The sequence below is a fragment of the Rhizobium sp. AC44/96 genome, assembly GCF_001692185.1.
In the GTDB taxonomy this organism is placed as follows: domain Bacteria; phylum Pseudomonadota; class Alphaproteobacteria; order Rhizobiales; family Rhizobiaceae; genus Rhizobium.
The window spans coordinates 1-43,770 of record NZ_LXKO01000017.1; the positions used below are offsets into that span (position 1 = coordinate 1).

48 protein-coding genes and 1 pseudogene are annotated in these 43,770 nt (G+C 58.7%); 25 read left to right on the plus strand and 24 right to left on the minus strand.

The window, feature by feature from the left end:
- The first annotated feature begins 899 nt into the window (after positions 1 to 899).
- Together A6U87_RS30690 and A6U87_RS16460 are read left to right on the plus strand one after the other, a co-directional pair.
- The gene (locus A6U87_RS30690) at positions 900 to 1,052 is read left to right on the plus strand and encodes a DUF982 domain-containing protein (RefSeq protein ID WP_369327363.1); all 153 of its coding nucleotides are present in this window, start codon (positions 900 to 902) and stop codon (positions 1,050 to 1,052) included.
- A 1,184-nt stretch (positions 1,053 to 2,236) separates the two neighbouring features.
- Complete coding sequence (locus A6U87_RS16460) at positions 2,237 to 2,506, plus strand: hypothetical protein (protein ID WP_065692376.1); 270 nt, start codon at positions 2,237 to 2,239, stop codon at positions 2,504 to 2,506.
- Positions 2,507 to 2,738: 232 nt separating this feature from the next.
- Here A6U87_RS16460 and A6U87_RS16465 read toward each other — a convergent pair whose 3' ends face one another.
- Positions 2,739 to 4,610: an adenylate/guanylate cyclase domain-containing protein gene (locus tag A6U87_RS16465; protein ID WP_065692377.1), complete on the minus strand. Its 1,872-nt coding sequence runs from the start codon at positions 4,608 to 4,610 to the stop codon at positions 2,739 to 2,741.
- A 341-nt stretch (positions 4,611 to 4,951) separates the two neighbouring features.
- On the opposite strand from A6U87_RS16465, the gene A6U87_RS16470 reads away from it, so the two are divergent.
- Entirely contained in the window at positions 4,952 to 5,470 is a 519-nt protein-coding gene (locus A6U87_RS16470) for a hypothetical protein (protein ID WP_244499517.1), read from the plus strand.
- A gap of 484 nt (positions 5,471 to 5,954) precedes the next feature.
- Here A6U87_RS16470 and A6U87_RS16480 read toward each other — a convergent pair whose 3' ends face one another.
- From A6U87_RS16480 to A6U87_RS16500, 5 genes are all read right to left on the minus strand, one after another.
- Entirely contained in the window at positions 5,955 to 6,134 is a 180-nt protein-coding gene (locus A6U87_RS16480; protein WP_065692380.1) for a twin-arginine translocase TatA/TatE family subunit, read from the minus strand.
- 438 nt (positions 6,135 to 6,572) lie between these two features.
- Positions 6,573 to 7,025, minus strand: coding sequence for a hypothetical protein (locus tag A6U87_RS16485; protein ID WP_244499518.1), 453 nt, complete (start codon positions 7,023 to 7,025; stop codon positions 6,573 to 6,575).
- Positions 6,983 to 7,912 carry a U32 family peptidase gene (locus A6U87_RS16490; protein ID WP_065692382.1) on the minus strand — a complete coding sequence of 310 codons (930 nt, stop codon included), beginning with the start codon at positions 7,910 to 7,912 and terminating at the stop codon, positions 6,983 to 6,985. The genes A6U87_RS16485 and A6U87_RS16490 overlap by 43 nt, the downstream gene beginning before the upstream one ends.
- A gap of 2 nt (positions 7,913 to 7,914) precedes the next feature.
- Complete coding sequence (locus tag A6U87_RS16495; protein ID WP_065692383.1) at positions 7,915 to 8,892, minus strand: peptidase U32 family protein; 978 nt, start codon at positions 8,890 to 8,892, stop codon at positions 7,915 to 7,917.
- Positions 8,883 to 9,389 (minus strand): SCP2 domain-containing protein, encoded by a 507-nt coding sequence (locus tag A6U87_RS16500; RefSeq protein WP_065692384.1) that lies wholly within the window; start codon positions 9,387 to 9,389, stop codon positions 8,883 to 8,885. The genes A6U87_RS16495 and A6U87_RS16500 overlap by 10 nt, the downstream gene beginning before the upstream one ends.
- A 102-nt stretch (positions 9,390 to 9,491) precedes the next feature.
- Here A6U87_RS16500 and A6U87_RS16505 point away from each other — a divergent pair, with 102 nt between their 5' ends.
- Both A6U87_RS16505 and A6U87_RS16510 read left to right on the plus strand, forming a co-directional pair.
- Positions 9,492 to 11,000 carry a UbiD family decarboxylase gene (locus A6U87_RS16505; RefSeq protein ID WP_065692385.1) on the plus strand — a complete coding sequence of 503 codons (1,509 nt, stop codon included), beginning with the start codon at positions 9,492 to 9,494 and terminating at the stop codon, positions 10,998 to 11,000.
- Complete coding sequence (locus tag A6U87_RS16510; protein WP_065692386.1) at positions 10,984 to 11,622, plus strand: UbiX family flavin prenyltransferase; 639 nt, start codon at positions 10,984 to 10,986, stop codon at positions 11,620 to 11,622. The genes A6U87_RS16505 and A6U87_RS16510 overlap by 17 nt, the downstream gene beginning before the upstream one ends.
- On the opposite strand, the gene A6U87_RS16515 is transcribed toward A6U87_RS16510, so the two are convergent.
- A complete protein-coding gene (locus A6U87_RS16515; RefSeq protein ID WP_065692387.1) occupies positions 11,577 to 12,257 on the minus strand; it encodes an NnrU family protein in 681 nt (226 codons plus the stop codon). The two genes, A6U87_RS16510 and A6U87_RS16515, sit on opposite strands and share 46 nt — an antisense overlap.
- A 217-nt stretch (positions 12,258 to 12,474) precedes the next feature.
- Between A6U87_RS16515 and A6U87_RS16520 the strand changes: the two genes are divergently transcribed.
- From A6U87_RS16520 to A6U87_RS16535, 4 genes are all read left to right on the plus strand, one after another.
- Complete coding sequence (locus A6U87_RS16520) at positions 12,475 to 13,017, plus strand: iron transporter (RefSeq protein WP_065692388.1); 543 nt, start codon at positions 12,475 to 12,477, stop codon at positions 13,015 to 13,017.
- A complete protein-coding gene (locus A6U87_RS16525) occupies positions 13,017 to 13,358 on the plus strand; it encodes a cupredoxin domain-containing protein (protein ID WP_065692389.1) in 342 nt (113 codons plus the stop codon). The genes A6U87_RS16520 and A6U87_RS16525 overlap by 1 nt, the downstream gene beginning before the upstream one ends.
- Positions 13,355 to 14,209: an FTR1 family protein gene (locus A6U87_RS16530; RefSeq protein ID WP_065692390.1), complete on the plus strand. Its 855-nt coding sequence runs from the start codon at positions 13,355 to 13,357 to the stop codon at positions 14,207 to 14,209. The genes A6U87_RS16525 and A6U87_RS16530 overlap by 4 nt, the downstream gene beginning before the upstream one ends.
- An 80-nt stretch (positions 14,210 to 14,289) precedes the next feature.
- Entirely contained in the window at positions 14,290 to 15,588 is a 1,299-nt protein-coding gene (locus A6U87_RS16535; protein WP_244499519.1) for a 4Fe-4S binding protein, read from the plus strand.
- Positions 15,589 to 15,755: 167 nt separating this feature from the next.
- Here A6U87_RS16535 and A6U87_RS16540 read toward each other — a convergent pair whose 3' ends face one another.
- Positions 15,756 to 16,115 (minus strand): YbaN family protein, encoded by a 360-nt coding sequence (locus A6U87_RS16540; RefSeq protein ID WP_342587899.1) that lies wholly within the window; start codon positions 16,113 to 16,115, stop codon positions 15,756 to 15,758.
- 114 nt (positions 16,116 to 16,229) lie between these two features.
- Between A6U87_RS16540 and A6U87_RS16545 the strand changes: the two genes are divergently transcribed.
- Entirely contained in the window at positions 16,230 to 16,517 is a 288-nt protein-coding gene (locus A6U87_RS16545; RefSeq protein ID WP_065692393.1) for a hypothetical protein, read from the plus strand.
- 474 nt (positions 16,518 to 16,991) lie between these two features.
- On the opposite strand, the gene A6U87_RS16550 is transcribed toward A6U87_RS16545, so the two are convergent.
- The 4 genes from A6U87_RS16550 to nirK all read right to left on the minus strand — a co-directional run bounded on the left by A6U87_RS16550 (position 16,992) and on the right by nirK (position 20,235).
- On the minus strand, positions 16,992 to 17,351 hold the full coding sequence (locus A6U87_RS16550) for an Rrf2 family transcriptional regulator (protein ID WP_065692394.1): 360 nt from the start codon (positions 17,349 to 17,351) through the stop codon (positions 16,992 to 16,994).
- A gap of 11 nt (positions 17,352 to 17,362) precedes the next feature.
- On the minus strand, positions 17,363 to 18,058 hold the full coding sequence (locus tag A6U87_RS16555; RefSeq protein WP_065692395.1) for a Crp/Fnr family transcriptional regulator: 696 nt from the start codon (positions 18,056 to 18,058) through the stop codon (positions 17,363 to 17,365).
- On the minus strand, positions 18,048 to 19,010 hold the full coding sequence (locus A6U87_RS16560; RefSeq protein ID WP_065692396.1) for an SUMF1/EgtB/PvdO family nonheme iron enzyme: 963 nt from the start codon (positions 19,008 to 19,010) through the stop codon (positions 18,048 to 18,050). Before A6U87_RS16560 ends, A6U87_RS16555 begins: the two co-directional genes overlap by 11 nt.
- 76 nt (positions 19,011 to 19,086) lie before the next feature.
- Positions 19,087 to 20,235, minus strand: a complete 1,149-nt coding sequence (gene nirK, locus A6U87_RS16565) for a copper-containing nitrite reductase (protein ID WP_065692397.1) — start codon at positions 20,233 to 20,235, stop codon at positions 19,087 to 19,089.
- A gap of 201 nt (positions 20,236 to 20,436) precedes the next feature.
- On the opposite strand from nirK, the gene A6U87_RS16570 reads away from it, so the two are divergent.
- Positions 20,437 to 21,651, plus strand: coding sequence for an NnrS family protein (locus A6U87_RS16570; protein ID WP_065692420.1), 1,215 nt, complete (start codon positions 20,437 to 20,439; stop codon positions 21,649 to 21,651).
- Between the two features lie 154 nt (positions 21,652 to 21,805).
- Here A6U87_RS16570 and A6U87_RS16575 read toward each other — a convergent pair whose 3' ends face one another.
- Genes A6U87_RS16575 through A6U87_RS16585 form a run of 3 tightly spaced genes read right to left on the minus strand, consistent with a single transcriptional unit; the run spans position 21,806 to position 23,412 of the window.
- The gene (locus A6U87_RS16575; RefSeq protein ID WP_065692398.1) at positions 21,806 to 22,528 is read right to left on the minus strand and encodes an RNA polymerase sigma factor; all 723 of its coding nucleotides are present in this window, start codon (positions 22,526 to 22,528) and stop codon (positions 21,806 to 21,808) included.
- A gap of 34 nt (positions 22,529 to 22,562) precedes the next feature.
- Complete coding sequence (locus A6U87_RS30465) at positions 22,563 to 22,862, minus strand: amicyanin (protein ID WP_083199498.1); 300 nt, start codon at positions 22,860 to 22,862, stop codon at positions 22,563 to 22,565.
- 31 nt (positions 22,863 to 22,893) lie between these two features.
- Positions 22,894 to 23,412: a DUF4142 domain-containing protein gene (locus A6U87_RS16585; RefSeq protein WP_065692400.1), complete on the minus strand. Its 519-nt coding sequence runs from the start codon at positions 23,410 to 23,412 to the stop codon at positions 22,894 to 22,896.
- Positions 23,413 to 23,681: 269 nt separating this feature from the next.
- Here A6U87_RS16585 and A6U87_RS16590 point away from each other — a divergent pair, with 269 nt between their 5' ends.
- On the plus strand, positions 23,682 to 24,062 hold the full coding sequence (locus A6U87_RS16590) for a LysE family translocator (RefSeq protein WP_244499520.1): 381 nt from the start codon (positions 23,682 to 23,684) through the stop codon (positions 24,060 to 24,062).
- 144 nt (positions 24,063 to 24,206) lie between these two features.
- Here A6U87_RS16590 and A6U87_RS16595 read toward each other — a convergent pair whose 3' ends face one another.
- Genes A6U87_RS16595 through A6U87_RS16615 form a run of 5 tightly spaced genes read right to left on the minus strand, consistent with a single transcriptional unit; the run spans position 24,207 to position 26,943 of the window.
- Positions 24,207 to 24,461: a DUF6522 family protein gene (locus A6U87_RS16595; RefSeq protein WP_065692401.1), complete on the minus strand. Its 255-nt coding sequence runs from the start codon at positions 24,459 to 24,461 to the stop codon at positions 24,207 to 24,209.
- A gap of 11 nt (positions 24,462 to 24,472) precedes the next feature.
- Positions 24,473 to 24,784: a metal-sulfur cluster assembly factor gene (locus A6U87_RS16600; protein ID WP_065692402.1), complete on the minus strand. Its 312-nt coding sequence runs from the start codon at positions 24,782 to 24,784 to the stop codon at positions 24,473 to 24,475.
- The gene (locus tag A6U87_RS16605; RefSeq protein WP_065692403.1) at positions 24,771 to 25,286 is read right to left on the minus strand and encodes a DUF2249 domain-containing protein; all 516 of its coding nucleotides are present in this window, start codon (positions 25,284 to 25,286) and stop codon (positions 24,771 to 24,773) included. Before A6U87_RS16605 ends, A6U87_RS16600 begins: the two co-directional genes overlap by 14 nt.
- Positions 25,270 to 26,643 carry a hypothetical protein gene (locus A6U87_RS16610; RefSeq protein ID WP_065692404.1) on the minus strand — a complete coding sequence of 458 codons (1,374 nt, stop codon included), beginning with the start codon at positions 26,641 to 26,643 and terminating at the stop codon, positions 25,270 to 25,272. The genes A6U87_RS16605 and A6U87_RS16610 overlap by 17 nt, the downstream gene beginning before the upstream one ends.
- A gap of 15 nt (positions 26,644 to 26,658) precedes the next feature.
- Positions 26,659 to 26,943 carry a DUF2249 domain-containing protein gene (locus A6U87_RS16615; protein ID WP_065692405.1) on the minus strand — a complete coding sequence of 95 codons (285 nt, stop codon included), beginning with the start codon at positions 26,941 to 26,943 and terminating at the stop codon, positions 26,659 to 26,661.
- A gap of 226 nt (positions 26,944 to 27,169) precedes the next feature.
- Here A6U87_RS16615 and hemN point away from each other — a divergent pair, with 226 nt between their 5' ends.
- Positions 27,170 to 28,522 carry an oxygen-independent coproporphyrinogen III oxidase gene (gene hemN / locus A6U87_RS16620; RefSeq protein WP_065692421.1) on the plus strand — a complete coding sequence of 451 codons (1,353 nt, stop codon included), beginning with the start codon at positions 27,170 to 27,172 and terminating at the stop codon, positions 28,520 to 28,522.
- Positions 28,523 to 29,026: 504 nt separating this feature from the next.
- Here the strand turns inward: hemN and A6U87_RS16625 are convergent.
- From A6U87_RS16625 to A6U87_RS30150, 4 genes and pseudogenes are all read right to left on the minus strand, one after another.
- The gene (locus A6U87_RS16625) at positions 29,027 to 29,296 is read right to left on the minus strand and encodes a BON domain-containing protein (RefSeq protein WP_083199500.1); all 270 of its coding nucleotides are present in this window, start codon (positions 29,294 to 29,296) and stop codon (positions 29,027 to 29,029) included.
- A 218-nt stretch (positions 29,297 to 29,514) separates the two neighbouring features.
- Positions 29,515 to 30,589, minus strand: a pseudogene (hemE, locus tag A6U87_RS16630) (uroporphyrinogen decarboxylase).
- Positions 30,555 to 31,049: a hypothetical protein gene (locus A6U87_RS16635; protein ID WP_065692407.1), complete on the minus strand. Its 495-nt coding sequence runs from the start codon at positions 31,047 to 31,049 to the stop codon at positions 30,555 to 30,557. Before A6U87_RS16635 ends, hemE begins: the two are co-directional and overlap by 35 nt.
- A gap of 3 nt (positions 31,050 to 31,052) precedes the next feature.
- A complete protein-coding gene (locus A6U87_RS30150) occupies positions 31,053 to 31,208 on the minus strand; it encodes a hypothetical protein (protein WP_198928718.1) in 156 nt (51 codons plus the stop codon).
- A gap of 256 nt (positions 31,209 to 31,464) precedes the next feature.
- Between A6U87_RS30150 and A6U87_RS16640 the strand changes: the two genes are divergently transcribed.
- From A6U87_RS16640 to petA, 12 genes are all read left to right on the plus strand, one after another.
- On the plus strand, positions 31,465 to 32,013 hold the full coding sequence (locus A6U87_RS16640; protein ID WP_065692408.1) for a cytochrome c oxidase subunit 3: 549 nt from the start codon (positions 31,465 to 31,467) through the stop codon (positions 32,011 to 32,013).
- Positions 32,014 to 32,595: 582 nt separating this feature from the next.
- Positions 32,596 to 33,306 carry a c-type cytochrome gene (locus tag A6U87_RS16650; RefSeq protein WP_065692410.1) on the plus strand — a complete coding sequence of 237 codons (711 nt, stop codon included), beginning with the start codon at positions 32,596 to 32,598 and terminating at the stop codon, positions 33,304 to 33,306.
- Positions 33,306 to 34,571 carry a cytochrome c gene (locus A6U87_RS16655; RefSeq protein ID WP_065692411.1) on the plus strand — a complete coding sequence of 422 codons (1,266 nt, stop codon included), beginning with the start codon at positions 33,306 to 33,308 and terminating at the stop codon, positions 34,569 to 34,571. The genes A6U87_RS16650 and A6U87_RS16655 overlap by 1 nt, the downstream gene beginning before the upstream one ends.
- Before the next feature lie 8 nt (positions 34,572 to 34,579).
- Positions 34,580 to 34,747, plus strand: coding sequence for a hypothetical protein (locus A6U87_RS30155; protein WP_198928719.1), 168 nt, complete (start codon positions 34,580 to 34,582; stop codon positions 34,745 to 34,747).
- Positions 34,747 to 35,301 carry a cytochrome C oxidase subunit II gene (locus tag A6U87_RS16660; protein ID WP_065692412.1) on the plus strand — a complete coding sequence of 185 codons (555 nt, stop codon included), beginning with the start codon at positions 34,747 to 34,749 and terminating at the stop codon, positions 35,299 to 35,301. Before A6U87_RS30155 ends, A6U87_RS16660 begins: the two co-directional genes overlap by 1 nt.
- Entirely contained in the window at positions 35,291 to 36,913 is a 1,623-nt protein-coding gene (locus tag A6U87_RS16665; protein ID WP_065692413.1) for a b(o/a)3-type cytochrome-c oxidase subunit 1, read from the plus strand. The genes A6U87_RS16660 and A6U87_RS16665 overlap by 11 nt, the downstream gene beginning before the upstream one ends.
- Positions 36,913 to 37,725, plus strand: a complete 813-nt coding sequence (locus A6U87_RS16670; protein WP_065692414.1) for a cytochrome c — start codon at positions 36,913 to 36,915, stop codon at positions 37,723 to 37,725. Before A6U87_RS16665 ends, A6U87_RS16670 begins: the two co-directional genes overlap by 1 nt.
- 314 nt (positions 37,726 to 38,039) lie before the next feature.
- Positions 38,040 to 38,492: a cytochrome c gene (locus tag A6U87_RS16675; RefSeq protein ID WP_065692415.1), complete on the plus strand. Its 453-nt coding sequence runs from the start codon at positions 38,040 to 38,042 to the stop codon at positions 38,490 to 38,492.
- Positions 38,493 to 38,514: 22 nt separating this feature from the next.
- Positions 38,515 to 39,855: a cbb3-type cytochrome c oxidase subunit I gene (locus tag A6U87_RS16680; RefSeq protein WP_065692416.1), complete on the plus strand. Its 1,341-nt coding sequence runs from the start codon at positions 38,515 to 38,517 to the stop codon at positions 39,853 to 39,855.
- A 28-nt stretch (positions 39,856 to 39,883) separates the two neighbouring features.
- Positions 39,884 to 40,696 (plus strand): CbbQ/NirQ/NorQ/GpvN family protein, encoded by an 813-nt coding sequence (locus A6U87_RS16685; RefSeq protein WP_065692417.1) that lies wholly within the window; start codon positions 39,884 to 39,886, stop codon positions 40,694 to 40,696.
- 9 nt (positions 40,697 to 40,705) lie between these two features.
- Positions 40,706 to 42,592, plus strand: a complete 1,887-nt coding sequence (locus A6U87_RS16690) for a nitric oxide reductase activation protein NorD (protein ID WP_065692418.1) — start codon at positions 40,706 to 40,708, stop codon at positions 42,590 to 42,592.
- Between the two features lie 471 nt (positions 42,593 to 43,063).
- Positions 43,064 to 43,636, plus strand: a complete 573-nt coding sequence (petA, locus tag A6U87_RS16695; protein WP_065692419.1) for a ubiquinol-cytochrome c reductase iron-sulfur subunit — start codon at positions 43,064 to 43,066, stop codon at positions 43,634 to 43,636.
- The last annotated feature ends 134 nt before the right edge of the window (positions 43,637 to 43,770 follow it).

The following is a 43,770-nucleotide window of genomic DNA, read 5'->3' on the forward strand; positions in this document are numbered from 1 at the left end:
AAACGCAGGAACTTGACCACTACGACTAACACAAACGATACCTAAAAGCGGGTCACTTCTCGGTGGAAACGCCGGGTCAGCTCTCAATGGGAATCAACAGCACCGTGTTAGAATGCTGGCTTGCGGGGGGGGGGTAACGTTGGCGCGCAGTCAGTCCATAGTGGGAGGATGCTTCAGGCACTCGTCCATAAGTTCGTAGGCACGATCCTTGTCGATCAGGAGGCGCACAGGGCCTTGGTCTGTCGAAATCGATAACATTCCCAGTTCCGGGTTGTCCGAGATCGTCGCTATATGCGCGCGAACAACCTTGGTCGCAACCGGGTCTTTCTTCGTAGTGGGTATTCGGAGCCTTCTGCGGAACATGGTCTGATAATAAATGGTCGTCAACGTAGATTAAGGCGCATCCTAACACGCTCTCTGCGGGCCGTGGGGTGGTTAATTCGCCGCAAGGGCGTACAGTGGGGGGCGAAACAACTGGACAGAGCGCATGCGACGAAACTTCGTTTGGACGTGCGTACTCGTGTGTCTGGCCTGCCTCGGCATCGCCGGGGTGATTTATAACGTTGACCGCGACCCGTGCGCGCAAGAACTTCGTGCGCTTCGGACCGCCCAGGCTCCGCCCGCGAAACCAAGGCCGATTTGGTCTGCGATGGCTGAGGTTCTTGCCTGTCGAGCGGGATGATGGGCATGCATTAAATGGTGCGCTGCACTTAATATTGTTTATTGAAATATAATAAGCGGGCCATATAAAAATTGCTCGTCCGACTGAAGAGCGGAAGGAGAAAAAGGATGAGCGCTGGTGATCGTCAGTTCCCCATTCTCCCCCTCTAGGAGATTCCCGTCTATCTGAAGATCGGTGACGGAGTATCTGAAACCATCGATAGCCCGATGAGGCCCTGATCTACCTTGAAACAAGGTGGCCAGACGAACGAAGCCCCTCTTACGAAAGAGCGAAAAGCGCCTGCAAGCTTGCTGCGGACGGTTACGCCTCGCTCGTAGATGCAAGAGAGGCATTCGTCACCGCAGCGATCGCTGCGTCGATATTGGACTGAGCCCGCCTGCACCATCAAAGCGGCAGCCCGGCTGGAATGTTGGGCTGCCGCTCGCTTGCAAGTTTCCCGATCTGATCCCGGCCTGTTCTCTACGTCGCCACCCTGAGCAGATTTGTCGGACGCTGTGCCAACCACGGTCCGCGTTTTGTTCTGGGCTGACGTGGCTATATTATGGTTCATCGCCTTGGTTCTGGAGCAAGCGCATGGAAACGAAGAGCCCGCGCGAGTTAGCTGCTCGCGCTCTATGTCGATTGAGTGACCTTCCTGAAGACACCAGGATTGAGGGTGTGCCAGCGTGGCGGTTGTTTCTCCCTCACGTTGATGCAGTGCTCCAGGCTGCTCTAAGCCGCGAGGAATATTTTCGACTACGGGACGAGTAGATGCCATCATATTCTGAACGGGCGGTGGGGTGTCGCCAGACGTGATGCGAACGGATGATGGACAACCTCGGAATTCTCCATTTGTCGGGGCGCGGACAGGCAGACGACTTAAAGAGGCTTGTCAGCCGCCAGGATGCCTCTACCTTACGGCTTAGAGTTCGGAAGAAACTCAGCGACTTAGGGCTATTGGAAGATGAGGGAAAGCCCTGGAACGACGGCGGCTGTGCAGGCCAGTCAGAAGCGAGCAATCGGGTATCCACCAGCGGGTAGCCACAATTTCCAGATCGAGCCATGCACCGGACTTCGTGTCTGCACGCAGTGTGGCAGACCGAAAACTCACGGGGTTAAGATGGCACCCTGCGAGGGAGTAAAAGTTGGCTCGCAGTCAGTCCGCAGTGGCGGGATAACCCAGTAGCGTCAGGCACTCTTCCATCAGCTCGTGCGCATGATCCCTGTCGATCAGCCGCGCACAGGGCCTTGGTCCGCCAAGATCGATAATATTCCCAGTTCCGGTTCGTCCGAGATAGTCACTATGCGCGCACGAACAACCTTGGTCGCTGCCGGGGCGGCTTTCGGATCTGGTCTGCGCCTTGTGCGGAACATGGTCCGATAATAACGGGTCGTTAACGCAGATCGAGATGCGTCCCCCACACTAGGAGGGGGAGAGGATGTTCCAATTTCGCAAGCGACAAACGACTTGCTTAGTGGACATTTACGGCGCAGTCTCATCCAGTCGATGGCATTCGAAGCGGGCGCCGTCGCGTAAAGGCTCAATGCCTTCGCCCCAACAAAAGGAGGACTATCATGTCTTCCAACCATGAATATCTTGAGATAGCCGACGTGAAGATGCTTGAACGTGTGCTGGAACGCGCGGGCTACTATGCATCTCTGGTGGATACCAGCGACACACAGTATGCGGCGCAGTTCGTCCTGAAGCTGTTTCAAAGCGGAATTGATTCCGAAGAGGATCTTGTCGATGCCCTCAACGCCCGAGGGAAAAGTGCAGTGGAAGGTGCCACTCCCCGGCAGGTGCGGCTGGAAGCCGTTAATCGATGGGCCGATGAACGTGGCTAGCCTAGCGCCACGAGTGATCCGGAGTAGCTTGTTCATTCTGCTCCTCCGTCCGACCGAAAGACCTTAGCGCTGCAGCTTTCGGCCCCTTTTAAAGACAACGGGACAGCAATACAGCTTACCGGTCAATCTGAGGCGACCAAACGAATGTCTCTTTCTGGCGCACCACAGCACCCTACGTATGTGTCGTCAGTTGGCGATTGCGAAGATGGCGTCAGCACACCCGAACGGCTTACTACTTTTCCGGCAACCCCGCCTTTACTAGGTCGGCGACCTGCATGTCGATGACATCCGGCTTGATATTAAAAGTCATGTCCCGCCAGCGCGCGGCAGTGTACCAGGGCTGCACCGCCAGCACCTTGTCGATCTCCTTGCGAGCGTCGTAGGGTTTTCCCAGATGCACGAAGTTGATTGCACGGAGAAGTGGGATGCCGATGAAGAAATCGGCAGTGCCATCGATCAGCTTCGCCGACTCCCCGTAACGTCCCATATCGGTGAACACGAACGCCTTCATGCTCAGGTAGTAAGGAGCGTTGTTAGGGTCGTTCCTCAATGCAAAGTCAGCCAGCTCGATCGCCTTGTCAGTCATACCATGCCAACGGTAGGCGCTAGAAAGGTCGCCGATCAGAAAGGCGTCCCCCGGTGAAAGCGCCATCACCTCCTGTGCGCTTTGAAGCGATTTGTCGAAGTTGCCCCCGTGGGCGCTGACATAGCTGAAGGACCAAAGGCCGCTCTTTTTCGCATCTGGCCCAAGACTGGGACGCACCAGCGTCTCGTTTAATATCTCTGAAGCCTCACGCCAGTGCTCGTCCGGCGTCGTGTCGTAACCGTAGTTGGCGGCAAGCACATTGTCCCAAGCGAGACCGCACTTCAGCAGCGCGGAATCCGGAAATTTCTTGAGGCCTTCTTCGATGATCTCTCGAGCCTTGAGCAAACTCTGGGGGGTGTATTGCTGGAAATAGAAGTTTGAGCGCAGAAAGTAATCATATTCCTCAAGTTTTGGCGTGTCCTTTTCCCAGACTTTTCGGTATTCACTCTCGTACATCTTGCCGCGTTGGCCGCCGAGCGACGCGACGATGCGTTCCACAATCCGATCCTGAAGGGCAAGAGGATCAGTTCCCTTCTCGTCGAGCTTTTCCGCCCACACATGCTCCCCGGTCTGCGCGTCGGTGAGCTGGCCGGTGATCCGGAGCCTGTCGGAGTCCTTCCATACCCCGCCCTCGATCACATAGGCGACGCCAAGCTCTTTGCCTATGTTGCGAATGTCTGTCTTCTTGTCTTTGTACGGGTAGGTCGCGCTACCGGACAGAACCTTGAGCTCCGATACCCCGGTCAGCATCGAGATCAGATCGTTGGTTATTCCGTCGCTGAAATAGTCTAGTTTGGAATCGCCGCTCATGTTCTGGAACGGTAGAACGGCAATCATCGGCACGCCCGATCGCTCGGTCGTCGTCGATATGCCGGGAATGGTGAGACCGGCCAGCGGCAACGCCCACAATGCTAGGCCGCAAATGACGACGATTGCGAAAGCACCAACCAGAACGTTGGCGGAAGCGCTTTGGCGCTTGGCTGGCTGCCGCCTTGTCGCTCGACAGGCCAATGTCACGCGGTAGCAGTCCACCGGCTCGGAGATGTTCTTGACCTTCTGTGCGCCCATGGATTCGAAACCGAAGGCGAGCTTCTTCTCGACCTCCTTGGCGACCTTTCCGGACACCCAGATGCCGCCAGGCTCGGAGAGCTGCTCAAGACGGGCAGCTATGTTGACGCCTTCGCCGAACCTATCCTGTCCCTCAACGATGACCTCGCCAAGATTCACGCCGATCCGCACCCGAATTTGCTGTTGCTGAGGGACATCTTGATTGCGTTGGGTAAGCGACTGTTGAAGAACGACGGCGCATTCGACAGCCTCGACGACCGAGCTGAACTCCGCCAACAACCCGTCGCCCATCAGCTTGAAGATGGTGCCGTGATGCTTCGCAATGATGGGTTCGAACACCTCCCGCAATCCAGCCTGGAGGCGCTCATGCGTCCCCGTCTCATCGCGCTCCATCATCGCGGAATATCCTACGACATCAGCTGCAAGGATGGCTGCAAGCTTGCGATCCATCGACAATCCTACTGGCCGAAACTTCGGCCCTCCCGACGCTGAGGATTGACCTCAGCGTATCCGTTGTCAACGTCGCGTACGACGGACGAACGCTCCTGCTGACAGTGCGAGACAACAGCTGCTTGACGTCTCCTTTTGGCGGATATCGTTGAAAAACTCGGCCAATTAACTATTCATCGGGCTGTTTCAGCGGTTCTCCGGTGAGGAGGATCGGTTGTCTGTCCCGCACTTTCGCGCAGGGTATCCTTCCTAGCCGCTTTTATGCGGCGATGACGCCGTATGGTGGCCTTGGTGGTCTGAGTTTTGCCAGTCCCCTTAGGTTCTGTGCGGTTGCCGCTCGCATGGCCGAGGCCGTCTTCACCGCGCAGCAGACGCTGGAAGGTTCGATCGCTTTCTACTCCGATCTGAAGGGTCGTCTCTCGAAATATGCCCGCTCTACTGGCGGCCTGAAAATCCTGCCCAGGGTGTTCCCGGTCGTTGGGAGGACCAGGCAGGAGGCCAGTGACAAGTTCGAGCAGTTGCAAAGCCTTTTAGAGCCGTTAGTGGGGTTGGATATGCTCGCTGACCTTGCTGGCGTCGAGGACATCAGGACCATGCCGGTCGACGCATTGATTGCCGACCTCCCGGAAACCGAGGGCGGCAAGAGTCGCAGAGCGCGCTTTCTGGAGCTGGCGGCTCGCGAAAACCTAACATTGCGTCAATTGTATCAGCGCGTGGCCGGGGCCCGTGGGCATTGGCAGGTTGTTGGCTCCGCTCGGACTTTGCGGAACTTGTCGTACCGGAGTTGCACATCACGTGGCACTCCTCTCACTTCTGGTTCGGTATCCAAGCGCGATACAGCGCCTAGACAGCTTCGCTAGTACTCCACACCAAACGGGGGAATGCGCTAGCAGCTAGATGCTTTTGTGGCCGAGCGTGAGAGGGAAACACCAGCTGCCGCTCGGTGAGCCGCCATCCTTTAAGCCAATTCGTAACGTCGTTTGCTGTCACCAGAAGAACGTCTTGATCGAAGCCGACGAGTCTCGAGTGGGCAATCGCCATTTGGCAGAACATCGAAGCGTAGCTCCAGAGCCGCTCTTCCGTTGAGCGAGGAGGGGACGCCACCGATAACAATGCTCTTCTAGACACGACGACAACCCCGGCGCGCCCCTCCATGCGAAACTCGATCCGGCCGGATCGCTCACGCGCATCGAGTGCGACATGAACGATAACTGGAGCCATCTTATCTTTCGGCATCGCACCTTCCTTCCCCAGATCGAAATAGTCTGCTCATTTGGTGATCGACGCTCATTGACCGGCGCAAGTGCTGAAAGTCCCGCGGGTGCTTTCGCCCCGCATTCCGGATCATTGACCGTTGTGTGGGTCGGACTCAATCTTGGGTAGATCGTCGTCCCTGAGGCCCTTTTTGAAGGCCTTGATCCCGTGTGCGACATCGCCCATTAGTTCAGGCACCTTTCCCTTTCCGAAAAAGAGCAGGATCACTGCGAGTACGATGATCCAGTGCCAAGCGCTGAAGCTTCCCATGTATTTCTCCTTTAATAGAACGTGCGTACACTAGCGGCAGCGGGCAAATTCTCGTTTGTTCGAGATCAAGCAGAAACAAAGTCAGCAGGGATTTCCTCACTGGTCGTCCCGGTTTCTGAGGCCTTCCAGAGGGATCCCGCCGGTCTGCGACGGGCGCGACCCCTCGGGCCGTGATTTCCACCTCGGGCGCAGGTGCGGCACGACGATATGAAGCCTCCTAGTCAATTTTCGAGCATCGATTTCGATGGAAGCCGGCGCTTTTCCTGAAGATTCTCTTGGGCGGAGAGCCGGAGGTCGTCTGATGCGACTGCGGATGTAAAGGGGCTCGTGTCGCTATGAGATATGTCTCCAAAGTAGTCTGTGCCTCGCCTCCCAAGGACGCGCCAGAACTTACGAGCTCCAAGATATCCGTATGAAGATCTTGGTCGCGCGAGAGTCTCAACTTTCCACTCCCATAGTCCACTCTGGCGCCTTTTCCGGAATGCTGCGGAGGTCGCACCTGTTGAAGGTGAAGACGCGGAGTAGCTGAGAGCCCAGTCTGGCCTGCTGGGCCAGATCATCGAAGAGCAACGCGGCTTCCTCCAGTTCGCCGATGTCCGTGGCGGCGCCGAACTGGTCAAACTCCTGAAGCAGTTCCAGAAGAGTTTGCGCCTTGGCTCTCTGCCGGATCGCCGCTGCAAAGATATCCGTTGCTACGGCCGCCCGCTCGACCGGAGCGAGATTGGTGAGAACCTCACCCACGACCGTCGCGCAGCCGCAGTCCATTTCAGGCTTTTTTGCGAAAGCCTTGATCTGCCGTAGCGCCGACAGCCCCATTTTTCTGCTTCTAGGCATTTCCCTCACTCTCGTCATCGTTGGTGTTCCTGGGAGTTTTTCAGCCTCGATATCCATTCCGCTCCAGAACGGGCGTGGTGAAAGCCGTTCGAGAGCGGTGCCGCAGGATAGATGCCCCTCAATGAAGCCTCGGCTTCCTCGGAGTGGATTTTCCTCCGACTAAGTTCTGCAAAGACTTCAGCTACACTCGCCATGTCGCAGTCCTGCGGGGAAAGTCGTAGCGACGTGATGCCGAGCGACAAAAGGTCCTCGGGTTCTTCCAGCAAAGCTTGGCACGCGTGCGACACCGTTTGTACGCCGTTCAGAGCGAGGAACGGTTGGCCGGAGAGCGTGTTGACCGCGAGGCCATCGGGCTCCTCCTGGCACACGAACTGGCAGTTGTCTTTCGTCTTCCCCTTGGAACGCGCGTGCGCGCAGCGAGCGGAGATGGCAAGAGGAATTCGCCCGAATGCGAAGAGTTCGAACTCCGGTCCGGGGCAGGCCCTTGTAATCTCCACGATGGAGGTTGCTGGGATCTCGGGCGGAAGACATATAGATGTCGCGCCGTGTCGGGCGAGAAGCCGGGCGGTGGCACCATTGTATACATTTACGAACGGGCCAATCGCATGTGGTCGTCCCTTCAGGAGTTGAAGCGCCGACAGGTCGTTTGCTTCTACCAGGTGGAGGTCGTCGCCAGCCATTGTTCGTTGGTACTTCGCCTCGCGATCAAGCGTGACGAGAGCGAGCGTAGAGTACCGCACGGTTTTGCCTGCCGCCTCCAGGCGTTCAACGACGCCGGCCATCTCGCCTTCCATGAAATGGAGCCGCTTCGAGCAAATCGTCTCCCCGAGAACGACGACGTCCACAGGCGCCTCGTCAGCGATCCTGTAGTAGAAGTCGCGCCATTTTTCCGTCCGCCATAGGTAGAGCAGCGGTCCGAGCGTCAGTCGAAATCTATCTGGCATCGTCATCTCCAGCGCTTCTCGTAGGCGCCGCGCGTGGTCTGCTGCCCCTCGCTCAACGTGCGAAGACGTTCCATTAGCCGAACTCGCTCCGCCGGAGCGGCGTTCAACGTCGCCCTCAGGGTCGACACAACTTCGGCAATGTAGGCCTTTCCACGCTGGCGGCCTTCAACCTTCAGCGCCTTGACGCCCGCGGCTCGAAGCTCGTCAAGCTGATCCATCACGTCAAGCGACACGGGATCTTCGAAGGCGTAGGTTTTACTATCGCCGATCTCGAAACGGCCCTTGCAAAGCGTCGGATAGCCCGTCGCTTCGCCCGCCTCGAAACGGTTGATGGTAAAGCCTCCAAGGTCGGAAACCATGTCGGTCCCAGATTGTCTGTAGCGGACGTGGCTTGCTGGCGAGCAGACGCCGTTCATGTTCGGGGACTTTCCGGTCGCGTAGGACGAGAGCGAACACCGGCCTTCCGCCATGACGCAAAGTCCGCCGAAGACGAAAACCTCCAGTTCGCAAGCCGCGCGGCGGGCGATTTTGGCAATGTCGTCGATCGTCAGGGTCCTGGGGAGCACCACGCGAGCGGCGCCGAAGCTCTCCACGAGATAGGCCAATGCGTCTGGATTTGAGGCCGACGCCTGTACCGAAATATGAAGCCGTTGGCGCGGGTGATGTTCGGCGACATGCGCCATCAGACCGAAGTCGGCAACGATCAGGGCGTCGGCTCCTGCCTCTGTCGCCTCCGCGGCGCGCTGGTACCAAAGGTCTTCCTTCCCGGCCGTCATAAACGTGTTCAAGGCGACGAAAGTCTTGACGTTGCGTGAGCGCCCGTATGCGATCGATGCGCGAAGCTCGGAGACGTCGAAGTTCAAGCCCGGAAAGTTCCGAGCGTTCGTTTCGTCACGGAAGCCGCAGTAGACGGCGTCCGCACCAGCGTCGACGGCTTCACGGTAGGAGGCAGGAGTTCCTGCTGGGCAGATCAGTTCCATTGCAGACCCTGCGATCTGAGTGCGTCACGCCTCATCCCTTCCAGCGCCATGGCAGCCAGCCCGCGCATCGGGCCCGTCAGCTCGGTGATGGATTTAACGAGATCGATCTCGCTGTCGTCGAGAGCATTGCGAAGGGCCAGCACGGCTTCCATGTCACCGGACACAAGGAGTCTGCGCGCGAAGAACAGGGCATCCCCGTCGACACGCCCCTCGGCAAGAGCGAGCATGAGTACCAAGGGGCCCGTAATCGTGGCATCGGCCTTCGTTGCGCTTCCTCCCCGCGACGTTGCAAGCGTACGTTCGTTGGGCTGAATTGAGAAAGAGAACGGAAAGTCCGTAGGAACGAATGCAAAGCGAGCGCCTCCATAATCACCAAGGCGGTCGAAAAGCTTCGGGTGGACACGAAGGACTTGCTTCAGGAGAAGATCGGCGATCCGCGCCGCGATAGGCAGCGGAACAAACCGAGCAGTTCCCAGCAAGCGAGATGGAGCAAACATCGGGGCCTCTTAAATTTGACGGGCCATCTTAGTTTCGTCCGCCGGTATGCTGTTTGATCCCGAACAAAGACGGGGACGGATTTGCAATGCCATTGCTGGCCGATGCTCAAAGACAACAGAAACATTCAACGACATGCCGACCTACAGAGTTTTCTCTCAGATCTCGCGACCCGAGGACTGCTGGTCGAGGTTGAAGAGCCCGTCTCGCTCGTTCACGAGGTCACGGCGCTTCATCGGACTGTCTTGCTCGAAGGCGGCCCAGCGCTGATGCTGAAGCGACCTGTCGATGTGGAAGGACGCATCTCCAATATCCCGGTGGTCGTCAATCTTTTCGGGACGAGGGAGCGGATCGAACTCGGCTTGGGGCTTGGTCCTGGTGGGTTATCACGTCTTGCGGAAGATCTTGCGGAACTGCAGCGGCCGACACCTCCGAGATCGCTTTGCGACGCCTGGGGCAAGCTTCCTCTTCTCAAGGCCGCTGCGTCGATGCGGCCGCGGTATTCAAGGAAGGCTCCGTGCCAGGAGGTCATCCTTCAAGGCGACGAGATCGATCTTGGGCGCCTACCCATTCAATGGTGCTGGCCCGGAGAGCCGGCGCCGCTCGTCACATGGCCGCTCGTCATAACCTGCAGCCCGGACGACCCCGACGACGTCAACGTCGGCATCTACCGTATGCAATTGCTTGACCATCGATCCCTCATTGTTCGCTGGCTGGCCCATCGCGGGGGCGCGAAGCACTTCAGGCAGTGGCAGCGGAAGGGGCTGGACATGCCGGTGGCGGTCGTCATCGGGGTGGATCCAGCGACGATCCTGGCGGGAGTCATTCCGCTTCCCGAGGGGATGAGCGAGCTGAATTTCTCGGGTCTGCTCCGCGGTTCAAGAACGCAAGTGACGCGGTGCAAAACGCACGCACTCAATGTGCCATCGAACGCTGAGATTGTTCTGGAAGGCTACGTCTCGAAGGATGCGACCGCGCCCGAGGGGCCGTATGGAGACCACACGGGCTACTATAACTCGGTCGAATCCTTCCCTGTGGTTCGCTTGAGTGCGATGACCAGCAGGCGTGCGCCCGTCTATCTAACTACGTATACGGGACGGCCACCGGACGAGCCGTCCGTCCTCGGAGAGGCGATGACCGAACTTTTCGTTCCGATCGCGAAACGGCAGTTTCCGGAGATCACCGACATTTGGCTTCCCCCGGAAGCCTGCTCCTATCGTGCGGCAGTCGTTGCTATCGACAAGCGATATCCGGGGCAGGCTCGTAGGGTGATGATGGGTCTGTGGTCGATGCTTCCGCAGTTCAACTATACGAAGCTAGTGATCGTCGTTGATTCCAGCATCTCCGTCCGCCGCTGGGACGACGTGCTGTGGGCAATCTCCACCCGTTTCGACGCGGGGCGCGATCTCGTAGTTCTCGAGAACACACCGATCGATTACCTCGACTTTGCATCGCCCAGAGCCGGACTTGGAACCAAGATGGGGATCGACGCGACGAACAAAATCGGCGGCGAAACCGAACGGGAATGGGGATTGGAACTTCATATGCCTGAAGAGCTGTCGCGGCGGGCGACCGAAATCTGGGAAAGGACGAGGCATGCATTCGCACGCTGACGGCCACGACGTCGTCGTGGGGGTGAGTGGTGCATCCGGCGCGGCTCTCGCCGTTGCTGTGGTGGATCGTCTAACGGCCGCCGGTATTAGGGTCCACATCGTCGTCACCGACGCCGCGAAGCGGACATTGGCACACGAGGCTGGGTCGGAGGCACACGGACGGCTGCTGCTCAAGGCATACCGTTGCTACGACGACCATGATATCGGCGCGGCAATCGCAAGCGGGTCGTTTCCCGTCGCCGGGATGATAGTGGCTCCATGCTCCATGAAGACGCTCGCGGCCGTAGCGACTGGCCTTTCGGAAAACCTCCTTGCTCGTGCCGCAGACGTCCAACTCAAGGAGCGCCGCCGCCTCGTGCTGCTCACGCGCGAGACGCCCCTTCACCTAGGCCACCTCAGGAACATGACGACCGTAACCGAGATGGGGGCGATCGTGATGCCGCCGGTACCTGCCTTCTACAATCGACCGAAGTTCGTCGAGGATATCATCGATCACCTAGCTGCTCGAGCGATCGATCTCCTTGGCTTGTCCCTGCCTCACCAGTCTCGGGCATGGAACGGAGAAGCGTCCTTTGATCAGCCGAAGATCGCGATTGGATCGGCACCGAAGAGCATCGCGTGACCACCTCCGAGCAGGAGCCAGCAGGCCAAGGCGGCGGTGACAGCGAAAGCGACGACCATGGCTCCGTCAATCGCAAGGCGGTGTCCCTTGGCCAATGCCGCGAATGGGATGATCCCCGTACTTTGCGAAAGAGCCGACCAGCGATCGCCTAAGCGTCGCCGGGCACGCTTTTCTGTCATAGGGATCGCCCCGAGAGCAAACAGAGCGAAGCCGCCGAACAGCAACAGGGACCGGAGATCTCCGTTTGCCACGATGTGCCCGGACGCCCAAATGGCAAAGCCCCAAAGGACCGGGTGTCTCGTTATGCGCGCAACCGCTCCAACTTCGTCGGAAGAACGGATAGTGATTGACAATGGGTTCCTGCTTAGGAGCCCTGCGACTACGAGAAAGCCTCCGAACGGTGCAAGGACAAAAGTCACGGCGGCTTGCCATGGCCGGAGATCCCAAAGCGGAATGTAGTCGAGGGAGAGCGCGGCTGAGAACAGCCACACGAGCGCGGCGACGGACGCTGCGGAATAGCCGACAAGGTACGCAGGCCGTCCAAGGCGGCCAATGATACCCGCACGCAGTGCCGGCAGCGCTGGGATTGAGTGTAGTAACAGGAAAGTTGCGAAGGCAGAGAGAAACGAGATCATTGAGGACTCCTTGGAGCTCCACCTAGCATCATCAGTAGATATGCAGTTTGATCGTCGTCAATTATCCCGCATCATGGAAGCCACGGGGTCGCACGAAGGGTCGGCTTGGTCTTCGCACGACGAAACGCCAGTCTTAGCTTCTTTGCGCCAGCGCAAAGAACGAACTCTTTCCCTTCTCTAAATATGATTTCATCACTCATCTTTAGGGGTTACTATTATGCTGCGCGTTCGTTCTCTCTGCCTTGCACCTGTCGCTCTTGCTGCCGTGCCGCTTGTCCTACATGCCGCAGAGTATCCGATAGGCGCACCTCAGGTAGCGGGGGGCATGGAAGTCGCCGCGGTGTACCTGCAGCCGATCGAGATGGACCCGCCCGGTATGATGCGGCCGGCAGCGGAATCCGACGTTCATCTCGAGGCGGACATTCACGCGACGAGTGAGAACGCGAACGGCTTTGCGGAAGGAGACTGGGTTCCCAACCTTCACGTCGAATACAAGCTGAAGAACCTCGACAACGGCGCTGAAGAGGTTGGCGCTCTCGAACCAATGGTTGCGAGCGATGGCCCGCACTACGGTGACAACGTCAAACTGTCGGGTCCCGGTCGCTACGTGGTCGAGATCACAGTTCACCCCGGCGGTCATGGCATGATGAGCTTTGGCCGACACGTCGACAAGGAAACCGGCGTTGCCCCATGGCCCGATGAATTTTCTCTCAACTACGACTTCGTTTTCGCGGGGGTTGGAAAGAAGGGTGGCTACTGATGCGCGCCGCCACGCCACTGACCGTCCTGTCATTGCTTTTTGCCTGCCTGGCATCCCCGGCGGTTGCTGAGGACGAAGACCCTGTTTACGCCGTGCACTTCAGCAATGGCGTGATATCTCCGTCTATCCTCGAAGTTCCTGCAGATACGCGGTTCAAGATCGAGCTTTACAACGACGGCTCGACGCCGATTGAGTTCGAGAGCATTCCCCTCCGAAAGGAAAAGGTGCTTGCTCCGGGAGCATCGAGCTTTCTCGTCTTCCGCTCGTTGCAAGCTGGCGACTACGCCTTCTTCGACGATTTCCACCTCGACATGCCGCCGGCCAGGCTGATCGCAAAATGACATCCCAAACCCTTCTTGAATCCTTCAGGATCGCCTCCGTCGTGTGGCGCGAATCCTTTGAAGCGCTGCTCGTTATCGCCATCCTACAGGCGTGGACGGTGCACGAGAACGTGGAGATCCGGCGGCGGGCAGCCAGGTCGATTACCGGCGGCGCGGCGATCGGAATGCTGGCCGCCGTCGGACTTGCCTATTTGATGGGCGAGGCTTCCGATTTTCTCAGCGGAGACCGCGAAGATGTCCTTCAACTCGTTCTGGCTGCGACGGCGTCCGTGCTTATGCTCCGCATGGTGTTCTGGATGCGAGGCTCGGCACGCGGAGCTTCAAGGGACATGAAATCACGCGCCGCGGGACTGGGCAGGACCGGCAACTGGACCGCCCTCGGCCTGCTCGCCGCACTTGCGGTCGCTAGAGAAGGCGCCGAGACTGTGGTCTTTCTGTTCGGGATGCTGTCCGGGTCGAGTCTGGAAAGCGCAGGTCTCATCGCTGGATCCGGCGCATTGGGGCTGGCGGCGGCGCTCATCACCCTGTTGGCCTTCCGGTCAGGTGCCTCCGCTTTTTCCAAAAAGGCAGTTTCGACATTCAGCCAGGTTCTGCTCTTGGTACTGGGAAGCGGCTTGTTGATGACCGCGGTGGACAAAGCCGTTTCACTTGATTTCGTCTCAACGATGACCTCTCCCCTGTGGGATACAGGCTGGCTCCTGGACGATGCGACCGGGCCCGGCGCGTTCATATCAGGGCTAACTGGCTACCGTGCCCGGCCTGAACTCCTTCCTCTGCTTGCTTTGGGCGTCTACTGGACGATGGCCTTGTTGGCATATGCTTCGCCCCTCGGTGACAAGGCCCACGCATGACCGCGGCGCGAAGTTTCAGGGGGAGGTTCGTCAGCGGATTGGGCGACGCCCTCCTGAGGCATCAGTCCGGGATCCGCCGAATGCAGTGGGTGATGGTCGCCGCCTACGTTGCGCTGCTCGTTGCTCCACTGACGCTTCCGCTGCCCGGAAGCAGCGACTACATCTGGAACAACCTGGCGCGTTTTGTCCAGTTTGTCTTCTGGGGTGTCTGGTGGCCTTTTGTCATCTTGGGAACGGCCCTGGTAGGTAGGTTTTGGTGCGGTCTGCTCTGCCCAGAAGGAGCGCTGTCGGAAATCGCAAGCGAGCGGGGAGCGGGCAGGGCGATTCCAAGCTGGATGAAATGGTCGGGGTGGCCGGTGGTTGCATTCATTTCGACGACTATCTACGGGCAGCTCACAAGCATCTACCAATATCCCAAACCTGCCGCTCTCCTATTGGGCGGATCGACGCTCGTGGCGATGGCAGTCGGAGCGCGCTATGGAAAGGCAAAACGGGTGTGGTGCAGGTTTCTGTGCCCGGTCAGCGGGGTCTTCGGCACCGTTTCGAAGATCGCCCCCTTGCATTTTCGGGTCGAGCCGGACGCCTGGAAGCGCTCGTCGAACGCAGACGCCGCTGGCGTGAACTGCGCGCCGCTCATCCCAATCAAGACCATGCAGGGGAGTTCGGCCTGCCATATGTGCGGACGCTGCAGTGGGCATCGAGGCGCGATCCGGCTCGCATGGCGCAAGCCGGCGGCGGACATTGTGTTCGGCTCCGGGAGGATGGCCGCTCGCTGGGACACCATCCTGATCGTGCCAGTACTTCTCGGACTGGTCCCCGCAGCCCTTCACTGGACAGCCAGTGACGCATTCCAAATCATCAGAATATGGCTGGTGGAACAGTGCGTCGACGTGGGCCTGACGTGGCCATTGTCGCTCCGACTCCCCTGGTGGATGCTCACCGACTATCCATCGGTCAACGACGTGATGAACGTCGTCGATGCCGCCAGCCTGCTGGGGCTTGTTGCTTTCGGAGCATTCATTTCTTCTATCCTGTTTTTGCTCCCGCTTGTGGCGGCGGCGGCAATCCTCCGCCGGACGGGCAAGCTCATCCATCACCTTGCCCAAGCGCTTATTCCGCTCGCGAGCTCTTCGCTATTTTGCGGCCTCCTCGCACTTACGACAAGTCAGCTCCGATCCGACGGCATCAACCTGCCCGGCGTCGACGCCGCTCGGGGAGCGCTAGTCATTCTCGCGGGGCTTTGGTCGGTGGAATTATTCTTCAGGATTTCGAGCGTCTACTGCAGGTCCCTACAACAGCGCATTGTGGCGACCGCACTTGTCGCAATAGCAATTGTCGTATTCTGCACAGCTTGGCTGCTTATGTTCTTAGGAACCTAATCGGGTTTAAGGCAGTCGGATCTTTCCGGCTGGCCTTCGGTCAATAGGCAATTTGTTCGCCACTGATTGAGCGGTGACAGGCGATGCCGCTCGACGCGATTTCTTGATTTCGATGATGAACGGCTTCTTCTTTTGCATGGTTTCTTTCTCTTCGAGATTATCCAGGGTTAGGCGGATGGGCGGGTAATGACGAATGCGGCGCATGCACTCAGTACCGCGGCAACGATTGCGAGCGGTAACGGGCCAGGGTCCAGCCACACCAGAACGCAAAGACTGCACGTCATTGCGACGACCGCTGATATCTTCGCACTTTGATTTATGGCCCTGCGATCGCGCCACGCCCTCACTGAAGGGCCTAAGGCAGGATGATCGACAAGCCAGGATTCGAACGTCGGCGAGACACGGGCGAATATGGCTGCTGAAAGGAGAAGGAACGGCGTCGTAGGCACGAGCGGGAGGAAGACGCCCACCACGCCGAACGCGATCGAGGTCCAAGCAATCGTCAATAGCAGTATTCGCATTGTCATCTCCAGCGTTACGCGGATCTTAGAGCTTCACAGCATCCACCTCTTTGATGCTGGTCAAAGACGATGCCGCGGACCGGTTTAGTGTGATCGGAACCAATTTTGATGGAGGTTGCAATGCTACCGAAGTTCGTTACAGCGTTTTTGAAATCGTCGGGCAACCAAGGCGTCGTGGTCATGGAACATGACGGGACACACCGCGTAATTGTCGTCGATCAGGAGGCGCTTCGTGAGATGTCCAACCCGCCTCGGGCCGATGAGACCCGACTTCAACAGAGCATTGGCGCGATTTGCGAAATCGCGACGACAAAGATTCTGAGAGGTGGTCGGTCTCCTCACTCGCGGATCGCGGTTTCCGCGTCCGACGTGGCGGCGTGGAAGCTTGATCAGTCGAAACTGCACTGAAGCACAGTCGCATTGAGGCGCGGAAGATCGATAGCACTCAACGTCGTTGGGGGCAGGATCAAATCCGCGTCCTGTTTGATGCATCGGGCGAACCTCCAGGCGGCTTATAACCTCCGATAAGATGGTGATCGGCTATTATGTCTTCTCGGGGCACGGAGTGCTCAATCTCTACAATTCCGGTGGTCGAGTAGCCTACATGCCGCCCAGCGGGAAAACGCAGAGCATCTTCCTTTCCAACGGCAGCGGATGGTGAGGAACGATCGGTTCGCTCAATGGTCAATGTGATCGGAATGACGAAAGCGTGCATTTTGCGGTTTGTTGCCGATAAATAGGATCTAGCACGCTAATCTCCGGCGTTATGGAACAGTTGACACAGACCTTATTGCAGTCCGATGACCCCCAGGCGTCTTGCAAGCATCGAGATGATCCTTCCAAACGACTTCGCGGATGCGGTGAGCAAGCGATGCCGTCTAATCAAAGGATGTCAGAAAGCGTCCTCGTCGCGAGATGATGGATATATGCTGACGCCGCCTCATCCTGTACCCGCCGCCAGCCGACCAGGACCTCGTCCCAGACCTGATTTGTCGTGCGGGAAGTGCCCAAACAATCGACAACGGCGCCGAGATCTATTGCCTCGGGAGCCAAGGCGAGCGTCAGGCCGCCTCGTCTCCCCCTCAAGCTGTGCAGGAAGCCACTTTTAACAAGCCGGTTTGCAGCCTTAGCGACATGGGCATGGGATGCGGCACAGGTCTCGGCCGTCTCCCGAATTGTCACCTTGTTTGGAGATCGATCCGCGGCCAGCACCAAGAGTCGAATTCCGAGATCCAGCAGCATGGACATATCCGTCAGTCCAGCTCCCCTTCTGCGAGCTTCAAAAGTCGCGGCGGGTCGGTGACGGTGAGCTTCTGACGCCCGCCCTCGACGATGCCTTTCGATTCCCAGGCGCTGAGGATTCGCGATACCGTATGAAGGGTGGTGCCGGTCATTTCGGCAATGTCCTGTCGCGATATCGGAAAGTCGATCCGGATCCCTTCCTGAACGGCTTTTCCCGCCTGCTTCGAAAGGCGCAGAACGGCGTGAGCGACGCGCTTCTCGACTTCTTCCGTGGACATCTCGCGAATGCGGGTATGTGCCTCTTCGAGGCGCTGTCCTATTGTCTGCATCGCGGTCATCGCCAATCGGGGGTTCTGTTCGACGAACCGCGACCACATTTCCGTAGGCCAGCCGATGATCAGGCTTTCGGCCGCTGCTCGGGCTGTACCAGGGTAGTCGTCTCGACGCAGAGCCATTGCGAAACCGAACAGATCACCGGGATGCACCATCCGCACGATTATCTGCTGTCCGTCCTGGGTGACCTGGGTGACCTTCAACCTCCCATGGATCAATAGAAAGAATGACTTGGCGTTTCCACCTTGTTCGAAGACGGCGTCGCCTTGAGGGACCCTCCGAGGTGTCGCGTGTTCGAGCATCGAATCCAAATCAGGATCCGTCATGCGCTCGAAGAGCGGCAACGACTTCAGTACTGCGCGGTCAACCTTCATTGGTGCCAGTCTCCATCTGCGCCTCTTTCGGCCGGCCGACGAGATCGGCCACGGCTCTTCTTGCGAAGTCCGTAACGCTTTCGATGAGCGTCGGGTCACGGACAAGCCGGAATCCCAGATTATCCGGTGGCGCGCCAACCGAGCATCCGCCCCCCTTGGGATTGCGAACGAAATTGCTCATAGGTGCGCGGTGTTTTCCGGAAGCAATGAAGATGCCGCAGTCCACACTAGACGGCTTTTCCTTGATTGCACCTTGATCAAGATCAACTCGAGTATTGCAGGTCGATGTCCACTCCCAAATATTGCCGCCAAAGTCGACGAGACCGGTCTTACTGACGCCGAACGAGCCTCGCGGCTGCGGACGCGGGTTCACCGAGGCCGCCCGACGGGCTTCTCGTTCGTAGTCGGCGAGCCAACGGACCGCGGGGTTCTTCTCGTCGTCGGCAACTCCGAGAGCGTCGTCCGGGAAGCGGTCGTCGGCAGCGTACGCGAGTTCAAAGTCCGTAGGCAACCTCCAGGTTTGCCCAGTCCGGTTCGATAGCCAGGCGGCGTATCGAACCGCGTCGTCGTGGCTAACGCCCGTCAAAGGCATTTCGGCCGCTGCTCCGCCTTCCGGCTCGTCGGCAGGGATACAGGCGCCTTCATCGACGCAACGACGATATTCGCCGCGCGTGGTCTGGAACTTCATGATTTTCAGTGGCGTCTGGATGTCGATATTCTTGAGAGGCGCGTCCAACGCCAAACCCTTGCGGAAGTATTCCGCCGAGTCCCGATAGGCGAATGTTCTGGGTGTCACCACGACCGATTCCGGCTCATCAAGCGGAGGAGCCGCGGTCTTGAACGAGACCCATCCAGCCTCGACCGCAACCGCTCCCGACAGCACCATGAGCAGGGCCAGCGGAATGGCGATCGAAATGCCCGAAATCTTGTCAGTTCCAGCCGTACCGGTCATGCTTCAAACGCAGTGCGCGCCTCTCGTCAAAAACAGGTTGGTGCGCGGTTTGCACCGCGCACCACACCACTTCATGTCAGGTGCCCGACGGCGCTCTGACCGACGTCATGAGATCGTCGTTCCAGTCGCCGGTGACCTTGAAGTGGGCCGCCGCTCCCAGCTCGAATGCCTCGATAAGGTTATGGTTGACGTAGGCGTAGATACCGGGCTGCGCGAAGGTGTAGATCGCAGCCCCGGCCGTGCCGCCCGGAATGAACCAAGTTTCCTGGTCGACGTCCGGCACGTTGGCGAACTTGCCGGTCGCCCACACGTATTCCCCGTGGCCACCGATCAGATGGGGACGAGTGTCTCGATTGGCTTGCGAATGGATGACCAACACAGTTTCGCCGACCTTGGCGGTCATGGCGTTTTCTCCGGTCAGGGCGCCGACCGCACCGTTGAAGACGATGTGCGTGGGAACGAGCTTCTTCATGACCTCGACGGTATCTTCATACGCCTCGCCGGGGCTGTCGTACTTCTTAAATTTCCCCTTCTCGTCGCGAGGAATGTAGAAGTCCTGCTCGCCGACGTAGTAGACCTTGTCGTAGACGAGCGGCTTGCCATGGCCGTCGGTCAGGCCTTCGCGAGGCAGGACCATGATGGCGCCGTTCATGCCCGACGTCACGTGCCATGGGACCATTCCGGGAGGTGCGCAATGATAGACGAACACGCCGGCCTTGGTCGCCTTGAAGCGTAGCACAGTGCTTTCGCCGGGGTTGATCACTGTCAGCGCACCGCCGCCAAGGCCGCCGGTGGCGGCGTGGAAGTCGATGTTGTGCTGCATGGTATTGGTTTCGGGATTGATGAGGGTAAGCTCGACGTAGTCGTCCTGATGAACCACCATCAACGGCCCTGGAACCGATCCGTCGAAAGTCATAGCGTTGACCTCGGTCCCGTCCTTGTCCAGCACCATCTTCTGTTCCTTGATGGTGAGCGTGAACTCTTTGATCTTCGGGCCGCCCTTGGCCTTTTGATCATGGACGTGGACAAAAGGCGGCTTCACCAGTTCGACCTTCTCGCGAGGGAGCTTCGAAATGTCGACCGGCGGCTTCTTGGCACCTTTTGGAGCGGTGTGGTCGTCTTCCGCATGAGCAGCGGTGCCAGCGACCAGGATGGGCGTCAGTGCGCCTGCCACGGCTGCGCCAGTCAGCATTGTGCGTCGGGTCATCTGAAGAGTATTGTTCATTTCCCTATCTCCTATAGTCGAGAGCGAGCGAACCCCGCCCGGTCGAAGAGGAGAGTAGTAAAACGCGTGGGAAGCTCTTTGAGTTGGAGCAAACTTGCTGTTTGCTGCAGCGCAAAGTGACCGGCCGGCTATTTGCGTAATCTCAACGACCTGTGCCGCAAATAACGGCATTACTGCATGATCAACTTCGGAGACACGATCATGCAGAACAAAAAGAATGACAGCGCCAACGCTCCCCGCGGAATGTCTCGTGAAGGCCTCGTCATCTTCTCTTACGGCTTCAGGCCATTCTTTCTGGCCGCCGCGATCTGGGCGATCATCAGCATCGACATATGGGCTGCCTTCCTGACCCTCGGACTACCGGTCGCGACAGACTACGGCCCACTCTACTGGCACGCGCATGAAATGCTGTTTGGCTTCGCACCCGCGATTTTGGCAGGCTTTCTCCTTACTGCCATTCCCAATTGGACGGGACGTCTACCTATCGCTGGCCGGCCCCTCATGTGCCTGTTCGCGCTCTGGTCTTTAGGTCGCATCGCGATGCTCTGCTCCGGGGTGATCGGCGTCGCGCCGACCGCGGCGATTGACGCGCTCTTTCTGCCTGCGATGTTGGTCTTGTCCGCCCGAGAAGTGGTGGCGGGTAAGAAATGGAAAGACCTCAAGGTGGTTGCTGGACTCGTCGTGCTTTCTGCCGCCAACATTCTGTTTCATATTCAGGCGATCGTCGGCAATGGCCCGGATGTCTCCATCCGGCTTGGATTGGGCGCCTACGTTCTGCTAGTCACGATAGTGGGCGGCCGGATCCTTCCCAGTTTCACTCGGAACTGGATAAACCAGTTCGGCCGAACGGACTTTCCGGTTCCCTACAATCGTTTTGACGCGACGAGCATCATCATGGGCGCGATATCACTTGCGATCTGGTCGTTCGCACCTGAGTCTTTCGTAAGCGGCGCGCTCGGGTTACTTGCCGCCGGGCTTAACATGGCACGACTTGTGCGCTGGCGCGGTTGGACGACATGGCCTGAGCCAATCGTCTTCATCCTGCACGCCGCGTTCGCATTCGTTCCACTTGGCTTTGCCGCAATCGCTCTTGAGGCGGTGGGACTGCCTGAGCTTGTAGTCCTTCATGTCTTCGCGATCGGCGGCGTGTCGTTGATGATGCTGGCAGTGATGACGCGCGCTAGCCGCGGCCACACAGGGCGAAAGCTGAAGGCAGGTCTGATAACAAACGTATCCTACTTTTTGCTCGCAGCGGTCGCTCTCGTGAGACCCACGGCCGAACTTCTTCCGGGCTACGGCGGCGTTATCGTGTTGCTCGCGGCAATCGGTTGGACTGCGGCGTTCGGCCTGTTCGTCTACGAGCATACCGGGATGCTCTGCATGGGGCGGAAGCCGCTGACAATCCGCGGAAGCTGATCTGGGTCTTCATCAGGGATGGTTGAAGCGCGGCTGACACTCTCGTGAAACGATTCCCACAGCAGGCCCTGCGTTAGCGATTGTGGCGCTGGGCTTTAGCCTTGAGCCATTTCGGTCACGTATGGTGATGGCTCGTTCAGATCGGAGATGTGCGTCACCAGCGTTGTTTGCCGGTTGTTTTGAGTTGCTCGACGATCCGGTCGGCCATCCCTGCGCAACGCGCGCCATCAAACGGGAAGATCGAGGAGAATGAGCCGGAGAGCTGTTTCTCGATCGCAAGCCGCATCATGTTCCTGGCGCGATGCAGCCGCGTCTTGGCTGTGGCGATCTTGATCCCCAGGTGGGATGCCGCTTCTTCCGTGCTGAGACCCTCTACATCGCGCAGAACGAAAATCACACGGAGGTCATTGGGCAGTTCGTCGACCGCATGCTCAAGCAAGCGCCGGGTCTCGCTGCGAGCGAACTCTGCCTCGGGGTCGGCGGTTGTCAGCGAGGTTGGGAACGGCAGGACCTCGCCACATCCTGGTCTCGCTGTCATGTCGATTTCCTCCAAACCGACGTCGGCTCGTCGACGGCGTACTCTTCCCACTGCCTCGTTGATAACGATCCGGGTGAGCCAGGTTGAAAGTTGCGCATCGCCGCGGAAGGCATCGAGGTGGGTGAATGCTTGAACGTAGGCCGCCTGGACCACGTCCTCCGCCTCTGCATCGTTGCCAACCACCGCGCGTGCGGATCGGAACAAGCGGCGGTTATGTCGCTGAACGACGATCCGCACGGCCGTCTCGTCGCCCGCTCGAACGTGAGCAAGGAGATCGGCGTCAGGAAGCTGCAGCATGTCCGCCAGGAAACCCGATGCTTTAACCGAAATGCCAACCATGCTTGCTCCAGTAATCTCAGCTTCTCGACGCATCCTAAGGCTGGACGTCGAGCGTCCCGGTCATCATCGGGTGGAATCGGCAGTAGAAGTCCACGTGGCCTGCCTGCTTTACGGTCATGCGTTGCTCCGCTTTCGGAGGGAGATCGATGTCGAAGCTCTTATCTCGCGCAGTCGCGCTATGAAGGAACATATCATCATTCCGCCACGTGACGACATCGCCAACATGCAGCGTCGGAACGGCGCCAAAATGCATCTTGGCGATTGAAACCTCATAGTTGGCAGCAGACGCGGATAGAAAGCTGCCACTCACCATGAAAACAGAGAGGATAGGCATCGAAATCCACGACGACTGGGCCATGGCGAGCCTACTTGATCATCGATGCAAGATGCTCGGCGTGGGTCTGATGTTCCTTGAACAGCGCCAGACCCGTCTGCAAGAGCGATTTCAACTCGGCGTTCTGCGCGGACGGGATCAACTGCATCTCGAGCGCACTGTTGACCTGTTTGTGATACGCGACTTCGTTGTCGACATAAGCCTTGTCGAACGCCGCCCCGTGAAGCTTGGATAGCGTCTTGAGTTCCGTCTTGGCGGCAGACGCCAGAGACTTGCTGGTGGCATTTTCCTCAGGCTTAACCTTCAATTTCTTAAGAAGCGCGAGCGCCTGCTGATTTACGGCCTCGTGGTCTCGCTCCATCGTTTCGGCGAATTGGCGGACCTCGGCGTTTTTGCTCTTCTCAAGAGCCTGCTTTGCAGCGGCGACGTCGATCTCGCCCGCCGTGTAGGCGATGTGGGCGATCTGCGGATCCGTGGGGGCGTCGGCGGCATAAGTTGCGGTCGAAAGAGCGGTTGCCAGTGCGGTAGCAGTCAAGAATCTCGAGAACATCACGGTCTCCTTTGTCTGTGAATTCGGATGCCGATTCTCATCGGATGCAGCATTGGATGCTGGTGTTGGCAAAAGGTTCCAGAGATTGTGGAAAAAGTGTAGCTCAGTGTGAACACAACGAGAGCACAGCTTAGTAGGGACGATGTGGCATCGAGTGATCGTCATCGTTGGAGGTCGTTCGGCGGGACTCGCCCGTGCAGCCGAGCGTGTGCTCGGGGCCGTGCACCGATCATTCTGGAGAGCCCCGAGCTCCCACCGGCATCATGGCCATGGAATGTCCGGTTGGCGCAAAGGCAGCCTGCCGGCGCAACAAAGGAGCGTGGCCGCTTTTGATAGTGGGTTCACTTGATCGCCGCAACACACTCGGCAAATCTCTCTTGTTCATGTTCACGTTTTTGCCGCTGTTTGTCGATCCCAATGCAGGTCCGGTCTGGTTGCAGCTTCTTGTTCTGGGTTCGATACAAAAGCTGATCGGCGTGTTCTCGTTGGGCGGCGTCGCCTTGGCGTCTGGATCGGTTGGCCACTTCCTCAATCGCTGGCCTAAGCTCTTGGCATGGCAGGAGCGTTTTACTGGCATTGTAATGGTAGGCCTTGGCATTAGACTTCTGTTGTCGGGCTCCCCATCGCCCGCGCCATCTGCAGCAAAGTAAAGCCAGTTCACCACGTCTAGTTGGCGGTGTTCGAGCATCATGCCGCGTCAAACGCCGACGAAAAATAAACCGAACAATCAAAGTAGGAAAAATGCGGAAAACGCCATCTTCAGGGACCCGCTAACATCAAACTTCGGATAGTCGCTACTTCATTGCGCAGAACACCATCCGCTCGCTAAGCTTGGTTCCGTCTTCAGTGACCACTGCGACCCAGGATCGATTGCCGATGCGCACCGTCAGTCGTGTTCTGCCCGCATCGTCGCCTTGACCTTGCTCAACCAAGCTGCGCACGAAGCCCTGCTGCATCTGACGCCGGAGGGTCTCGGTCGGCAAGCCGAACCGGTTAGCTAGGAAGTCGGCGTCTACGGTAAAATCCTTCATCTCGACCTGATCGGGCATCACATTCCTCCTCATTTGGTGGAGGAGCCAAACGAAAACAGCTCCGCCATTTCGGGTGACCAAGCCGGTTCGTAGACGAGCTCCACAGTAGTCTGCGACACACCTTCCAACGACTCTACCCGCGTCTTAACCGCATCTGCCAGAAAGGCAGAGGCGGGACAGAAGCGAGTGGTCGTGGTCATCTTGACGATGACCGCCCGATCGACATCGATGCTGACGTCGTATATCAAGCCGAGATCCACTATGTTCGTTCCGATCTCGGGGTCTTCGATGTCTCGGAGAGCATCACGCACCACGTCGGAGGTTATCTCAGGTTTTGGCATTGGCCCCGTCCCGCGGCGTGCAACGGATCATGATACGGTAGATCTTGCCCGTCTCGTCGAAGTTACCGATCCATTCATGACCGCGCTCCTTCAGTTCGTTGAATAGAAAGACGGGTTCTCGGTTGAGCAGCGCAAACAGCACTTCTCCGCTGTCCATCATTTCGAGCCTCGCGAGTATTCGCTCCATTGGCTCTGGCGGCGGAAGGTCGGTGAGGTCCAGATTCCAAACAGGCTCAGGCCATAGCGCGTCGGGTGCCGAGGCCTCTTCGGCCGCGCCCTTTGGGACAAAATCTATCTCCCAATCGTCATCAGCGATGCGCCGGGCGGTATGTTCGAAGCCGCGGTCCGTGAGCTGGCGGATTAGCGGCCGGGGCTCGAAAATCGCATGTAGGCGGACGCCCTCACCAGGCTGCAGGCTGGCAAAAGTATCCATGATCAGTTGGAACGGCATGCCTCCGTCGCGGAGAATCTGTCGTACGTCGAGTTCACGAAGCTGAACCATTGGCGTCACCTCTGTGGTTGCCGGCGAAGAAGAAGGCCGGGTGTTTGAATGGACTTTTCTTTGTATCTGCGTCGACGCACGCCAAGGATCGCGAAAGTGCGAGTTCCAGGACGATGGCGCCTGTCGAGAGAGTTTGAGCGAAGGCGGCGATGCGGAAAACGCCGTCTTGAGCAAAGAGAATCGCAGCAGCCGATACCACGACGGCGCCGTAGAACACTGTGAACCAGACCGAGGCGCGGCTGCCGCTGATGAGATCCGCCAGCTTCGGCGTCGGGCGACGTCCCAGAAGCGGCCCGAAAGCCTCGATCCATGTCAGGAAAGGCACGATCTTCAAGAGCTGAGCGAGTCCAAGTCCGGTCAGCCAGCCAAAGACGAACAGATAGGCCAGCGACACGAAGATCTTGTCGTCGGCGCCTGCCATCATGGCGATAGGGAAAGCCGCCGCGCTTACGCTGAACATGGCAAAGGCAGGAAGCGACCAAAAGGTGTTCACCTCGAGCACCTTCCGTCGCCGGGTCTTATAGGCATGCACCAGCTCGACGATGTAGGCGCCGACCGCCAGCAGAAAGAAGGGAGTGGCGAGAAGTCCCAGGGTGCGGGCGAAAGGGGCGTCAATAACAAGCGTGCCAGCGGAAAGCGCGAGCAGGACAACGACCGCGATACTGCTGCGGCGGAGCGTCTTCGACTGCTTCATGTCATCGGAGAGCAGGAACATCGGCAGAAGTTTGTAGCTTACGCCCACCGCAGCAAAGGTCATCCAGCCTACGAGGCCGAAGCCGGCATGCAGTGGCACTGCCGCCAAAACGTAGGTGACAAGCGAAGGCACGCCCACCGCCCCTGAAACCACCAGCGCGAACAGCGATCCCAGGCCTACAGTGGCTGCGAGACTCGCAATCCCGATGAGGACGTACGGCGAGGCCTCATGGGCCCGCCGGCCGCGCCAGAGCAAAAGAAAGAGCACCGACGCGGTCGACAAAATTGATGGGACAAGTACTGCGACTGCTCCGGTCATTGCCGGGCCGGCAAATTGGGAACCGGAATCGATGAGATAGAAACCCGAAAGCAGCAAGACCAAGCCGACTACGATGCCGCAGAGCACGAGCAGGTCGAGGTTGCCTTTAGGCAGATCCAGACCTGTCAGGACAGGTCCGAATTGCAGAAGCGCGCCAATCATCAGCAATAGGAGCCAGCCGATGGTGGTTGAATGCACGATGATGAGAGCACGGGGCTCTGCAACGTTGAGAGACGGCGCCCAGCAACCTGCCGCTAACAGACCCTCCGAAAGCAGCAGAAAGAAGAGCGCCGCTGCGAAGTAGGACATCGTCCACCGCGACAGGCTCGTCCCCATGGGCATCATCGCGCTTCTCCTTTCCTAGTGGCTTCCGCAGCAGCAGTCGCAGCCGGCGTCAAGACGGATAATTTCGACCCGCCAGACGTCCGGCCCCTGTTCGAGATACTCCCAGGAAAACTTGCCAGGTAACGCGGTTTCGAGCTGGTACTGAAGCGGCCGCGGTTCATGGTCGCTCGTGATGTGCAGCAGATCGCCCGGTGTCAGTGTATGCAGAGTGCCAAAGATCCGAGGGTGACGTTCGCTAGGTGGTAGGATGCGAACGTCGATATGGGGGATGCCGGTGGATTGATCTGATATCTCGGACATGAAACTGAATCTTCCTTTCGATGGCCGCTTTAGGGTTAGTTGACGGACGGCGGCACGCCACGATGTCGGATCGGACGATAGCCGCCGACGAGCTCACGAACTTTGACAGGCAACAAACTTCAGGAAGGTTTGCGCCAATATTCAGTTTCGTTCATTGACATATGACAAGGAACACGTTCGCGCAGGAAGCCATAAGGGGGGCATGATCTTAACAACGGACAAGATGATGTCGAAGTATCTGGTGGCCAAATACGGCGAAGCGCGCCTCCCTCGTTATACGAGCTATCCAACCGCTCCTGCGTTCGGAGAAACTGTCGGCCCCGAGGAATATGCAGCAGCGTTAAAGGACGTCGCACGGGGGGATCCCGTGTCGCTATATCTCCACGTACCATTTTGCCGATCGATGTGCTGGTACTGTGGCTGTCACACGACGATCACCCAGAAGGACGCTCCGATCCTCGATTATCTGGACGTCATGAGCCGCGAGATCGAACTGGTCGCGAAGGCCGCCGATGGAAGCATTCCCGTTCGGAACGTGCACTTCGGTGGTGGTACGCCGACCATCATGAAACCGCACGAGTTCGCAGCTCTAATGAAAAAGCTCAGGGCATCCTTTGCCTTCGAGGACGACGCCGGCATCGCCGTGGAGATCGATCCCAGGACGCTTGACAGCCAGATGATCGCAGCGCTCGGCGAAAACGGCGTGAACCGGGCGAGCTTGGGCGTCCAGAGCTTCGATCCGGTCGTTCAGAAGGCGATCAACAGAATCCAGACCTTCAACCAGACGAAGGCGGCTGTGGTGGGCTTGCGTGCATATGGCGTGACGAGCATCAACTTCGACCTAATCTACGGCCTGCCATTTCAAACTGTCGAGTCCTGCATCGAGACGGTTCAGATGGCTGTCGAACTACGTCCAGAGCGCTTCGCAGTCTTCGGCTATGCGCATGTTCCGGCCTTCAAGAAGCATCAACGCTTGATCGACGAAACCGCGCTTCCGGGCGCGTCTGAACGCAATAAGCAGGCGGAGGCAATCGCTCAGGAACTCGTGGCCGCGGGCTACGTGCGGATCGGCTTGGACCACTTCGCATTGCCTGGGGATGAACTTGCCGTCGCAGCCTCGAAGGGCCGGCTCCACAGGAACTTCCAGGGCTATACGACCGATGACTGCGACACTCTGATTGGCTTGGGCGCGTCCTCGATCGGCCGTCTCTCCTCAGGTTATTACCAGAACCATGTGGCGATAGGTCGTTATACGGAAATGGTGGCGGCCGGCATCCTCCCCACCGCCAAAGGATACCTGCTTACCGACGAAGACAGGTTGCGGGCAAAGGTCATCGAGCGCCTGATGTGCGACTTCGAGGTAGACCTCGTCAACCTCAGCAGCAAGGCTGGATACGAGGTCGAGTTCCTGCTCGGCCGCAACGAGCGTCTTGATGAACTCGTTCGAGATGGTGTCGCCGTGGCCGTCGATGGCCGCGTGTCCGTGACCAAGGATTCGCGGTTCATGGTACGCGCTGTTGCTGCTGCCTTCGACGCCTACCTGGGTGCATCGGGCAGAACTCATAGCAAAGCGGCCTGAGCCGCGCCGTGCATTTTCGCACTCAGTCAACAGACCGGGGCCCGCAGTTCTTAACGCTGCGGGTTCGGCTCATCTGACGCTGCTCGCCTGTTGTGAGAGCTCCTCCGCGCCAGCCATAGCGACGCCGTTGGGGTGAGGGCGGCTTTTGGTACGATTGAGAATGCGAGGCTCGAAGGAAACGGCGCTACCGACCGACTTTCGACACGACGTCGTCGGCAGCGAGGGCTGGAGGCAACCTCTATAGGGCGGGACACCGCTAAGCCGCTCTACTGGTGCTCCGGCCTAAAACCCAATGAACCAAGATACTGCTGGAAGGCACGGAAGTCTGAGGGGAGGAGAAGCTCATGCGGCGCCAGGATCCTGATCTCCCAGTGTCGGGCTGAGCTTCCAAAGGCGAACAGGCTTTGATCCGCTTATGCCGCCAAAGATCTTTATCGGGAACTCTCACCACGCTGAACTAGCCGAAGGTCGTCCGCTGTTTGGCGTGACGGCCGACCATCTCGTTCAAAACGCTAAGCCGCGTCCGCCGGCAACCATATGGTAGGCGGTTGAGATGTCGTTTACGACTCTTCTCACCCCGTGCACGCTTTCTGCTGAGACCTTCGCGGCTTCCCGTCTGGAAGAGCTTCCAAGCTTGCCGCGCAGCGTCACGACTCCCTTTGAAACGGTCGCCTTCACTTCCTGATGGGTCAGCCCGAGTTCGAGTTGCAGACGGCTCCTGACCGCTGTCGATAGAGCGTCGTCGCCAATTGGGATGATGTCATTCGCGTACATCGTTGCTACCTCCATTGTTCCTTGTCATCAAACATGAGGAGTGGATGCGGAGCGTTGATGCAAATCAAGCAAGCGAACGATAGGGACGGTCCGCTCGCGTCCGATTATCGGAGGCTTTCAATACCAGCCGGGTGTGGTTTATAAGCGTATCGTTCAGGCGTGAGATCTCGCCGAGGCGGGGCGATGCCGCGAAGCCTCCTAGAAGTGTCGCAAAAGAGCTATGATTCAGGTCTGTTCCTTACGCGGTCGATCAGGCGCCGGACGTTTTCGGGAGCTACCTGGGGAATGATCCCGTGGCCTAGGTTGAAGATTAGCGGGCCGTTGCCTAGGCGCTGCAAAATCGCGTCTACGCCTTCATCAAGCGTATTTCCCCCCGCTGCAAGCCGCATGGGATCAAGATTGCCCTGGATGGGTCCGTCCTTCTGCAGCTCGCAGGCCAAGTCGAGTGGGACGGTCCAGTCAAGACCGATGGCGTGCGCTCCGGTCTTGCGGCGATAGTCTTTTAGCAAGCATCCTGCTCCTTTGGGAAAGGCTATGATCTTCGCCGATGGCCGCCTGGACCTAATGAACTCGATCATCCGCGCGACCGGCTTGACCGCATACGCTTCGAACTCCGGTTCACCGAGAACGCCCGCCCAAGAGTCGAAGATCTGGACTGCATCGGCGCCCGCGTCGAGCTGAGCTACGAGATACTCGGCAGAAACATCGGCCAACAACAAGAGGAGATGTTCGAAGGCCTTCGGATATCGATAGGCGAAAAGACGGGCCGGGGGCCTGATCCGGAGTGGCCCTCCCAGCGACCATATAGGTCGCCACCGTCCAGGGCGCTCCACAGAAGCCGAGCAGGGCGGTCGGTGCAGGAAGCTTGGTCCGGAGTTTCTCGACCGTCTGAAGTACCGGGCTCAGGTGAGCGAAGACGTTTTCGGCGTCGAGCGCCTTGATGCTGTCCTCGTCGATCGGGTCCATTACCGGTCCGTGCCCCTCGTTGAAACGAACATTGCGCTTCAACGCATCCGGAATGACGAGGATGTCGGAAAAGAGGATCGCTGCGTCGAACCCGAACCGCCGTATCGGCTGGAGGGTGACCTCCGTCGCGAGTTCAGGGTTGTAGCATAACTGAAGGAAGCTTCCCGCGTGCGCACGCGTTTCGAGATACTCGGGAAGATACCGACCCGCCTGCCTCATCAGCCAGATCGGGGGTGGTGAGAGAGTTTCGCCGTCAAGAACACGAACGAGGTTTCTACGCATGCTCACTACCTTACGCCGCTTGCACGGTGGCTGCTGTGGTATCATTGACAGCTATCTGTTGCTGAGCCATCGCCTTCTTTATCAAAAGGACAAACTGCCGTTCCGCCCTTATGTGCTTCCGCATCGCGCAGAAGAACGACCTCAGCAGATATCCGATGGCGTCCCAAGGAAGGCGGCAGCCGCCATCCCTGAGCGAAATGAGGACATCCACCACTTCGCATGCGCTCTCAAGATCGCTGATACGCTCACGCCGCCGTTGCTCCTCCGCGTCGGACCGCTCCGCGTCTGTCATGATGTGGCATAGGCCCTCCGACAATACCTGTTCCTCCAGGCGATGCGTTTCCTGTAAGAGAGGGACGAGACCGAGTGTCAGGGTATCGCAAAGCCTCCCGTCGAGATGACATGGGAGAAAGTCGGCAATCGCCTCCAACAGATCGCACCATGACATGAGCTGACCGTAGCAGGCCTCGAGATCAGCGAAGCGGCGCATTTGTAGATTTTCCATGTCTCACCTCTGAAGAAAGAGGCTGGCAGCGATAGCGCCCGCGGCGATAACCGCTGAGACGACGCCGGTTCGTTGCAATACGCCCATGCGATAGAGCGTGATGGCGAAGATCACTATTACAGGGGTTGCGATCGACAGTCCGATCTGAGCGTCGGTCATGACAGTCTCCTTTTCCGGAGACCATAAAACGGTGCGCGACACCTTTCTTTGAGATCGATCAAAGAGATGACGGAATGGCCGCAAGTGGAAGATAACGGGACCGGCTACTCTGAACACTGGCCGGCCCGTAACTCTTCGGGCATGTCACCTCCAGGGCATGATCATTTTCGCAGCTTGCAGTTAAGAGACGATTACGATCGTCCGCGTTTGCCTTTTGGCAAAGACGGGCGCTCACGACCCTCTTATTTCATTCGTCATGACCATCCTTGCCAATACTCCTCAGAACATTGAAGACGCGGGGGCCGGCGACGATCTTCTCGTCTGGATCCTCGCCTGGAGCGAGCTTGCCGCGTTTGGCGCGCTCCTAATCGCTTTCGTTGTTGTCTCTTGGCTTCATCCAGAGGAAGTGGCAGCGGGACGAGCTCGAATGACGCTTGTCGTTCCCGCTGTTAACACTGCCGTCCTCCTGCTTAGCGGATGGGCAGCGGCGATCGCTGCGACGCCACTGCCACTGATCAAGAGAAGGATCGCACTGGGTGCGGCATCGGCAGGAGGACTGCTATTCGTTGCCCTAAAGTTATACGAATACAGTCTGGAAGGTGCGTCGCTGCTTTCGGACGACGCTATTTCGACCCTCTATGTTCTGATGACGGGATTTCATCTCGTTCACGTCCTTTTCGGTTCGCTGGTGCTGGCGCTGCTGGCCCGCTTTCCATCCCCCCAGAACGTCCACCTCATGACGACGCTGTGGCATGTCATCGACATCGTCTGGCTCGTCATGTTTCCGATCGTGTACCTCATATGAAATGCCGCTTCCTATCGAAGCGAGCGACCACGCAGGCGCTCGTCATCCTTCTTGCCCTAAGCGCGTGCACAGTCGTACTGACACTCGCATTTGGGCGCGGCGGTCTTGCCCTCGCCGTAGCGATAGCAACCATCGCCGCCTGCAAAGTAAGGGTCGTCTCTCTCGATTTCCTCGGTTTACGCAACGGCCAAGCCACGATGTTCGTCGCGATTAATGGCTGGGGAGCGATCCTGTTGCTAGTAGCATTGGCCCAGAGGTTCCTTTCGTCCTAGAGCGCAAGTGGCAACCGGCACGGCCTAGCGACGATCTCGCTTGGAACACGCGGTTCCGGTTGCGAAGTACACTATTGAGATAGCGCGCAGTTTGATTTTTGCTATCCAAAGATAGCGATTACCTTCATCTCCTCATGCAGTTTTTCAACGCTGCGGCTCTTCGCCTTCACATACCGAGAGCGCATGACCGCGGCGGCATAAGCCGAGTCTAGAAAAACTTCGATTTTGCGATTGACTGGGAAGCCTGACGCGCCACTTTTAACAGCGATCACAATCGGTAACGACGGCGTGTTCGAGGAGGAAGTGGGGCATGCGGATTGTCGTGTTGTCGCTCTGTCTTTTGATCTGGGGGCTCGCGACGGCGGCAGCTCAACAAGCGCAGACCTACCCTCCCGACATGGCAGAAAGGGTGCAGGCCTGCACTCCTTGTCACGGGCTTCAGGGCCGCGGCACCAACGATCCTTACTTTCCACGCCTGGGCGGCAAGCCCGCCGGCTATCTGTATAACCAGCTTGAGGCCTTCAAGAACGGGCGTCGTAAATACCCGCCCATGAATTACCTGCTTGCCTACCTGACAGATAACTATCTGCGGCAGTTCGCCGAATATTTCAGCGGCCAGCGGCCCGAGCTTCCGAAGCAAAACCCACCGGATGTTAGCAAGGAGCTTCTCGATCACGGCCACGCGCTCGTGACGCAGGGTGATCTCGACCGTTCGATTCCCGCGTGTGTCGGCTGTCACGGGGGGGGCTTAACTGGACAGGCACCTGGAATTCCGGGGCTTCTTGGCCTCCGCTCAAGCTACATAAGCGCGCAGCTAGGCGCATGGCGCTATGGCACCAGAACCGCGAAGGCTCCCGACTGTATGCAGATAGTCGCAGGACATCTTACGGAAGACGACGTGCGCGCCGTTGCCGCCTACCTTGCGACGTTAGCACAGCCGGCCAGTGCGGCTCCGTCCCCCGCCGGTTCGTTCGCTCTTCCCTTTGCATGCGGAAGCCAGCCTGACGGGGGGAAGCAATAATGAACCCAAAGTTCGACGCAAAGACGATCCTGTTTGGCGCGTCGGCTGCCCTCGTGCTGGCCCTCGCTCCTGCAGCCGCACAAGACCCGGCGAGCGACCTGCGCTCCGACGTCGTAAAAAAGGGTGAGTATCTCGCACGCGCTGGCGATTGCGTAGCCTGTCACACGGCGCCCGAGGGAAAGGTGTTCGCGGGCGGACGGGCGATGCCGACACCGTTTGGAACGCTATTCGCCTCAAACATCACTCCTGATGCGGAGACGGGTATCGGCAAATGGTCCGCCGATGAGTTCTACGGGGCGATGCACAACGGGCGCTTCCCGGACGGCGGCCTGATCTACCCAGCGATGCCGTTTCCATCCTATACGAAGGTCACCCGCGAGGACAGCGATGCGATATTCGAGTACCTGAAGTCGCTTTCTCCGATCCGGCAGCCAAACAGGCCGCATGACCTTAGCTTCCCTTACAACAATCGGTCCCTCATCCTGGGTTGGCGCACGCTCTTCTTCAATGAAGGCGAGTTCAAGCCGAACTCGCAACAGTCTGACGAATGGAACCGCGGTGCCTACCTGGTCGAAGGGCTTGGTCACTGCGGCATGTGCCACAGCCCGATCAACGCACTCGGTGGAACGTCGGAATCGAAGGCCTTCCAAGGCGGTCTGATACCCATGCAGGACTGGTATGCCCCCTCGCTAACGTCGAACAAGGAAGCGGGCCTCGGCGACTGGTCGATCGAGGAAATCTCCGACCTGCTCCAGAAAGGTGTTTCCACGCGCGGAGCCGTCTATGGGCCCATGGCCGAAGTCGTCTACAACAGCCTCCAGTACATGACGGACGACGATACACGTGCCATGGCCATCTATCTGAAGAGCATCGCGCAGGACGCGCCCGAGCCCCCGCGCTCCGATGTCCGAACTGAAGAGGCGAGTCTGCTGACCGCGCTCGGGAAGACAGTCTACGATCGCGACTGCGCGAGCTGTCACGGCGCGAAAGGCGAAGGGAAACCGCCACACTATCCGCCGCTCGCGGGCAACCAGTCGATTCAGATGGAGTCGGCGGTCAACGGAATCCGTATGGTTCTCAACGGAGGCTATCCACCAGCGACGTTGAGAAATCCTATGCCTCACGGCATGCCGCCGTTTGCTGTCACGCTCTCCGACGACGAAGTCGCGGCCGTCGTGTCGTACATCCGGACAGCATGGGGCAACAGAGGCACGCCCGTGACCGCCGCAGACGCCAATAGACTTAGATCAGCACCACTGGAATGAGGGATACGATGCTGAATTCCGATCCCGGCGCTGCGCCGGATGACAAGGCCGTCGAAGCGATAGTGGCTCGAGGCCCGATAGGAGCGATCTGGGTTGCCGGTGTTGCTACCGCACTCGTGCTACTCATGTGGCTGCTCTTCTATGTTCTCGTTTTCGTGCCCCGGAGCGGATACTAATGGAAACGAACGGAAATGGAGCCGACGTCGCGGCACGGGTTGAGCGGAGATGGGCCGCGATCTCGGTATTGCTGATCGCCTTCCTCGCGGGAATGGCCGCCTTCGCGGGAATTCATCAGGCAACGATGCCGCAGAGAACCGTAGAGACTGTCGATCCGACCACGATCCATCTGCAGGGCGAGTTCATCGAAGCCAATCTTGGGAGCGCAGTCGAGAGCGACGGATCGGTAACGGTTCGAGCGGTGGGTCAGCAATATTCCTTCTCACCACCCTGTCTCGTAGTCCCGGCCGGGACTCCAATCACATTGAGAGCTACAAGCGCCGACGTCGTGCACGGGCTTCTGGTGCAGGGTACCAACATCAACACCATGTTGGTTCCCGGCTACGTGTCTGTTCTGCAAGCGTCGTTCTCGTCGCCGGGCGAACATTTGATGCCTTGTCAGGAATTCTGCAGCGTCGGCCATGAGGGAATGTGGGGCAAAGTCAAGGTAGTAGACAAACAGGAGTTCCTCGCCGAAATCGCCGACAAGAGGAGATTGTCCTGTGCTCTTTAACCGCAAACTCATCCTGGCGCACTTCTGGCTGGCTTTTGCAGCATTCGGCGCGGCGCTTCTTCTCGGTGCCTGGCAGATGTACGTCCGCAGTCCGCTTTCCAACTGGGTGAGCAATCCCGAATGGTACTACCGTTCGCTTACCGCGCACGGCACCGTGATGGGGTATGTGTTCCCAACCTTGGTCGCCATGGGTTTTGGTTACGCGATCAGCGAGTCATCGCTCAAGCAAAAGCTCGTCGGCGCTCGATGGGCATGGATCGGCTTCTGGCTTATCGCAGTTGGCGCGTTAGTCGCAATGGTTCCCGTCGCTCTGGGCCTCGCGTCGGTCCTGTACACCTTCTATCCCCCTCTGATCGGCAGTCCCTTCTACTACCTCGGCGTCGTGATGGTCGTAGTGGGTTCATGGATCTGGGTGGCCTTAATGTCGGTCAACCTTCGGATCTGGAAGAAGGCCAATCCGGGAGTGCCGGTTCCGCTTCCCATGTTCGCCAACGTCGCTGGCTCCTACCTTTGGGCTTGGACGGCCGTCGGGGCGGCCCTGGAGTTGCTGCTGCAGATCCTGCCGGTGGCATTGGGCGTCAAGAATACGATCGACGCCGGTCTGGCCCGCGTCTTCTTCTCTTGGACGCTGCACGCGATCGTGTACTTTTGGCTGATGCCGACCTACATCGCGTACTACACGATAGTGCCGAGAGCGATCGGCGGCCGGGTCTATAGCGATACCATGGCCCGCATCTCGTTCATTCTCTTCCTTATCGTGGCGATGCCTATCGGCATCCATCATGCCTTCGCGGATCCGCAGGTTGGAGCCGGCTTCAAGTTCGTCCACTCGGCATTTACCGCGATGGTCGCGCTGCCAACGTTGCTTACCGTTTTCACCATCTGTGCCTCGGTAGAGATCGCGGCGCGGGCGCGCGGTGGTACGGGGCCATTCGGTTGGATCAAGGCGCTTCCTTGGCGCAATCCGATGATGCTCGCCGTAACCTTCTCATTCGTGATGCTGGGGTTCGGCGGGGCAGGCGGTCTCATCAACATGAGCTACCAGCTCGACACAACGATCCACAACACGCAGTGGATTACCGGACACTTCCACCTGATTTTCGGGGGAGCGATTGTGATCATGTATTTCGCGATCGCCTACGATCTTTGGCCCCATCTAACCGGCCGTCCTCTCGTCAATCTGAGCACGGTTCGGCTGCAGCTCTGGCTTTGGTTTATCGGGATGATAGTCACAACTTTTCCATGGCATTATGTCGGTATCCTAGGGATGCCGCGTCGGATGGCGTACTTCGACTTCACCGAGCCAGCCCTGGCCAACGAAGCAATCACTGTGGTCTTCTCAGCGATTGGTGGTTTCATCCTCGTCGTTTCGGGCCTCCTGTTCATCACGGTGCTATTGCGCTCACAGTTTCGGTCTTCGGCACCTGCGGAAGAGTACCGGTTCGCGCTCGCAGTCCATCCACCTACCAGAGTACCGGCTCTTCTTAACAGCTACGGACTGTGGGTGGCGCTGATGATCGGCCTAACCGTCACTAACTACGGGTACCCGATCTTGCAGCTCGCTGTCAGAAGCGACACCTCGGTGCCCGCCGTCTACGTTGGAGCGAAGTGATGGCCGAGCCGGACCTCGGAAAGATCAACAGCAGGTGGACCTTTAACAGCGTTGCGGTGACCGCCGGAATCCTTCTCATGTCAGTGGCCCTAGGGTTCGTGTTGCTTCCGAAACTCGAGGCAGGGCACCAGGGCGCGAGCCTCTGGGATTCGATCTGTCGTGCGGCTGGTGTGCCCCGCGCTAGCCAGACGGGCGAAACGGTGAAAGCCGAGTACAAGACGTCTCTGGTAAAGATCGCATCCGCGGTATCCGGAATCCGCGACGACGCCGCGATCGGTCGTGGTGCCACGCTGGCGCAGCAATGCGCGATCTGCCACGGACCAACGGGCATAAGCCGGGCCGACTCTCCGAACCTCGCGGGGCAGTATGCTAGCGTGATCTACAAGCAGCTCAGGGACTTTAAGGACGGTGTCCGGGTCAACGCGGTCATGTCCCCCTTTGCGGCGAATCTTTCCGAGCGGGACATGCACGATCTGGCCGCCTATTACGCGTATCTACCGAGATTGCCAGGCTTTCATCCGACTGGAGGAAACCCTGTTCCTCGTATCGTGGCAAGCGGCGCGCCTATCAGGGGCATCGCTCCGTGCGGGTCCTGTCACGGGAGTATCGAAAACAAACTGGGCAGCCCTTGGCTCGAAGGTCAGTCCGAGCTGTACCTGAAGACTCAGCTCGCCGCATTCGCCTCAGGTGCGCGTGAGAACGACATCACCGGTCAAATGCGAAATGTCGCTCGCGCGATGACGCCAGAGGAAATCGAGGCGGCGGCGAAATATTACGCAAACAAGCCGTTACCGGAGCAGGCAACCGAATAGAACGAGCATAATCGACCCACACCAGCATTTCGCGAACGCCGCACGACGTCAATATGTCTAAGCTGCGGGACTCGCTACGTTCAGTCGTGAGTATCTGCCGGTCAATTCTGCAGACTCTGCCTGTCTAGTGCAGCTCGCAAGGACCGCTTCGAAAGACGCGGTGGACTCTCCGCAAACACGGGCCGCTCAATCGTTTCGCTGATTGCGAATCCACAAAGACCCCCTGCCGAAAATCGCTCATCTCGTGACGACGAGCCATTGTGCTCGATTTCCGACGTCAAGGCGGTTCCGCCAATGACATGAAAGGATGATCGATGGCTGAACGCCTGACAAAAACCGCGGCCCGAAACGTGTTCTACGGCGGCTCCGCATTCTTCTTCGCAATCTTCCTGGGTCTCACGGCCCACAGTCACTACTACATCCGCACCGTGTCGACCGACGAGACGACCCTTACCGAGGGCGTGGCACGCGGAAAGCGCATTTGGGAAAAAAACGCTTGCATCAACTGCCACACCCTTGATGGCGAGGGCGCCTACTTTGCGCCGGAGCTGTCGAACGTGTGGATACGATGGGGCGGCGACAAGGATCCCGTCAGCGCCCGTGAAGCTCTCCATGCGTGGATGGCCGCCCAGCCTTCTGGCATCGAGGGCCGCCGCCAGATGCCGCAGTTCAAACTGACGGACCAGGAAGTAAACGATCTCGCCGACTTCCTCGAATGGGTCAGCAAGACCAAGACGCAGAACTGGCCGCCGAACCAGGCCGGCTGAGTGAAGCAGAGGGACAATCAAGATGAAATACAAGACTCAAAGCGTGGCCATGCTCTACTTCTATGGAGCACTCGGCCTTTTCATGGCGCAGCTACTTTTCGGCGTCATCGCGGGCACGATCTACGTGCTTCCGAACACACTTTCCGTCGTCCTTCCCTTCAACATCGTCCGCATGATCCATACGAACGCACTGATCGTCTGGCTTTTGATGGGCTTCATGGGGACGACATACTTCCTTATTCCGGAGGAGTGCGAGACCGAACTCTACAGCCCGAAGCTCGCGATCGCTCAGTTCTGGATCTTTTTGGTGGCGGCAGCAGTCGCCGTCGTCGGCTACCTATTCCACATCCATGAAGGCCGCGAATTCCTCGAACAGCCGTTCGCTATTAAGGTCGGCATCGTAATCGTCGCGCTGATGTTCCTGTTCAACATCACCATGACCGCGCTCAAGGGCCGCAAGACGACGATCACCAACATCCTGCTCTTCGGGCTTTGGGGCGTGGCGATCTTCTTCCTGTTCGCCTTCTACAATCCGGTCAACCTCGCGCTGGACAAGATGTACTGGTGGTACGTCGTCCATCTCTGGGTCGAGGGCGTGTGGGAACTGATCATGGCGTCCGTTTTGGCCTACCTGATGATCAAGCTGAACGGCATCGATCGCGAAGTCATCGAAAAGTGGCTCTATGTCATCGTCGGTCTCGCCCTGTTTTCAGGCATTCTCGGCACGGGCCACCACTTCTACTGGATTGGCGCTCCTGGCTACTGGCAATGGATCGGCTCGCTCTTCTCCACACTGGAAGTCGCGCCATTCTTCACCATGGTCGTCTTTACATTCGTCATGACCTGGCGCGCCGGCCGTAAGCATGAGAACAAGGCCGCCATTCTCTGGTCGATCGGTTGCTCGGTCATGGCGTTCTTCGGCGCTGGCGTCTGGGGCTTCCTGCATACGCTGTCGTCGGTGAACTACTACACCCACGGCACGCAGGTTACCGCAGCTCATGGCCATCTCGCCTTCTTCGGTGCCTACGTCATGCTGAACCTCGCCGCGATGGCCTACGCCATTCCCCAGATCCGCGGTCGCGCGCCCTACAATCAGTGGCTCTCGATCAGCAGTTTCTGGATCATGTGCGGCGCCATGTCGGTCATGACATTCGCACTGACGTTCGCGGGCGTCATCCAGGTTCATCTGCAGCGCGTGCTGGGCGAAGCCTACATGGACGTCCAGGACCAACTCGCCCTGTTCTACTGGATCAGACTTGGCTCGGGAGCCTTCGTCTTCATCAGCGCGATCATGTTCATCTGGTCGGTGCTGGTTCCAGGCCGCACCCGCGTTCCAAACATCGCAGCTCAGCCCGCCGAATAGGCGGGCCTTCCCCCACAGGAGACTGGAAATGACAATAGCTCTGAACTTTCCGCTGACGCCGAAATCGGAGATTCCACACTACTCGCCGCAGGGCAACGAGTGCGCTCTTTTCGAGAGCGCATGGACCCGGCAATTGCCGGTGCTTTTGAAAGGGCCGACCGGCTGCGGCAAAACCCGCTTCGTCCAGCACATGGCAGCAAAGCTGGGGCTTCCAGTGTCGACGGTCTCCTGCCACGACGACCTTACCGCGGCTGATCTTACGGGTCGCTATCTCCTGAAGGGTGGAGAGACGGTCTGGGTCGACGGTCCGCTGACAAAGGCGGTCCGAAACGGTGGAATTTGCTACCTCGACGAGATCGTCGAGGCGCGAAAGGACGTCGCCGTCGTTCTCCATCCTCTCACGGACGACCGCCGAATCCTTCCTCTGGAACGGACGGGTGAGATCCTGGAAGCGCAGCCGGCTTTCATGGTCGTCGTCTCCTACAATCCCGGCTATCAGAACATGATGAAGGCTCTGAAGCCTAGCACGCGACAGAGATTCGTCTCGATCGAGTTCGACTTCCTCCCTCGGGACAAGGAGATCGCCACCGTTGCCATCGAAAGCGGTCTTTCGGAAGACAATGTCGCGCCGCTGGTCGATCTCGCGCGGCGGCTACGCGCACTGAAGGGACAAGACATCGAAGAGGGCGTCTCGACCCGCCTTCTCATCTACTGCGCGACTTTGATCGACGCCGGAATGCCGGTCGCCGACGCCGTTCGCGCCGCCATTGTGGAGCCGCTTACGGACGAGGCGGACGTGAAGGCCGCACTTCTGGAAGTGGCCAAGGCGACGTTTGCATAGGATCTGATCATGCTGGAATTTCTGGAACTCGAAGAGACCGTTGGCCGAGCCTGGCACCGCATCGTCGGGGAGACGAGCTCCTGGCCGCACCATCCTGACAAGGCTGTGCGTCTCGCGGACGTCAGGCCGCAGCTCTCTGTCTGCTTCCGCGCGTTCGGCGGCGAAGCAACTCTTCAGATCCAGAAATCCCGGCAGAAGACAAGTTCTCATCGGCTGAAGCTGCGGCAAGTCGTAGGCCTTGGCGAGGAGCGCACCGATCATCCTACGTGGGACGATTCCGCCCTGCATCTTCCGGCTGTCATTGACGTCTTCAATGACAGCGAACTCAATCGAGACCTCTATTTCTGGCTGGCCAGCTATGTTGCGGTCGCGATCACCGAGACGATTCCTAACGACCCGGCGATGGCGGACTTGGCGCGCATAGATGCAGGGAGGCGGAACAGCAGGCAGGTCGTCCGAACGTTTCCAGGGATGGCCGTCCGATACGTCCGGCTCGCGCATGCCCTATCGGCATGCCGCCGTCGAGGAAAACTCCCGTTTGTCGAGGCCGGCGTCGAAACGTTTGCCATGACCGCTCTTTCCTTCCCGATCGAATACGAACTTCCCGAGGAGGCAAGACCAAGCGTCCGCGGCGCCCCTCCAGGCTATCTTCCCATGCTCTCCATTCCGCTTTGGCCAGACTTTCACGGTAAGGCCGAGCTAAAGGCCGTTGAACGCTACGATCTCCCATCGGACGCCGCTGAACGCGAAGGCGGCGAGAAGAACACACACGAGGCCAAGCGGCAGAAGGACTCCGACGATCGCAAGCGCGATCCCTTCATTCTGAACAGGTTCGAAAAAATCTTGGCGATGGCCGAGATGGTCAACGTCGATCGGCCGACTGACGATCGTGAAGATGACGAACCTTCGGCTGCCGAAGAGCTTGACGACGTGGTGCTGAGCCAGACGAAGGAGAAGCCGAAGTCCAAGTTCCATTTCGATCTGGACCTATCGCCAGAGGCTGCGGACACCTCGCGGATTGAGGCGGAATTTGTTTATCCGGAATGGAACTTCAGGAAAAATGAGTATCTCGAGGATCATTGCCGCGTCTTGGTGAGAACCGCAGAGAGCGCCGCTGCAGGAGCGCTGACTACCGACCATTCGGTGGTGCGCAAGATCAGAAAACAATTCGAAACCCTTCGCCCCAAAAGGGAAGTCCGGCGCGCCCAATTGGACGGTAACGACCTGGACATGGATGCCGTCATCCGTTCGCGTATCGACCTTTTGGTCACAGGGCAGCCGAGCGACCACATCTACGAAAGCGCGCGTCCTGCCACGCACGAGCTCGCGACATCGATACTCGTCGACGTCTCCCTGTCGACCGACTCATGGGTAGACAATCGCCGGGTGCTCGACGTGGAGATGCAGGCTCTTGATGTATTGGCCCGCGGTCTTGACGCCTGCGGAGACCGGTTCTCAGTGGAGACCTTCACCTCGCGCCGCCGCGACTGGGTCCGCATAGAGACTATCAAGCGTTTCGACGAGAAGTTTACCGCCACGACCGCCCGCCGCATCGGAAGCCTGAAGCCAGGCTACTACACCCGAATGGGCGCCGCCATCCGCCACGTTTCGAGACAGCTCGACAAGCAGCCGACCCGCAAGAAGTTGCTGATGATCCTAACCGACGGCAAACCGAACGACGTCGATAACTATGAAGGACGGTTCGCCCTTGAGGACTGCAGGCGCGCCGTTATCGAAGCGCGCGCCCGCGGTCAGGCGGTGTTCGCCGTTACGGTCGACCGTTACGCGGAGGACTATCTGCCTGCCATCTTCGGCCGCCAGGGATACGCGCTGGTCTCGAACATCGCCAAGCTGCCCAGCGCGCTTCCCGCGATCTACAGAAATTTGACCGCCTGACGAGCGCCGCGGCACGCTGGTTCAGATCAAAGCACGCAGCGACGTCTGTTGGTGGATGACGGGAAAGCAAAAACCTCGAGAAGAGCAGCTTCAATGTCGGTCGACTGCACAACCCGCTTTTTCTTCAACGTTCGATCGGGGCAGACCCTGGTAAGGGAGACCGCCGGCTAGCTACTGCCAAACCTGGAGGCCGCGATCTCCGCGGCCCCTGTGCACGGAGTTAGGATCGTCCCACATCGCGAATGTGAGGGCGCCTCGCGATTCGAGACCGCTACCGAGAATGGAGCCGTAGTCGCTATCGTTCCGATCGCTCCCGGCGAATACGGCCGGATCGCTCCGTGCGCATAGTCAAACACGACGGCGTCATTGATCTAGCGCAAACAGGCTTGACGAAGTTGATCGTAGAGAACCGGCTGGCCGTTCCAGCCTTGGGCCGGTCATGTGCAACATAATTCGAAGGAAATATGCGTAATGACTGGCAGCGAGGAAGACGAGACAGGTGGGCCGACCCGCCGTGATTTTCTCTACCTGACAACCGGCATGGCGGGGGCTGTCGGAGCGGCGACCGTCGCCTGGCCGTTCGTCGACCAGATGCGCCCCGATGCGTCGACGCTGGCGCTAGCGTCGATTGAGGTCGACGTCTCCAGCTTGGAACCTGGGATGTCACTGACAGCCAAGTGGCGAGGCAAGCCCGTGTTCATCCGCAATCGCACGCCGGAGGAGGTGAAAGCGGCTGCGGAAACGCCCCTAACAGATCTCAAGGATCCGGTCGCGCGCAACGCCAATCTTCCCGCCGATGCCCAGGCCACGGGGGCCGATAGGTCTGCAGGGGAGGGCAAAGAAAACTGGATCGTCATGATTGGCTCATGCACACATCTCGGCTGTGTCCCGCTCGGTCAGGCCGGCGAATACAACGGTTGGTTCTGCCCTTGCCATGGCTCGGTCTACGACACGGCCGGCCGCATCCGCAAGGGGCCGGCTCCTGAGAACCTTCCCATCCCGCCGCACGAGTTCGTCAGCGATGGCGTCGTCAAGATTGGATGATCGGAGCAGGACGATGAGTGGTGAATCCGAATATCAGCCATCAACCGGCCTTGAGAAGTGGATCGATGCACGCCTGCCGCTGCCTCGTCTCGTCTATGACAGCTTCGTCGCCTACCCGGTTCCGCGTAACCTGA

Coding starts and splice junctions, on each gene's coding strand:
- A6U87_RS16460 (WP_065692376.1), top strand. CDS start 2,237: ATGTCTTCCAACCATGAATATCTTGAGATAGCCGACGTGAAGATGCTT.
- A6U87_RS16465 (WP_065692377.1), bottom strand. CDS start 4,610: ATGGATCGCAAGCTTGCAGCCATCCTTGCAGCTGATGTCGTAGGATAT.
- A6U87_RS16470 (WP_244499517.1), top strand. CDS start 4,952: ATGGCCGAGGCCGTCTTCACCGCGCAGCAGACGCTGGAAGGTTCGATC.
- A6U87_RS16480 (WP_065692380.1), bottom strand. CDS start 6,134: ATGGGAAGCTTCAGCGCTTGGCACTGGATCATCGTACTCGCAGTGATC.
- A6U87_RS16485 (WP_244499518.1), bottom strand. CDS start 7,025: ATGGATATCGAGGCTGAAAAACTCCCAGGAACACCAACGATGACGAGA.
- A6U87_RS16490 (WP_065692382.1), bottom strand. CDS start 7,912: ATGCCAGATAGATTTCGACTGACGCTCGGACCGCTGCTCTACCTATGG.
- A6U87_RS16495 (WP_065692383.1), bottom strand. CDS start 8,892: ATGGAACTGATCTGCCCAGCAGGAACTCCTGCCTCCTACCGTGAAGCC.
- A6U87_RS16500 (WP_065692384.1), bottom strand. CDS start 9,389: ATGTTTGCTCCATCTCGCTTGCTGGGAACTGCTCGGTTTGTTCCGCTG.
- A6U87_RS16505 (WP_065692385.1), top strand. CDS start 9,492: ATGCTCAAAGACAACAGAAACATTCAACGACATGCCGACCTACAGAGT.
- A6U87_RS16510 (WP_065692386.1), top strand. CDS start 10,984: ATGCATTCGCACGCTGACGGCCACGACGTCGTCGTGGGGGTGAGTGGT.
- A6U87_RS16515 (WP_065692387.1), bottom strand. CDS start 12,257: ATGATCTCGTTTCTCTCTGCCTTCGCAACTTTCCTGTTACTACACTCA.
- A6U87_RS16520 (WP_065692388.1), top strand. CDS start 12,475: ATGCTGCGCGTTCGTTCTCTCTGCCTTGCACCTGTCGCTCTTGCTGCC.
- A6U87_RS16525 (WP_065692389.1), top strand. CDS start 13,017: ATGCGCGCCGCCACGCCACTGACCGTCCTGTCATTGCTTTTTGCCTGC.
- A6U87_RS16530 (WP_065692390.1), top strand. CDS start 13,355: ATGACATCCCAAACCCTTCTTGAATCCTTCAGGATCGCCTCCGTCGTG.
- A6U87_RS16535 (WP_244499519.1), top strand. CDS start 14,290: ATGCAGTGGGTGATGGTCGCCGCCTACGTTGCGCTGCTCGTTGCTCCA.
- A6U87_RS16540 (WP_342587899.1), bottom strand. CDS start 16,115: ATGACAATGCGAATACTGCTATTGACGATTGCTTGGACCTCGATCGCG.
- A6U87_RS16545 (WP_065692393.1), top strand. CDS start 16,230: ATGCTACCGAAGTTCGTTACAGCGTTTTTGAAATCGTCGGGCAACCAA.
- A6U87_RS16550 (WP_065692394.1), bottom strand. CDS start 17,351: ATGCTGCTGGATCTCGGAATTCGACTCTTGGTGCTGGCCGCGGATCGA.
- A6U87_RS16555 (WP_065692395.1), bottom strand. CDS start 18,058: ATGAAGGTTGACCGCGCAGTACTGAAGTCGTTGCCGCTCTTCGAGCGC.
- A6U87_RS16560 (WP_065692396.1), bottom strand. CDS start 19,010: ATGACCGGTACGGCTGGAACTGACAAGATTTCGGGCATTTCGATCGCC.
- nirK (WP_065692397.1), bottom strand. CDS start 20,235: ATGAACAATACTCTTCAGATGACCCGACGCACAATGCTGACTGGCGCA.
- A6U87_RS16570 (WP_065692420.1), top strand. CDS start 20,437: ATGCAGAACAAAAAGAATGACAGCGCCAACGCTCCCCGCGGAATGTCT.
- A6U87_RS16575 (WP_065692398.1), bottom strand. CDS start 22,528: ATGGTTGGCATTTCGGTTAAAGCATCGGGTTTCCTGGCGGACATGCTG.
- A6U87_RS30465 (WP_083199498.1), bottom strand. CDS start 22,862: ATGCCTATCCTCTCTGTTTTCATGGTGAGTGGCAGCTTTCTATCCGCG.
- A6U87_RS16585 (WP_065692400.1), bottom strand. CDS start 23,412: ATGTTCTCGAGATTCTTGACTGCTACCGCACTGGCAACCGCTCTTTCG.
- A6U87_RS16590 (WP_244499520.1), top strand. CDS start 23,682: ATGGAATGTCCGGTTGGCGCAAAGGCAGCCTGCCGGCGCAACAAAGGA.
- A6U87_RS16595 (WP_065692401.1), bottom strand. CDS start 24,461: ATGCCCGATCAGGTCGAGATGAAGGATTTTACCGTAGACGCCGACTTC.
- A6U87_RS16600 (WP_065692402.1), bottom strand. CDS start 24,784: ATGCCAAAACCTGAGATAACCTCCGACGTGGTGCGTGATGCTCTCCGA.
- A6U87_RS16605 (WP_065692403.1), bottom strand. CDS start 25,286: ATGGTTCAGCTTCGTGAACTCGACGTACGACAGATTCTCCGCGACGGA.
- A6U87_RS16610 (WP_065692404.1), bottom strand. CDS start 26,643: ATGATGCCCATGGGGACGAGCCTGTCGCGGTGGACGATGTCCTACTTC.
- A6U87_RS16615 (WP_065692405.1), bottom strand. CDS start 26,943: ATGTCCGAGATATCAGATCAATCCACCGGCATCCCCCATATCGACGTT.
- hemN (WP_065692421.1), top strand. CDS start 27,170: ATGTCGAAGTATCTGGTGGCCAAATACGGCGAAGCGCGCCTCCCTCGT.
- A6U87_RS16625 (WP_083199500.1), bottom strand. CDS start 29,296: ATGTACGCGAATGACATCATCCCAATTGGCGACGACGCTCTATCGACA.
- A6U87_RS16635 (WP_065692407.1), bottom strand. CDS start 31,049: ATGGAAAATCTACAAATGCGCCGCTTCGCTGATCTCGAGGCCTGCTAC.
- A6U87_RS30150 (WP_198928718.1), bottom strand. CDS start 31,208: ATGACCGACGCTCAGATCGGACTGTCGATCGCAACCCCTGTAATAGTG.
- A6U87_RS16640 (WP_065692408.1), top strand. CDS start 31,465: ATGACCATCCTTGCCAATACTCCTCAGAACATTGAAGACGCGGGGGCC.
- A6U87_RS16650 (WP_065692410.1), top strand. CDS start 32,596: ATGCGGATTGTCGTGTTGTCGCTCTGTCTTTTGATCTGGGGGCTCGCG.
- A6U87_RS16655 (WP_065692411.1), top strand. CDS start 33,306: ATGAACCCAAAGTTCGACGCAAAGACGATCCTGTTTGGCGCGTCGGCT.
- A6U87_RS30155 (WP_198928719.1), top strand. CDS start 34,580: ATGCTGAATTCCGATCCCGGCGCTGCGCCGGATGACAAGGCCGTCGAA.
- A6U87_RS16660 (WP_065692412.1), top strand. CDS start 34,747: ATGGAAACGAACGGAAATGGAGCCGACGTCGCGGCACGGGTTGAGCGG.
- A6U87_RS16670 (WP_065692414.1), top strand. CDS start 36,913: ATGGCCGAGCCGGACCTCGGAAAGATCAACAGCAGGTGGACCTTTAAC.
- A6U87_RS16675 (WP_065692415.1), top strand. CDS start 38,040: ATGGCTGAACGCCTGACAAAAACCGCGGCCCGAAACGTGTTCTACGGC.
- A6U87_RS16680 (WP_065692416.1), top strand. CDS start 38,515: ATGAAATACAAGACTCAAAGCGTGGCCATGCTCTACTTCTATGGAGCA.
- A6U87_RS16685 (WP_065692417.1), top strand. CDS start 39,884: ATGACAATAGCTCTGAACTTTCCGCTGACGCCGAAATCGGAGATTCCA.
- A6U87_RS16690 (WP_065692418.1), top strand. CDS start 40,706: ATGCTGGAATTTCTGGAACTCGAAGAGACCGTTGGCCGAGCCTGGCAC.
- petA (WP_065692419.1), top strand. CDS start 43,064: ATGACTGGCAGCGAGGAAGACGAGACAGGTGGGCCGACCCGCCGTGAT.